This is a genomic window from Actinosynnema sp. NPDC002837, from assembly GCF_040295345.1.
Lineage (GTDB): Bacteria > Actinomycetota > Actinomycetes > Mycobacteriales > Pseudonocardiaceae > Actinosynnema.
In genome coordinates, this window is record NZ_JBEOVG010000004.1 from 168,479 (window position 1) to 225,367 (window position 56,889).

50 protein-coding genes and 5 tRNA genes (2 of these 55 only partly in view) are annotated in these 56,889 nt (G+C 72.2%); 37 read left to right on the plus strand and 18 right to left on the minus strand.

Annotation, left to right across the window (positions count from 1 at the left end; all coding sequences use genetic code 11):
* Both ABTZ99_RS04855 and ABTZ99_RS04860 read right to left on the minus strand, forming a co-directional pair.
* On the minus strand, positions 1–630 hold the 5' portion of the coding sequence (locus ABTZ99_RS04855; protein ID WP_499608170.1) for a class I SAM-dependent methyltransferase. The gene continues 222 nt to the left of window position 1, outside the view; 630 of the gene's 852 nt are visible here — the first part of the coding sequence; its start codon is at positions 628–630; its stop codon lies beyond the left edge, outside the window.
* A 93-nt stretch (positions 631–723) separates the two neighbouring features.
* Positions 724–1,275, minus strand: coding sequence for a bacterial proteasome activator family protein (locus ABTZ99_RS04860; protein ID WP_498771066.1), 552 nt, complete (start codon positions 1,273–1,275; stop codon positions 724–726).
* Between the two features lie 113 nt (positions 1,276–1,388).
* Between ABTZ99_RS04860 and ABTZ99_RS04865 the strand changes: the two genes are divergently transcribed.
* Positions 1,389–2,588: a cysteine desulfurase-like protein gene (locus ABTZ99_RS04865; RefSeq protein ID WP_498771064.1), complete on the plus strand. Its 1,200-nt coding sequence runs from the start codon at positions 1,389–1,391 to the stop codon at positions 2,586–2,588.
* Positions 2,585–3,244 (plus strand): class I SAM-dependent methyltransferase, encoded by a 660-nt coding sequence (locus ABTZ99_RS04870; protein ID WP_498771062.1) that lies wholly within the window; start codon positions 2,585–2,587, stop codon positions 3,242–3,244. The genes ABTZ99_RS04865 and ABTZ99_RS04870 overlap by 4 nt, the downstream gene beginning before the upstream one ends.
* Before the next feature lie 653 nt (positions 3,245–3,897).
* Here the strand turns inward: ABTZ99_RS04870 and ABTZ99_RS04875 are convergent.
* A complete protein-coding gene (locus ABTZ99_RS04875) occupies positions 3,898–4,866 on the minus strand; it encodes an NAD(P)H-quinone oxidoreductase (RefSeq protein ID WP_499608173.1) in 969 nt (322 codons plus the stop codon).
* A gap of 55 nt (positions 4,867–4,921) precedes the next feature.
* Here ABTZ99_RS04875 and ABTZ99_RS04880 point away from each other — a divergent pair, with 55 nt between their 5' ends.
* The 6 genes from ABTZ99_RS04880 (at position 4,922) to ABTZ99_RS04905 (ending at position 11,427) form a co-directional block, all read left to right on the plus strand.
* Positions 4,922–5,569 (plus strand): GNAT family N-acetyltransferase, encoded by a 648-nt coding sequence (locus ABTZ99_RS04880; protein WP_498781585.1) that lies wholly within the window; start codon positions 4,922–4,924, stop codon positions 5,567–5,569.
* A gap of 62 nt (positions 5,570–5,631) precedes the next feature.
* Entirely contained in the window at positions 5,632–7,161 is a 1,530-nt protein-coding gene (locus ABTZ99_RS04885) for a M28 family metallopeptidase (RefSeq protein ID WP_499608177.1), read from the plus strand.
* A 155-nt stretch (positions 7,162–7,316) separates the two neighbouring features.
* Positions 7,317–8,906 (plus strand): carboxypeptidase regulatory-like domain-containing protein, encoded by a 1,590-nt coding sequence (locus ABTZ99_RS04890; protein WP_499608179.1) that lies wholly within the window; start codon positions 7,317–7,319, stop codon positions 8,904–8,906.
* A 144-nt stretch (positions 8,907–9,050) separates the two neighbouring features.
* A complete protein-coding gene (locus ABTZ99_RS04895) occupies positions 9,051–9,650 on the plus strand; it encodes a class I SAM-dependent methyltransferase (protein ID WP_498781589.1) in 600 nt (199 codons plus the stop codon).
* Positions 9,651–9,834: 184 nt separating this feature from the next.
* The gene (locus ABTZ99_RS04900) at positions 9,835–11,181 is read left to right on the plus strand and encodes a hypothetical protein (protein WP_499608182.1); all 1,347 of its coding nucleotides are present in this window, start codon (positions 9,835–9,837) and stop codon (positions 11,179–11,181) included.
* Between the two features lie 159 nt (positions 11,182–11,340).
* Positions 11,341–11,427: transfer RNA gene (locus tag ABTZ99_RS04905), tRNA-Ser, on the plus strand.
* A gap of 60 nt (positions 11,428–11,487) precedes the next feature.
* Here the strand turns inward: ABTZ99_RS04905 and ABTZ99_RS04910 are convergent.
* Positions 11,488–11,958, minus strand: coding sequence for a MarR family winged helix-turn-helix transcriptional regulator (locus tag ABTZ99_RS04910; RefSeq protein ID WP_499608184.1), 471 nt, complete (start codon positions 11,956–11,958; stop codon positions 11,488–11,490).
* Positions 11,959–12,092: 134 nt separating this feature from the next.
* Between ABTZ99_RS04910 and ABTZ99_RS04915 the strand changes: the two genes are divergently transcribed.
* Both ABTZ99_RS04915 and ypfJ read left to right on the plus strand, forming a co-directional pair.
* Complete coding sequence (locus ABTZ99_RS04915) at positions 12,093–13,826, plus strand: bifunctional metallophosphatase/5'-nucleotidase (protein ID WP_498781595.1); 1,734 nt, start codon at positions 12,093–12,095, stop codon at positions 13,824–13,826.
* A gap of 545 nt (positions 13,827–14,371) precedes the next feature.
* Positions 14,372–15,274 (plus strand): KPN_02809 family neutral zinc metallopeptidase, encoded by a 903-nt coding sequence (gene ypfJ / locus ABTZ99_RS04920; protein WP_498781596.1) that lies wholly within the window; start codon positions 14,372–14,374, stop codon positions 15,272–15,274.
* Positions 15,275–15,468: 194 nt separating this feature from the next.
* Here ypfJ and ABTZ99_RS04925 read toward each other — a convergent pair whose 3' ends face one another.
* Positions 15,469–15,903, minus strand: a complete 435-nt coding sequence (locus tag ABTZ99_RS04925) for a MarR family winged helix-turn-helix transcriptional regulator (RefSeq protein ID WP_230569328.1) — start codon at positions 15,901–15,903, stop codon at positions 15,469–15,471.
* Positions 15,904–15,985: 82 nt separating this feature from the next.
* Here ABTZ99_RS04925 and ABTZ99_RS04930 point away from each other — a divergent pair, with 82 nt between their 5' ends.
* From ABTZ99_RS04930 to ABTZ99_RS04940, 3 genes are all read left to right on the plus strand, one after another.
* Complete coding sequence (locus tag ABTZ99_RS04930; protein ID WP_498781600.1) at positions 15,986–16,975, plus strand: hypothetical protein; 990 nt, start codon at positions 15,986–15,988, stop codon at positions 16,973–16,975.
* A gap of 75 nt (positions 16,976–17,050) precedes the next feature.
* Positions 17,051–20,134 carry a carboxypeptidase-like regulatory domain-containing protein gene (locus ABTZ99_RS04935; protein ID WP_499608188.1) on the plus strand — a complete coding sequence of 1,028 codons (3,084 nt, stop codon included), beginning with the start codon at positions 17,051–17,053 and terminating at the stop codon, positions 20,132–20,134.
* Positions 20,135–20,244: 110 nt separating this feature from the next.
* On the plus strand, positions 20,245–20,994 hold the full coding sequence (locus tag ABTZ99_RS04940) for a sulfite exporter TauE/SafE family protein (RefSeq protein WP_498781604.1): 750 nt from the start codon (positions 20,245–20,247) through the stop codon (positions 20,992–20,994).
* A 5-nt stretch (positions 20,995–20,999) separates the two neighbouring features.
* Here ABTZ99_RS04940 and hisC read toward each other — a convergent pair whose 3' ends face one another.
* Entirely contained in the window at positions 21,000–22,067 is a 1,068-nt protein-coding gene (gene hisC / locus ABTZ99_RS04945; RefSeq protein ID WP_498781606.1) for a histidinol-phosphate transaminase, read from the minus strand.
* A 121-nt stretch (positions 22,068–22,188) separates the two neighbouring features.
* Between hisC and ABTZ99_RS04950 the strand changes: the two genes are divergently transcribed.
* The 11 genes from ABTZ99_RS04950 to ABTZ99_RS05000 all read left to right on the plus strand — a co-directional run bounded on the left by ABTZ99_RS04950 (position 22,189) and on the right by ABTZ99_RS05000 (position 30,731).
* On the plus strand, positions 22,189–22,866 hold the full coding sequence (locus tag ABTZ99_RS04950) for a dienelactone hydrolase family protein (RefSeq protein WP_498781607.1): 678 nt from the start codon (positions 22,189–22,191) through the stop codon (positions 22,864–22,866).
* A gap of 384 nt (positions 22,867–23,250) precedes the next feature.
* Positions 23,251–23,715: a hypothetical protein gene (locus tag ABTZ99_RS04955; protein ID WP_499608192.1), complete on the plus strand. Its 465-nt coding sequence runs from the start codon at positions 23,251–23,253 to the stop codon at positions 23,713–23,715.
* The gene (locus ABTZ99_RS04960; RefSeq protein ID WP_499608194.1) at positions 23,715–25,040 is read left to right on the plus strand and encodes a PPE domain-containing protein; all 1,326 of its coding nucleotides are present in this window, start codon (positions 23,715–23,717) and stop codon (positions 25,038–25,040) included. The genes ABTZ99_RS04955 and ABTZ99_RS04960 overlap by 1 nt, the downstream gene beginning before the upstream one ends.
* Positions 25,037–25,801, plus strand: coding sequence for an ESX secretion-associated protein EspG (locus ABTZ99_RS04965; RefSeq protein ID WP_498781610.1), 765 nt, complete (start codon positions 25,037–25,039; stop codon positions 25,799–25,801). The genes ABTZ99_RS04960 and ABTZ99_RS04965 overlap by 4 nt, the downstream gene beginning before the upstream one ends.
* 59 nt (positions 25,802–25,860) lie before the next feature.
* Positions 25,861–27,858, plus strand: coding sequence for an acetoacetate--CoA ligase (locus tag ABTZ99_RS04970; RefSeq protein ID WP_499608197.1), 1,998 nt, complete (start codon positions 25,861–25,863; stop codon positions 27,856–27,858).
* A gap of 117 nt (positions 27,859–27,975) precedes the next feature.
* Positions 27,976–28,065 (plus strand) — tRNA-Ser (locus ABTZ99_RS04975).
* 39 nt (positions 28,066–28,104) lie between these two features.
* A tRNA-Arg gene (locus ABTZ99_RS04980) sits at positions 28,105–28,177 on the plus strand.
* A 433-nt stretch (positions 28,178–28,610) separates the two neighbouring features.
* A complete protein-coding gene (locus ABTZ99_RS04985; protein WP_499608199.1) occupies positions 28,611–29,045 on the plus strand; it encodes an HIT family protein in 435 nt (144 codons plus the stop codon).
* 82 nt (positions 29,046–29,127) lie between these two features.
* Positions 29,128–29,547 (plus strand): hypothetical protein, encoded by a 420-nt coding sequence (locus tag ABTZ99_RS04990; RefSeq protein ID WP_498781616.1) that lies wholly within the window; start codon positions 29,128–29,130, stop codon positions 29,545–29,547.
* A complete protein-coding gene (locus ABTZ99_RS04995; RefSeq protein ID WP_387484386.1) occupies positions 29,548–29,772 on the plus strand; it encodes a helix-turn-helix transcriptional regulator in 225 nt (74 codons plus the stop codon).
* Complete coding sequence (locus ABTZ99_RS05000; protein WP_498781618.1) at positions 29,769–30,731, plus strand: NAD(P)-dependent alcohol dehydrogenase; 963 nt, start codon at positions 29,769–29,771, stop codon at positions 30,729–30,731. The genes ABTZ99_RS04995 and ABTZ99_RS05000 overlap by 4 nt, the downstream gene beginning before the upstream one ends.
* Here ABTZ99_RS05000 and ABTZ99_RS05005 read toward each other — a convergent pair whose 3' ends face one another.
* Together ABTZ99_RS05005 and ABTZ99_RS05010 are read right to left on the minus strand one after the other, a co-directional pair.
* The gene (locus tag ABTZ99_RS05005; RefSeq protein ID WP_499608202.1) at positions 30,732–32,714 is read right to left on the minus strand and encodes a glycosyl hydrolase family 28-related protein; all 1,983 of its coding nucleotides are present in this window, start codon (positions 32,712–32,714) and stop codon (positions 30,732–30,734) included.
* A 123-nt stretch (positions 32,715–32,837) separates the two neighbouring features.
* Entirely contained in the window at positions 32,838–33,659 is an 822-nt protein-coding gene (locus ABTZ99_RS05010) for a serine hydrolase domain-containing protein (protein ID WP_499608205.1), read from the minus strand.
* A gap of 17 nt (positions 33,660–33,676) precedes the next feature.
* Between ABTZ99_RS05010 and ABTZ99_RS05015 the strand changes: the two genes are divergently transcribed.
* Positions 33,677–34,564 carry a ribonuclease Z gene (locus ABTZ99_RS05015; RefSeq protein ID WP_499608208.1) on the plus strand — a complete coding sequence of 296 codons (888 nt, stop codon included), beginning with the start codon at positions 33,677–33,679 and terminating at the stop codon, positions 34,562–34,564.
* A 211-nt stretch (positions 34,565–34,775) separates the two neighbouring features.
* Here ABTZ99_RS05015 and ABTZ99_RS05020 read toward each other — a convergent pair whose 3' ends face one another.
* On the minus strand, positions 34,776–35,660 hold the full coding sequence (locus ABTZ99_RS05020) for an NAD-dependent epimerase/dehydratase family protein (protein WP_499608211.1): 885 nt from the start codon (positions 35,658–35,660) through the stop codon (positions 34,776–34,778).
* A 117-nt stretch (positions 35,661–35,777) separates the two neighbouring features.
* On the opposite strand from ABTZ99_RS05020, the gene ABTZ99_RS05025 reads away from it, so the two are divergent.
* The gene (locus ABTZ99_RS05025) at positions 35,778–35,990 is read left to right on the plus strand and encodes a hypothetical protein (protein WP_498781626.1); all 213 of its coding nucleotides are present in this window, start codon (positions 35,778–35,780) and stop codon (positions 35,988–35,990) included.
* A 148-nt stretch (positions 35,991–36,138) separates the two neighbouring features.
* The gene (locus ABTZ99_RS05030) at positions 36,139–37,569 is read left to right on the plus strand and encodes a hypothetical protein (RefSeq protein ID WP_499608214.1); all 1,431 of its coding nucleotides are present in this window, start codon (positions 36,139–36,141) and stop codon (positions 37,567–37,569) included.
* Here the strand turns inward: ABTZ99_RS05030 and ABTZ99_RS05035 are convergent.
* Positions 37,559–38,377: a hypothetical protein gene (locus ABTZ99_RS05035; RefSeq protein WP_499608217.1), complete on the minus strand. Its 819-nt coding sequence runs from the start codon at positions 38,375–38,377 to the stop codon at positions 37,559–37,561. The two genes, ABTZ99_RS05030 and ABTZ99_RS05035, sit on opposite strands and share 11 nt — an antisense overlap.
* An 83-nt stretch (positions 38,378–38,460) precedes the next feature.
* Between ABTZ99_RS05035 and ABTZ99_RS05040 the strand changes: the two genes are divergently transcribed.
* The 4 genes from ABTZ99_RS05040 (at position 38,461) to ABTZ99_RS05055 (ending at position 42,787) form a co-directional block, all read left to right on the plus strand.
* Positions 38,461–39,672, plus strand: coding sequence for a DNA cytosine methyltransferase (locus ABTZ99_RS05040; protein WP_499608219.1), 1,212 nt, complete (start codon positions 38,461–38,463; stop codon positions 39,670–39,672).
* A gap of 393 nt (positions 39,673–40,065) precedes the next feature.
* On the plus strand, positions 40,066–41,322 hold the full coding sequence (locus ABTZ99_RS05045) for a thioester domain-containing protein (RefSeq protein ID WP_499608221.1): 1,257 nt from the start codon (positions 40,066–40,068) through the stop codon (positions 41,320–41,322).
* 188 nt (positions 41,323–41,510) lie between these two features.
* The gene (locus ABTZ99_RS05050) at positions 41,511–42,137 is read left to right on the plus strand and encodes a putative glycolipid-binding domain-containing protein (RefSeq protein ID WP_499608223.1); all 627 of its coding nucleotides are present in this window, start codon (positions 41,511–41,513) and stop codon (positions 42,135–42,137) included.
* A gap of 92 nt (positions 42,138–42,229) precedes the next feature.
* Complete coding sequence (locus ABTZ99_RS05055; protein ID WP_230570102.1) at positions 42,230–42,787, plus strand: hypothetical protein; 558 nt, start codon at positions 42,230–42,232, stop codon at positions 42,785–42,787.
* A 129-nt stretch (positions 42,788–42,916) separates the two neighbouring features.
* Here ABTZ99_RS05055 and ABTZ99_RS05060 read toward each other — a convergent pair whose 3' ends face one another.
* The 5 genes from ABTZ99_RS05060 to ABTZ99_RS05080 form a co-directional block, all read right to left on the minus strand.
* On the minus strand, positions 42,917–44,101 hold the full coding sequence (locus tag ABTZ99_RS05060; protein ID WP_499608226.1) for a thiolase family protein: 1,185 nt from the start codon (positions 44,099–44,101) through the stop codon (positions 42,917–42,919).
* A 13-nt stretch (positions 44,102–44,114) separates the two neighbouring features.
* A complete protein-coding gene (locus ABTZ99_RS05065; protein WP_499608229.1) occupies positions 44,115–45,917 on the minus strand; it encodes a fibronectin type III domain-containing protein in 1,803 nt (600 codons plus the stop codon).
* Positions 45,918–45,984: 67 nt separating this feature from the next.
* Positions 45,985–47,748 carry a fibronectin type III domain-containing protein gene (locus tag ABTZ99_RS05070; protein ID WP_499608232.1) on the minus strand — a complete coding sequence of 588 codons (1,764 nt, stop codon included), beginning with the start codon at positions 47,746–47,748 and terminating at the stop codon, positions 45,985–45,987.
* 9 nt (positions 47,749–47,757) lie between these two features.
* A complete protein-coding gene (locus ABTZ99_RS05075) occupies positions 47,758–48,708 on the minus strand; it encodes a prephenate dehydrogenase (RefSeq protein ID WP_499608234.1) in 951 nt (316 codons plus the stop codon).
* A gap of 288 nt (positions 48,709–48,996) precedes the next feature.
* Complete coding sequence (locus ABTZ99_RS05080) at positions 48,997–50,232, minus strand: M20 metallopeptidase family protein (RefSeq protein WP_498781643.1); 1,236 nt, start codon at positions 50,230–50,232, stop codon at positions 48,997–48,999.
* A gap of 89 nt (positions 50,233–50,321) precedes the next feature.
* Between ABTZ99_RS05080 and ABTZ99_RS05085 the strand changes: the two genes are divergently transcribed.
* From ABTZ99_RS05085 to ABTZ99_RS05105, 5 genes are all read left to right on the plus strand, one after another.
* Positions 50,322–50,810, plus strand: coding sequence for a tRNA adenosine deaminase-associated protein (locus ABTZ99_RS05085; RefSeq protein WP_498781644.1), 489 nt, complete (start codon positions 50,322–50,324; stop codon positions 50,808–50,810).
* 31 nt (positions 50,811–50,841) lie between these two features.
* A complete protein-coding gene (locus tag ABTZ99_RS05090) occupies positions 50,842–51,276 on the plus strand; it encodes a nucleoside deaminase (protein WP_230570133.1) in 435 nt (144 codons plus the stop codon).
* Positions 51,277–51,358: 82 nt separating this feature from the next.
* Positions 51,359–51,443, plus strand: a tRNA-Ser gene (locus ABTZ99_RS05095).
* A gap of 152 nt (positions 51,444–51,595) precedes the next feature.
* Positions 51,596–52,132, plus strand: a complete 537-nt coding sequence (locus ABTZ99_RS05100) for a hypothetical protein (RefSeq protein WP_499608238.1) — start codon at positions 51,596–51,598, stop codon at positions 52,130–52,132.
* A 270-nt stretch (positions 52,133–52,402) separates the two neighbouring features.
* A complete protein-coding gene (locus ABTZ99_RS05105) occupies positions 52,403–54,859 on the plus strand; it encodes a DUF8508 domain-containing protein (protein ID WP_499608240.1) in 2,457 nt (818 codons plus the stop codon).
* A gap of 67 nt (positions 54,860–54,926) precedes the next feature.
* Here the strand turns inward: ABTZ99_RS05105 and ABTZ99_RS05110 are convergent, their stop codons facing one another.
* Together ABTZ99_RS05110 and ABTZ99_RS05115 are read right to left on the minus strand one after the other, a co-directional pair.
* Positions 54,927–55,547, minus strand: coding sequence for a hypothetical protein (locus tag ABTZ99_RS05110; protein WP_499608243.1), 621 nt, complete (start codon positions 55,545–55,547; stop codon positions 54,927–54,929).
* A 125-nt stretch (positions 55,548–55,672) separates the two neighbouring features.
* A tRNA-Ser gene (locus tag ABTZ99_RS05115) sits at positions 55,673–55,757 on the minus strand.
* An 88-nt stretch (positions 55,758–55,845) separates the two neighbouring features.
* On the opposite strand from ABTZ99_RS05115, the gene ABTZ99_RS05120 reads away from it, so the two are divergent.
* The gene (locus ABTZ99_RS05120) at positions 55,846–56,763 is read left to right on the plus strand and encodes an iron-siderophore ABC transporter substrate-binding protein (RefSeq protein WP_498781664.1); all 918 of its coding nucleotides are present in this window, start codon (positions 55,846–55,848) and stop codon (positions 56,761–56,763) included.
* Here the strand turns inward: ABTZ99_RS05120 and ABTZ99_RS05125 are convergent.
* On the minus strand, positions 56,760–56,889 hold the end of the coding sequence (locus ABTZ99_RS05125; protein WP_499608245.1) for a hypothetical protein. Its footprint extends 143 nt past the window's final position; the window shows 130 of its 273 coding nt (coding positions 144–273); its start codon lies off the right edge, out of view — the gene reads right to left on this strand; its stop codon occupies positions 56,760–56,762. The two genes, ABTZ99_RS05120 and ABTZ99_RS05125, sit on opposite strands and share 4 nt — an antisense overlap.

Sequence of the window (56,889 nt, forward strand, 5' to 3'; positions counted from 1 at the left end):
GGTCGACGAGTACAGGTCGCAGTCGACGTGCAGGAACGACACCGGGCCGGCGTGCTCCTCGAGGAAGCCGGGCAGGGTGTCGTCGAACCAGCCGACGACCAGCTCCGCGCCGTCCACGTCGGGCAGGCCGTCCATGCCGAACAGGCCGGCCGGGAAGCCGTTGCGCCAGTCCTCGGGCAGGCCCTCGAACGAGTCGAAGCCGTACACGTCGCGGCCGTCGAACGCGGTGGCGATCAGCTTCAGCGTGCCGCCGGTGTAGACGCCGAACTCCAGCGCCATGCCCTCGGCCGAGACCAGGCCGAGGGCGTGCTCGAGCGTGGTGTGCGGGTGGCCGAAGTGCGGCGCGGTGGGCAGGTGCTCCCGGATGAACCGGGCGCTCTCCTTGGCCGCTTCCTGCTCACCGGCGAACACCAGGTCGCGCCGGGCCCTGATCTCGTACTGGATCGTCGCGTCGACCGCGCGGTCCGCCTGTCTGCGCAGCTCCTCCACCTGGTCCTGGAGCCGGGCGATCCGCTCGGCCTGCTCGCGGTGGTAGGGGCGGACCGCGTCGTCGATGACCCGCAGGATCTTGCCGCGCACGCGCTTGCGGACCTCTTCGACGATCGGGCTGTGCCGGACTTTGTCGAGCACCTGTCGGCTCCTCTCGCGGGTGTGGCGGTGAACACGGTCGGGCAGCGCGGTGCCCGTTGTCCAGCCCCGCGACCTCAACGCCGCACCGGAACGTTACAAGTACTGACCAGTGCCCCGGATGTGCGGACCGCCCTCGTGATCGGCGGCGCCCGACCCGGCGGGCAGGGCGCGGCCGCGCATCTGCTCCAACTGGACGCGGGCTGCCATCTGCTGGGCGAACAGGGCCGTCTGGATGCCGTGGAACAGGCCCTCCAACCAGCCCACGAGCTGCGCCTGGGCGATCCGGAGCTCCGCGTCGGACGGGGTGCCCTCCTCGGTGAACGGCAGGGAAAGCCGCTCCAGCTCGTCGCGCAGCTCCGGCGCGAGGCCGTCCTCCAGCTCGTCGATGGACCGCTTGTGGATCTCCTTGAGGCGGTTGCGGCTGGCCTCGTCGAGCGGAGCCGCGCGCACCTCCTCCAGCAGCTGCTTGATCATCGTGCCGATGCGCATGACCTTCGCCGGCTGCTCGACCAGGTCGGTCACGTCCTGACCGCCCGCGTCGTCGCCGGACGGCACCCGCGCGGTCCCCACCGGCGTGCCGTCCGGGCCGACCACGACCACGTGCCGCTCGTTCTCCAGCTGATCATCTCGGGGTGCCTCGCTCATGCGTCCCATCCTGGCCCGATCGGATGGCGGACGCCGAACCGGGTCACAGATCGGGTGGCAAACCCCCGGCCCCTGCTGTCGCTCCCGCCGACGTCCTCCGTACGGTGTGCGGCATGGCGTTCGACGTCGCCCGGGTCCGTGGGCTGTTCCCCGCGCTCGGCGACGGCTGGGTTCATCTGGACGCTCCTGCGGGGATGCAAGTACCCGAACAGGTGGCCACGGCCGTCTCCACCGCGCTGCGCGCACCCGTCTCCGGGCCGGGTGGCATCTTCCCCGCCTCGCAACGCGCCGAGGCGATCGTCGACGCGGCCAGGCGCGCGGTGGCCGACCTCGTGGGCGCCGACCCGGCGGGCGTCGTGCTCGGGCCGAGCTCCGCCGTGCTGCTGCAACGGCTGGCCGACGCGCTGTCGGAGGGCTGGTTCCTCGGCGACGAGGTCGTGGTGTCGCGGCTGGATCACCCGGGCAACATCGCGCCGTGGCAGCGGGCCGCGCAGCGCACCGGCAGCGTGGTGCGGTGGGCCGAGGTCGACATCGAGACGTGCGAGCTGCCTGCCTGGCAGTACGACGACCTGGTCACGCCCAAGTGCAAGCTGGTCGCCGTGACGGCCGCGTCCGGCTCCGTCGGCACCCGCCCGGACCTGCGCAAGATCGCCGAGGCCGCCCGCCGCACCGACGCGCTGGTCGTGGTGGACGCCTCCTCGGCCGCGCCGTTCGTGCCGCTCGACATCACGTCGATGGACGCCGACGTGGTGGCGGTGTCGGCGAACAACTGGGGCGGGCCGCCGGTCGGCGCGCTGGTGTTCCGCGACCCGGCGATGCTCGACCTGCTGCCGTCGGTCGCCGTCGAGCCGGGCGCGCGGGGTCCCGAACGCCTGGAACTGGGCCCGCACGCCTACCCGCTGCTGGCCGGTCTGGTCGCGTCCGTCGAGTACCTGGCCGGTCTGGACGACGCCGCGGTGGGCCCGCGACGCGAGCGCGTGCTCACGTCGTTGAGCTCGGTGAAGGCGTACCAAGCCGGACTTCTGGCTAATCTCATCAACGAACTGCGATCGCTCCGTCACGTCATGGTGATCGGCGACGCCATGCGGCGGGTGCCCGCGCTGGCGTTCACGGTGGCCGGCGTGAAGGCGACCGACGGCGTCGAGCACCTGTCCGAGCGCGGCGTGTGCGCGTTCGCCGACTCGGGGCAGCACGGCGTGTTCTCGGTGCTGGGCGTCGGCGAGGTCGGCGGGGCGATCCGCGTCGGCCTGGCGCACTACACGAACGCGGTGGAAGTGGACGAGCTCGTGCGGGCGGTCGCCGAGCTGGCGTGAGACCGGGGGGCTGGGTGGACGACCTGCTGTCACGGGAGCTCGCCGACCTCGCCGCACTGCACCGGCTGGCGCCCCTGATGTCGGAGTACCTGCCCACCACGGCGCACGAACTGCGGCCCGCCGCGCTCGCGGCCGTGGTGGACGAGGTGCTGCTCGGGTCGCGGACCGTGCTGGTGGAGTGCGGGTGCGGCGCGTCGTCGGTGGTGCTGGCCCGGCTGCTCGCGCGGCGCGGGTTCGGGCACCTGCTGTCGGTGGAGCACGACGAGCGGACGGCGGCGTTCGTGGCCAGCCAGCTGCGCCGGGAAGGCCTCGGCCACGTGGCGCGCGTCGTCCACGCCCCGCTCACCCCGCACCCGGCGGCGCTCGGCAACGCCCAGTGGTACCACCCGCAGCTCGTGCACGACGAGGTGTCGGCGTACGTGGAGCGCTACGGCCTGGTCGACCTGCTGCTGGTGGACGGCCCGCTGCTGGGTGACGCGCGCTACCCGGCGCTGCCCGTGCTGCGCGGCGTGCTCGCGCCCGGCGCGGCGGTCCTGGTGGACGACGCCGAACGCCCCGGCGAGCAGACCGTGCTGGTGCGGTGGGCCGAGGAGTTCGCGCTGCGGTTCCGGACGACGCCTCGGACTTTCTTGGCTACGGCGACGGCGTTGGACTGAAGTTGCGGCGGCGAGAAGTGGTGAAAGATTAAAAGCCTTAAAAGCATGTCCTCGCCGGACGGGCAGATCAGCAGGATGACGGCCCGTTCGGTGGTTCTGCGCCGGGTCCGTTGTGGGTCCGGGTTTCGTGTCATCCCACCGACCTCCCTCCGGGCTACCACACGCGTCAAGGGGGCGGTTCCGGCCCATTGTTCCTGTTGGGTGGGGATGTGCCCCCTTGACCCGTGCGGTAGGGCTCTGCCAGGTCGGCGGGATGACACGAAGCCCTCCTTTGAGAGAAGAACCGGTCAGCGGACGGGAGCGGCGGACCCGGCGCGGGCGGCGTGGGCCGTGTGACTATGGGTTGGGTGTCGGCTTTCGCTTTCCCAAACGAGGGGTTCGTGTCATCCCGCCGACCTGGCTTTGCCCTACCGCGCGTGTCAAGGGGGCTGTGCGTCCTTTGCCCGGTCGTTCACTGATGTCCGCCCCCTTGATACGTGTGGTAGCCCGGAGGGAGGTCGGTGGGATGACACGGAGCCCGGACCAACGACGGACCCGGAACAGGACCGCCAAACCAGGGGTCATCCTGCTGATCTGCCCGTCCGGCGAGGACGCTTTTAATCTTTTGGAGCATTCGCGCTCAGACGGATCAGACGGGTAGGACGAATCAGGTATCAGACGGTCAGCACCAGCTTGCCGAATACCGCACCGCCCTCCAAAGCCCGGTGGGCGTCGGCGGCACGGGCGATCGGCAGCACGTCGTGCACGACGGGCTTGACCTGGCCGGACGCGATCAGCGGCCACAAGTGCTCCCGCACCTCGGCCACGACGCGACCCTTCCCGCTCGGCCCGTCCACGGGCCGGAACCGCAGGCCCGTCGCGGTCACGCTGCCCCGCTTGGACAGCAGCTTGCCGATGTTCAGCTCGCCCTTCACCCCGCCCTGCATCCCGATGATCACCAGCCGGCCGTCCGGCGCGAGGACGTCCACGTTGCGGCCCAGGTAGGCCGCGCCCATGTTGTCCAGCACCACGTCCGCCCGACCGACCTCGGCCACGAAGTCCTGCTCGCGGTAGTCCACCAGGACGTCCGCGCCCAGCTCGGCGCACCGCCGCAACCGCTCCGCCGACCCCGCCGTGACGGCCACGCGCGCGCCGAGCGCCTTGGCGACCTGGATGGCGTGCGTGCCGATGCCACCCGCGCCACCGTGCACGAGGAACGTCTCACCGCCGCGCAGACCGGCGACCATCACCACGTTCGACCACACCGTGCACGCCACCTCCGGCAGCGACGCCGCCGTCACCAAGTCGACGCCCGCCGGCAGCGGCAGGAGCTGGGCGGCCGGGACGACGACCCGCTCCGCGTAGCCACCACCGGCCAGCAGCGCGCACACCTCGTCACCGACCCGCCAGCCCGTGACGCCGTCGCCGAGCGCCGCGACCGTGCCCGAGCACTCCAGCCCCAGCACGTCCGACGTGCCCTCCGGCGGCGGGTAGTGGCCCTGGCGTTGCAGCAGGTCGGCCCGGTTCACCGCGGTCGCGGCCACGTCCAGCAGCACCTCGCCGGGCCCCGGTGCGGGATCACGAACCTCCGCCCAATCCAGCACGTCCGGACCGCCTGGTTCACGAATGGTGATCGCGCGCATGGCCCGACGGTAATCCGGTCGCACGCCGGACGCGCGGTCGCCACCATCGACCGGCATGGACCACTGGCCGTTGCACGACCTGGTGCTGCGCACCCCGCGCCTCGAACTGCGCCCCGACGACGACGAGAGCCTGACCGAGCTCGTCGACCTGGCCCTCGACGGCGTCCACCCGCCCGACCGGATGCCGTTCGGCGTGGCGTGGACCGACGCCCCGCGCGAGCGGCTCGGCATCAACACCCTCCAGCACTACTGGCACGTGCGCTCCACGCTCTCGCCGCAGCGGTGGACGGTGAACTTCATCGTGCGCCTGGACGGCCGCGTGGTCGGCCAGCAGTCGCTCGGCGCCGACGACTTCCCGGTCCTGCGCGAGGTCACCAGCGGCTCGTGGGTCGGGCTGCGGCACCAAGGGCGCGGCATCGGCACGGAGATGCGCGCCGCCGTGCTGGCGTTCGCGTTCGACCACCTCGGCGCGGTGGCGGCGCGGTCGAGCGCGTTCGACGACAACCTCGCCTCGCACGGTGTGAGCCGCCGGCTCGGCTACCGGCCGGACGGCACGTTCGCCCAGGTCAGGCGCGGCGAACCGGCGCGGCAGACCCGCCTGCTGGTCACCCCGGGCACGTTCCGGCGACCCGACTGGGCCCTGGCGGTGACCGGCGTCACGCCGTGCTTGCCCCTGCTCACGGGCTGCGAACCCACCGAGTGACGGATTGCGCTCGTCGCGGCGGCTTGTGAGGGTTCGGCATCCGAGTGAAGGGGAACTCGATCATGTCAGCAAGAACCGGGATCCGACGCGCGGCGATCCTCGCGGCGTCCGCCTCCCTCGCACTGGTCGCCGTTCCGGCCGTCAACGCCGCGTCGGCTTCGACGCTCGACGGGCCGAGGTCGGCCGAGAACCTGACCAGGAACGTCACCGCGGAAGGGGTCAACCGCCACCTGATCGCCTTCCAGCGCATCGCCGACCGCAACGGCGGCAACCGCGCCGCGGGCACGTCCGGCTACGACGCCAGCGTCGACTACGTCGCGGGCAAGCTGCGCGGCGCGGGCTTCCACGTGACCACGCCGGAGTTCACCTACCCGGTGCAGATCACCGACGCCGCGATCGCGAAGGTCGGCTCGACCACCTACGAGAACATCCCGCTCGAGTTCTCGCCGCAGACGCCCGTCGGCGGCGTCACCGGCCCGCTGCGGGTCGTGCCCGAGGACGCGACCCCGGGCTGCGAGGCGAGCGACTTCGCCGGGCAGGACTTCACCGGCGGCATCGCCCTGATCCGCCGCGGCTCGTGCACGTTCGACGTCAAGCACCGCAACGCGGCCGCCGCGGGCGCCATCGCGGTGATCATCTCCAACAACCGCGAGGGCACGCTGGCGGGTGTCACGCTCGGCGCCCCGGGCGTCGTGCCCACCGGTGGCGTCACCCAGGCCGACGGCAACGCGCTGGCCCAGCTCGGCGGCCAGGCCGTGACCGTCGACCTGCGCTACCACGAGGAGGACCGCGTCTCGCGCAACGTGATCGCGCAGACGAAGACGGGCCGCACGGACAACGTCGTGATGGCGGGCGCCCACCTCGACAGCGTCGAGAACGGCGCGGGCATCAACGACAACGGCACCGGTTCCGCGGGCCTGCTGGAGACCGCGCTGAAGCTCGGCGGCTCGCCGAAGGTCAACAACGCGGTCCGGTTCGGCTGGTGGGGCGCGGAGGAGCTCGGCCTGGTCGGCTCGACGAAGTACGTGCAGTCGCTGACGTTCGAGCAGCAGCTCGACATCGCGCTGTACCTGAACTTCGACATGATCGGCTCGCCCAACGCGGCGTACTTCGTCTACGACGGCGACGACTCCGACGGCGTCGGCGCGGGCGCGGGCCCGTACGGCTCCGCGCAGATCGAGCAGGCGTTCGTGGAGTACCTGACGGTGGCGAAGGGCGTGCAGACCGAGGGCACCGACTTCACCGGCCGCTCGGACTACGGCGAGTTCATCCTCCAGGGCATCCCGGCCGGTGGTCTGTTCACCGGCGCCGAGGGCGTCAAGACCGAGGCGCAGGCGGCGAAGTGGGGTGGCACGGCCGGTGTCGCCTACGACCCGAACTACCACGGCTCCGGTGACACCCTGGGCAACGTGGACCGCGTCGCCCTCGACCGCAACTCCGACGCGTTGGCGTGGGTGACGGCCTCGTACGCGATCAGCACGGAGAGCGTGAACGGCGTGCCGGCGCGGTCGGAGCGCGCTGCGGCGCGTGCGGCGTCCACGCGTTCGCTGCACGTGGAGGAGCACCACCACTCGCACGCCGACGTGGCGTAGGTCACAGCCGAGCGGGTAACGGAGACCGGTCTCCCCCACGGGAGGCCGGTCTCTTCTCGTCCACCCGGGAGTGTCCACAAACGACGAACGGGTGCGTCGGTGATCGACGTCGGTTAGGTTGCGGCCACCCGAATCCACCACTCAGGGGGCTGGTCTTGACTCTCTCGAAGCGCGTGGTCGCGCGAAGATCCCTTGCCTTCGTCGCGGCGCTCGCGGTCACCGCGACCCTGTCCGCCGCCGCCGCCCGGGCCCAGGACCCCGGGACGTCGCCGGCCGCGGCCGAGCCGGTCCTCACGACCTCCAGCCCCGAAGCGCCACCGGTCCAGGCCCAGCCGGCCACCGCCCAGCCGACCGGAGCGCAGCAAGCAGCCGCGCCCGCGGCCTCGTCGCCGACGGCCGCCGCCGCGAAGCTCGCCATCTCGGCCACCGTCGGCGCGGGCCCGTTCCTCGTCGGCGAGCAGATCCCGGTCGAGGTGACGCTCTCCAACACCGGTGACGCCGACGCCACCGGCGTGAAGGCCGACGGGTACTCGAGCTCCGGGTCCACCTTCTTCATCCAGTCCTCCGAGTGGGGCGACCTGGCCCTTTCCGGCCCCGGCGTCATCCTGCCCGCCGGGCGGCAGCGCGTCCTCACCGTCCGCGGCGAGGTCCAGGGCTGGAGCGGCGCGCCGGTGGCGAAGTTCTCCATCTGGCAGGGCAACGCCTCGGTCACCGAGGTCGAGCTGCCGCTCCCGGTCCGCGACCCGTCCTCCGCCGCGGACACCCTGGCCGGCCTCGTCTACGGCGACCGCAACGACAACGGCGCGCCGGACGCCGGCGAGGCCCTCCAGGGCGTCCGGGTGACCGCCACCACGAACGGCCCGCCGTGGACGAGGCTGGAAGCGACCACCGGCGCCGACGGCCGGTTCCGGTTCGCGGACCTCCCGGTGCAGGTCTACGGGCTGTACACGGACAACGCGCCGGACGGCTGGGTCATCGAGCAGCCGAACTCCTCCGTCGCGGTGGACGGGAGCGGTTCGGCCGCGAACCTGCTGCTGCGCGGTCAGCGCCCGCTGACCGACTACCTGTCCGCGGCCATGCGGTTCACGCAGGACGTCTACCGGGTCGGTGACCGGGCCGAGGTCGCGGTGACGCTGACCAACATCGGCACCGCGGACCTGACCGGGATCAAGGCCGACTGCCAGCGGGCCAACGACGGAGGGCCTGAGCTGCGCGACCTCGCCCTTGGCGACCTGGGTTGGGGCACGTCGGGTGTGACGGTGCCCGCGGGCCAGTCCCGCGCGTTCACCATCGTCGGCAGCGTCTCCGAGGTGGCGGCCGAGTACGGCGCGGTGGACCACCGCTGCGAGTTCGGTCCCGGTGAGAGCCGCCGCGAGGGTGTCCCGCAGGCCTACGCCCTAGCCAAGGTGCCCGGCCCGGCCGTGACGCTGCGCATGGCCTTCTTCGAGGACCGCGACGGCGACGGGATCGGCGAGACGGGCCGCATGCTCACCGGCGCGGCGATCATCCTGAGGGACGCGGTCACGGGCGAGGTCGCGGCCCAGGCCCGGACCGACGCGCAGGGGCGCGTGCGCTTCGAGAACCTGCCCTCCGGGCCGTACAAGGTGCGCGTCTACGGCGCCTGGAAGCAAGGCGGCTACGACGCTGTCGTGTTCGCGGGCACGTGCCGGAGCTGCCAGGAAGAGCTGTGGACGGGTGCCGTGCCCGCCCCGGACGTGACGAACACGCGTCGTACCGGCGGGTGACCCGGCGCACCGCCTGACCTGGTGATCCGACCCTTGTCCCGCCCGGCGGGACAGGGGTCGGGCAGCACGCGCGGTGACCGGGTCGACGGGGGTCAACCCCACGGTGGTGGTGTCAGGGGTCTCAGCGTCGGCTACCGTACGACCGTGGACAAGACTGACGGTCAGGACTACACCGACCGGCTCGCGCGCCTGCAGAACCTGCCCTGGAAGCGTGTCCTGAACGTCCAGGCCCCGTACCGGTGGAACGTGCGCCGCATCTTCGGCGAGCGGGAGGTGCTCGACGTCGGCTGCGGCATCGGGCGCAACCTCAAGCACCTGGAACCCAACGGCGTCGGCGTCGACCACAACCCCCACTCCGTGCAGACCTGCCGGGACATGGGGCTGACCGCGTTCACCACGGACGAGTTCTTCGAGACCGAGTACGCCAAGCCCGGCCGCTTCGGCGGCATCCTGGCCGCGCACCTGGTCGAGCACATGCCGCGCCCGGAAGCCGTGGAGATCCTGCGCGGCTACGTCGACTTCCTCGCGCCGGGCGGCCTGCTGGTGCTCATCTGCCCCCAGGAGCGCGGTTACGCGTCGGACCCCACCCACGTGGCGTTCACCGACCTCGACGGCCTCGCGGACGTGACCTCCCAGCTCGGGCTGGTCGAGCGCGACCGCATGTCCTTCCCGTTCCCCAGGGCTGCCGGGAAAGTGTTCACCTACAACGAATTCGTGCACGTCGCGGTGAAGCCGGAGAACTGAGAAGCCGACCGCATTTCACTTTCGGCTGTCGTACCCCTGAGGTAGTGTCCGGCCCGTTCGGTCGAGTCGGGGGCTCGTCCCACAGGGGGGTCGCGCTGTGCGCTGCCGACGTCCGCGTGTCTCTGTCACGGACTGGCTGGTAGACCGACGCCTTCCATTCGTCTTGCAGTCAGGAAAGAGGATCATGCGTCGTTCCGCAGCGCTGCTGGTCGCCACCGCGGCGACCGCCGCCGTGGTGGCGGTCGCGGCTCCGGCCACCGCCGAGCCCGCGTCCGTCCACAATGGAGACCAGGTCGCCCGGGCCGAGCTGTCGCTCGACCGCGCCGGCCGTTCCGCCCGCCCGTACGGCACGAAGGCGACCGAGGCCAACGGTCAGGAGGCCGGCGCCGAGGAGTACCTGGGCACGCGGTTCATCCCGTCCGCGCCCAGACGGATCCTGGACACCCGCAGCGGCCTCGGCCGCGGCGGCAGCACCGCGCCGGTCGGCCCGGGCGGCAGCATCGTGGTGCCCGTCACCGACGCCCCGGTGTACACCCTGGCGGTCGTGCTGAACGTGACCGGCACGTCACCGACCGGGAACACGTACGTGACCGTGTGGGAGGGTGGCGCCGACATCCCCCGGCCGGAGGTGTCGACCCTGAACCTGGTGCCCGGTGAGACCCGCGCCAACTCGGTCACCACCTGGGTGTCGATCGACAACACGATCAGCATCTACAACAACGCGGGCAGCACGCACCTGATCGCCGACATCGCGGGCTACTACGTCCACGACAACCCGGGCGTCGCGATCACCCCCGCTCGGTACTTCGCCACCGGCCCGACCCGCGTGTACGACTCGCGCAACACCGGCGGCGCGTTCTACGGCGGCGAGTCCCGCTCGGTCGACTTCAGCTCCTACGGCGTGCCGGCCGGCTCGACCGCGGTGGCGCTGAACGTCACCGGTGTCGACGCGACCGCGAGCACCTACGTGACCGCGTGGCCGTCCGGTTCGTCCAGGCCGACCGCGTCCAGCCTCAACGTCGTGCCCGGCGGTGCCACCCCCAACGGCGTGACCGTCGCGCTCGGCGCGGACCGCAAGGTCAACCTGTACAACAACGCCGGCTCCGTTCACCTGATCGTGGACATCACCGGGTACTACCTGCCCACCGACAACGGCGGCGCGGACTTCTACCCCGTCACCCCCGGTCGCGCGTACGACACCCGGTGGGAGGGCGAGCCCGGGCCGATCTGGCCGAGCCAGGCGATCACGCTGTACTTCGACGACCCGAACCTGTTCCCGGGCAACAGCCTGCTGCTGAACCTGACCGGCACCGAGCCGACCGACAACACCTACATCACGCCGTTCCCGGCGGGCCAGAGCCGGCCCGGCACCTCGGCGCTGAACCTGGCGCCCGGCCAGACCGCGCCGAACATGGCCACGGTCCGCCTCGGCAGCTTCGAGACGGGCGGCAGCGTCTACCCCGCGCACCAGTACTACAACAACTCCGGCTACACGCACCTGGTCATCGACGTGTTCGGCATCTTCGCCTGATCACGGCGCCCGCCGGGTGAGCACCCGGCACGGCGGCAGGACGTGCGGGGTCCCGACCACCGGGGCCTCGCACGTCCGTCTTCCAGGGGCCTTCCGGCGGCCGTGCCGCGGCGAGCGACCGCCCGCCGCCGACGCCCGTCGGCTAGGCTCCTGCACCGAGGTAGCGTGCCCGAGCGGCCTAAGGGACACGTCTTGAAAACGTGCGAGGGTTGATCCCCTCCGTGGGTTCAAATCCCACCGCTACCGCGCTCCACGCGCCCTCACGCCCCTCACCGGGCGTGGGGGCGCTGCCGCGTCACGCGCCGGTCACCCGTCCACGTCCCGCAGGTGGGTGATGATCCGGTCGAACACCTTGGCCACCACCGCCTGCTCGTCGCGCGAGAGCAGGTCGATCATGTGCTCGCGCACGCCCTCGACGTGGGTCGGCGCGGACGTCTCCAGCAGCGCCATGCCCTCGTCGGTCAGCTCGGCGAACACGCCGCGACCGTCCTCGGGGCACTCCCGCCTGCTCAGCAGCCCTTCCCGCTCCATCCGCGCCACCTGGTGCGACACCCGGCTCTTGGACGACGCCACCTCGTCCGCGAGCTGCGACATCCGCATCCGCCGCCCCGGCCGCTCCGACAGGCGCACGAGCACCTCGTAGTCGGCCAACGACACGCCGTGCCCGTCCTGCAGCTCCCGGTGCAGGCGGTCGGCGAGCATCGAGGCCCCGACCACGTAGTTGCGCCAGGCGCGCATCTCCCCATCGTCGAGCCAACGCGGCTCCTGCTCAGTCACCCCACAAGGTTAGGCCGCACATATCCGTTAACGGACGATCCACCGACATGTCTGGTGCAGGTCAGCTCCGCCAGGCAAACTCCTGCGCCGTACCGCGCCCTCCTACCGGGGCGCCGCAGGGAGGAACCCACCCCATGACCTCGTTCAGACGCACCGCGCGGCGATCCGGCGCGCTCGCGGTCACCGCGGCGGCAGCGCTGGCGGTCACGCTGGCGCAGAGCCCCGCGACGGCCGACAAGGACGACCGCCCGGCGCGCACCGTCGACGTCCGCCTGATCGGCATCAACGACCTGCACGGCAACATCGAGCCGCCCTCGGGCTCCTCGGGCCGCGTCACGCTGTCGGACGGCACGCAGGTCGAAGCGGGTGGCGCCGCGTTCAACGCGACCCACATCCGCAACCTCCAGGCCGAGGTGCGCAACTCGGTGATCGTCGGCCAGGGCGACCTGATCGGCGCGTCCCCGATCGTGTCGGCGCTGTTCCACGACGAGCCGACGATCGAGGTCCTCAACCGGGTCGGCATGGACACGACCGCGGCGGGCAACCACGAGTTCGACGAGGGCTACCAGGAGCTGCTGCGCATGCAGCGCGGCGGGTGCCACCCGGTCGACGGCTGCCAGTTCCGCGAGACCTACGAGGGCGCGGACTTCCCGATCCTCGGCGCGAACGTGACGCTGGCGAAGAACGACCGGCCCGCGCTGCCGCCGTTCTGGGTGGAGTTCCGCGACGGCGTCCCGATCGGGTTCATCGGCATGCCGCTGAAGGACGTGCCGATCCTGGTCGACCCGAACGGGATCAAGGAGCTGGAGTTCGGCGACGAGGTCGCCGCCGCCAACCGGTACGCCGACCTGCTCAACTGGCTCGGCGTGAAGTCGATCGTGCTGCTGATCCACCAGGGCGACAACACCTCGGGCGGCGGCCCGGACGAGTGCCGCACGGTCGCGGGCGGCCCCGGCCGCAAGATCGCCGAGCAGGTCAGCCCGAAGATCGACGCGGTGTTCTCCGGCCACAGCCACCAGCACTACAACTGCACGGTCACCGACCCGGCGGGCAACCCGCGCCCGTTCATCGAGGGCCTGGCGTTCGGCCGCGAGCTGTCCGTGGTCGACCTCAAGATCGACAAGCGGACCCGCGAGGTCGTCCGCTCGGCCACCGTCGCCCGCAACCACGTGGTGACCAGGAACGTCACCCCGGACCCCGAGGTGCAGGCGATCATCGACCTGGCCAAGTCGAAGTCCGGCCCGATCGCCAACCGCCCGATCGGCACCATCGCCCAGGACATCCTGCGCGCGCAGAACCCGGCGGGCGAGTCCGCGCTCGGCAACCTGATCGCCGACTCCCAGCTGGCCGCCACCGCGGGCAACGGCGCGGTGCTCGCGCTGATGAACCCGGGCGGCGTGCGCGCCGACCTCACCCACGCCTCGTCGCCCGCGGGCGAGGGCAACGGCGTGGTGACCTACGGCGAGGCGTTCACCGTGCAGCCGTTCGGCAACATCCTGCAGACGGTCACGTTGACCGGCGCGCAGCTCAAGGCGGCGCTGGAGCAGCAGTGGCAGGTCGTCAACGGCCAGCAGCGGCAGATCGTGCTGCAGCCGTCCAAGGGCCTGACCTACACGTGGTCGGCGTCCGCGCCGATCGGGTCCAAGGTGTCGGACATCGTCCTCAACGGGACGCCGTTGGACCCGGCCGCGAGCTACCGGGTCACGATCAACAGCTTCCTGCAGGGCGGCGGTGACGGCTTCAGCGCGTTCACCGCGGGCACGGAGATCACCGGTGGCGGCATCGACCTGGACGGCTTCACGGCCTACCTGACCGCCAACCCGAACACCGTTCCGCCGGCCCTCGGCCGCATCACCACCACCCCGTGATGCACGCGCTGTGAGCGGGCACCCCGGCGCCCGCTCACAGCGCGCAACCACTGTCCCGCTGAGCCGGATGAATCTCATTTCACCAGTTCAGGGGCTTCTCCTCGAGTTGTGCATCGGGCCGAAGAGGCGCATGCTCGACACAGGACCTGCCACCGGCGGAACCCGAGCTGACCCGCCGGCGGCACGCCCGGAAGGGGTAGGTGGTGCGGTGCAGGTAAGTCCTCGCGGTGACGAGCCGCGTTCGAGCCGCAACCCCGCGGGCGGAGCGGTCATGAGACCGGCCCGATCGCGAACGTGAGCGGCTCCGACGGGGTTTCGAGCGCACGGCGCCACCGGCGCCATCGCCGCGCTTGACGATGTTGACCCGGTAGGTCATCAGGGCGCCGTCTCCACCGTCGGCGCCGACCGCGGTCCACGCCGACCCCGTCACGCAGGTTTCGTCACTTCCACATGGGAAAACCCGGGTGCGGTGCCCCGACGTCGGGCTCCGCACCCGGGGCTTGTCTTGTCCGGGTCGGCTTCGGGTTTGTCTGGGAGGACGCGCGGTGCAGTTCAACGAGAACGCCGAGCTGGACACGTCACAGGTCTCCGACCAACGCGGTGTCGGCGGCCGGGTCGCCCTCGGTGGCGGCGGGCTGGGGATCGTCGGCTTGATCCTGTACTTCGTGCTGTCCCAGATCGGCGGCGGCGTGCAGCTGCCGTCCGGATCGGGGTTCTCCGACGTGGGCCAGGGGCAGCAGGTGGGCTCCGAGGCCATCAAGGAGAAGTGCCGGACCGGCGCGGACGCCAACCGCGAGTCCGACTGCCGCGCGGTCGCGTTCATCAACTCGATCCAGGCCTACTGGGGCGACCAGTTCGCCCGATCGGGTCGCACCTACCAGCCCGCGCAGACGAACTTCTTCTCCGGCGGCGTGTCGACCCGGTGCGGCAACGCGACGTCCGCCGTGGGGCCGTTCTACTGCCCGGCGGACGCGCAGGTGTACATCGACCTCGGGTTCTTCCAGGAGATGCAGCAGAAGTTCGGCGCCACGGGCGGTCCGTTCGTCGAGGCGTACATCCTGGCCCACGAGTACGGCCACCACGTCCAGCACCTGCTCGGCACGTCCGACCGGGTCGGCTCGGGGTCCGGGCCGACGTCCGGCTCGGTGCGGCTGGAGCTGCAGGCCGACTGCTACGCGGGCGCCTGGGCCAACCACGCGGAGACCGTGCCGACGGCCTCCGGTCAACCGCTGATCACCGGCGTCACGCAGGACGACGTGAACGCCGCGCTGGACGCCGCGGCCCGCATCGGCGACGACTTCATCCAGGGCGAGCTGGGCGGCGGCAAGGTCGACACGACCAAGTTCACCCACGGCACGTCGGCGCAGCGCCAGAAGTGGTACACGACCGGCTACGAGACCGGCGACCCGGCCCGCTGCAACACCTTCGACACCGACAACCTGGGCTGAAGCTGCGTTGGATTGCCCCTGCTCCGCAGATGGCGGCTCGGTCGCCGGGAAGTCGGCCGCTCGCGCCTGATTTCCCGACGATCGAAAAGCGTGATCGCCGGGAAATGAGTCGCGAACGACCGACGCGACCTCGCGGAGGGGTGCCAGGGGTTGACCGGCTAGGGCTAACGACCGACGCGACCTCGCGGAGGGTGTCAGGGTTGACCGGCTAGGGCTTTCGAGCACCGTGCCAGCAGGGCGCGGAGGGTTTCCCGCTCCGCCGCGCTGAACTCGTCGGCCAGTCGCCGCTCGACGGCGGACGCCCGCTCGTCGGCCACCTCGAACGCCGCGCGCCCCGCCTCGGTCAGCCGCGTCTCCAGCACGTTGCGGTGAACCTCGTGCGGCACCCGGGCGATCAGCTCGGCCGCCTCCAGGTTGCGCAGGATCGTGGTCATCGTCTGCGGCGTCACGCGGCAGCGCCGGGCCAGCTCGGCGGCCGACACGCCGGGGTGGTCGTTGAGCACCAGCAGCGCCGCGTACTGGGCCACGGTCAGCCCGGCCGGCCGCACGGCCTGCTGCTTCACCAGCATCAGCTCGTGCTCGACCCGCTTGATGTCGCCGCCAAGGCGCTCCTCGACCGGCATGCCCATGCCCCGATCGTAAAGTGCGTTGACGGATATCAGAGCTCTGATCTAACTTCGTGCACGTACTCACACAAGTGGACGGAGCATTATGCGTTTCCTGATGGTTCTCGTGCTGGTCGTCCTCACCGCCACCCCGGCCGCCGCCACGGCCGCGCCGGGCGTGATCACCGGCCGGTCCGCCGCGCTGCACCCCGAGGGCATCGCCTGGGACCCGCTGCGGCACACGTTCCTGCTCGGCTCGATCCGGCGCGGCACCGTCGAGGTCGTCCGCGACGGCACCACGAAGACCCTGATCAGCGACCCCCGGATGGTGTCGACGTTCGGCGTGCACGTGGTCGGCGACCGCGTCTACGTCGCGTACGGCGACATGGGCCTCGGCGCCCGGTCCACCCCGGACACCACCTACCGGGCCTCCGGGCTCGGCGTGTTCGACCTCGCCACGGGACGGCCGGTGCACGTGGTCGACCTGGCGATCGGCCCCGGCCGGCACAGCGCCAACGACGTCGCCGTCGACCACGCGGGCAACGCCTACGTCACCGACCCCGCCTCCGACGCGCTGTACCGGGTCGACCGCGACGGCCGCGCCGCGGTGTTCGCCCGGGACCCGCGGTTCGGCAGCGACACCATCGGCCTGAACGGGATCGTCTGGCACCCCAGGGGTTTCGCGCTCGCCGTCCGCTACGACACGGGCGCGTTGTTCAAGATCACCCGATCGGGTCGGGTCTCGGAGGTCGCCCTCGACCGGCCGCTGGTCGGCGGCGACGGCATGGACCTGCGCCCGGACGGCACGCTCGCCGTGGTCACCAACTCCCTCGGCGCGCCGGGCGAAGCGGCCGTCAGCGTGCTGCGGTCGGCCGACGACTGGGGCGCCGCCCGCACCGCCCACCGGGTCGCGCCGTGGGGCGACGACGAGCCGACCACGATCGCCCGTTCGCCGCACGGCAGCTACGTGGTCGACGGCGACCTCGGCGTGCTGGTCGGCGGCACGGGGCTGTCGGACGCGCACACCTTGCGGAAGTTCCGCGAAAGCCGGGCACGGCACGGCGGCGAAGCGGTAGCTTCCGGCCTGATCGTGTAAGGGCCCTGCCCGGCGGCGGCTCGGGGGACGTCGGCAACCCGCGGTGGGCAAGGACCTACTTACGGGGGACACCCGATGTCCGGCACCACCAGCACGGGGCGAATCGTGCGGGCGGTCACGGCGGGCGCGCTGGCGCTCGCCGTGGCGCTCGGCGGACCGGTCGCGTCAGCGCAGGAAACCACGACCACGGCACCCACCACGACCGCGCCGTCCGAGCCGCCGACGGAAACACCCGTCGAGCCGCCGACGACCACGACGACCACCACCGAGCCGCCGGTGGAGACCTCGTCGCCGCCCGCCGAGCCCGATCCCACCACCGCGCCGGCCGAACCCGAGCCGGCGCCACCGGCCGTGCCGCGGGCCGAAGCGGCGCCCGTGCCGCGGGCCGACCTGAAGGTCTCGCTGGCCTTCGACCGCGCCGAGTACCCGCCGGACTCCGACATCGGCCTCACCGTCACGGTCCGCAACGCCGGGGCCGCGCCCGCGGTCGACGTCCGGTTCACCCACGGGGGCGACCTGCGGATCACGACGGGCGCGACGGAGCTGCGCCGCGTCCCCGGCGCGACCATCGCGCCAGGCGAGGCGAAGACCTACCGGCTCGTCGGCCGCCAGCAGATCCCGCTCTACGACCGCGTCGAGTACTCGGTGACCGCGCACACGGGCCCGCAGACGCTGCCGGACATGGACCCGACGCCGGAGGACAACACCGGCCGGGCCGCCACCCGCGTGCCGCTGACCTGGGGTTCGGCCCGCGGCGTGCTCTACCGCGACGCCGACGGCGACGGCGCGTTCGACGAGGGCGAGGGCGTGGCGGACGCGCCGGTCTACGCCGACGGCGGCCTGCCCACGACGTGGCTGAGCGGCCGCACGGACGCCACCGGCCGGTTCACCTTCGGCGGCGAGGTGCCCACCGGCCGCTACCGCGCCTCCCTGATCGAGCACGGCAACCCGTTCGTCATCGCGCCGGGCCACGCCGAGTTCACCGTCGAGCAGGGCGTCACCACCGAACTCGCGCTGCCGATGACCTCACCGGTCCTGGAAGTGCTCCGGCCGAAGCTGGAGTTCGACCGCGAGTCCTACCGGCCCACCGACCCGGTCGGCATCGACGTGACCCTCACCAACACCGGCGCGACCGCGTTGACCGGGGTCGTCGCGGTGTGCGATGAGGAGCCGGACGAGGGTCGGCTGACCGGCAACGGCCCCGGGTGGGCCGCGCTGAGCCCGGACGGACCCGGCGTCACGCTCGCCGCCGGCGAGACGAAGGTGCTCAGGGTCACCGACACCGTGCCCGCGGACGCGGCGGCCGTCGGCCGGATCGGCGTCGCCTGCAACTTCGGCAACAGCGGTCGCAGCACCGCGGGTTACATCGGCTCGTCCGACTTCGCCGAGGTCGGCTCGTTCGGCGCGGTCGAGGGCACGCTGAGGCACGGCGACGGGCGACCGCTGGACGGCGTGCGGCTCGTGGCGCTGCAGCGCGGCGGCCTGCCGGTCGCCGAGGCCCGGTCGCACGACGGCGGCGCGTTCTCCTTCGCCAAGCTGCCGGCGGGCCGCACGGAGGTCCTGGTGCTCGGCGAGTACCGGGACGAGGCCACCGGCGAGGGCTGGTTCACCGTCGACGTGGTCGCCGACACGACCACGCGGGTGGAGTTCGTGGTGGTGGCCGGGCCCGAGGTCGTCGAACCGGTCGAGGTGGACCGGCTCGAGGTGACGGCGTCGTTCGACAAGGCGGCCTACGACATCGCCGAGCCCGTGACGGCCCGGATCAAGGTCACCAACACGGGCGTCGGGGCGAGCATCCCGGTCCGGTACGTGCCGGAGTGGGTGCCGTCCACGATGACCCACGACTTCGACCAGTGGGGCCCGCTGTACCCGTACGCGAACCCGACCAAGGGCCTGTACCTGTGGCCGGGCGAGTCCTACGAGGTCACGGTGGTCGGCGAGCCGCGGCCCTGGATCGGCGACCTGGTCTCGCTCAAGGGCCGGATCACCTTCGGCACGCGCGGCGCGTCCGTGCCGCTCGACCTGTCCGCTCCGGTGAGCCACGCCGCGGGCGGCGCCACCGTCCTGGTCTACGGCGACGCCAACGCCAACGGCGCGTTCGACCAGGGCGAGGCGCTGCCGAACCAGACCGTGACCGTCGAGGGCGGCATCCCGACGACGTTCCACGAAGGCATCACCGACGCCGCCGGCCGCTACCGGATCGAGGGCGCCCCGGCCGGCAACTACCGGGTCCGCGTCTGGCACTCCTCCCGCTGGGCGCCGCCGATCGACTTCTACGACCGGTTCACCGTCACCGGCGGCGGCGACACGACGTTCGAGGTCGGCCTGGTCCGGCCCGCGAACACGCTGACCGCCGTGATCGCCTGGGACAAGGCCGAGTACCGGCCCGACGAGCGGCCCAGGCTGAACGTCACGATCACCAACAACGGCCTGGCCGACCTCACCGTGCACGCGGTGTGCGGCGGCACCGGCACGCCGTACCAGATCGAGAACGGCGAGGAGTGGGGTCCGCTGAGCGAGCTCGGTTACGGCGTCCCGGTCGCCGCCCGCAGGTCGTGGTCGACCACGGTGGAGGAGACCATGCCCGTCGGGTCGCCCGACCACGGGCTGATCACGGCCACGTGCGCCTTCGGCACGCGTGACGCCGACGGCCGGTTCCGCGAGCTGGCGCCGATCGCCAGGGCGAAGGCCAGGGTGCCGGGCGCGGTGTGGACCACGACCGGCCGGGTGGTCGAGTGCTGCGGGAGGCAGTGGGTCGGCGTGCCGGACGTGACCGTGGTCCTGCTCGACCCCGACACGAACGAGACCGCGGCCCGCGCCACGGCCGACGCCCACGGCATGCTCACGTTCCCCGATCTGGCCGTCGGCCACTACACGCCGGTGGTCCTCGGTCCGTGGCAGGTGGTCCCGTTCCACGAGGGCCCGCTGTTCGCGGCGGTCCGCGGTGCGACGGAACCCCAGCTGATCGCGGTCAAGCCGGGACCGGTGGTCGTCGACCCGGACGCCACCGCACCGGGTGACACCCCGGCCGGTGGCGGCGGTCCGCCGCGGGACGCCCTGGCGACCACCGGCGCGAGCGTGCTCGGGCTCGGGGTGGTCGGCTTGGTGCTGCTGGCGTTCGGCATCGGCGCCCGGGCGCTGGGGCGGCGCACGACGTAGCCCTCCCAAACCCCTGGCGGGCGGGGCGCCGTGTCGCGATCACCACACCGCGCCCCGCCGGACGCGGTGTTAGCGTCGCTGGCGAACCGCGAGAACCAGGGAGAGTGGCCGTGACGACGGTGGAGGCGATCGTCGTCGTCCTGGCCGGCGTGTTCGCCGGTGGGATCAACACGGTGGTGGGCTCCGGCACCCTGGTGACGTTCCCCGTGCTGCTGGCCGTCGGCTACCCGCCGGTGGTGGCCAACGTGTCCAACAGCCTCGGCCTGGTGCCCGGCTCGCTCAGCGGCGCGTGGGGCTACCGGCGCGAGCTGACCGGGCAGGCGGGCCGGGTGAAGCGGCTGCTGCCCGCCTCGGTGCTGGGCGCCGTGGTCGGCGCGATCCTGCTCGTGGTGCTGCCGGAGGACGCGTTCTCCGCGATCGTCCCGGTGCTGATCGCCATCGCGCTGGTGCTGGTGGTCGCCCAGCCGTGGCTCAACCGCAAGCTCGCCGAGCGGGAGCGGCACGAGCACGGCGGCGTGGCGCTGTGGATCGGCGTGTTCTTCGCGGGCATCTACGGCGGCTACTTCGGCGCGGCGCAGGGCGTGCTGGTGATGGGCCTGATGGGCGTGCTGATGAGCGAGCACATCCAGCGGATGAACGCGCTGAAGAACGTGCTGACCGCGTTCGTGAACCTGGTCGCGGGCGTGCTGTTCATCTTCATCGCCGACGTGGCGTGGCTCGCCGTGCTGCTGCTGGCGGTCGGCTCGGTCGTCGGCGGGCAGCTCGGCGCGAAGGTCGGCCGCCGACTCCCACCGACCGCGCTGCGCGCGGTGATCGTGGTGGTGGGAGTCGTGGCCATCGCTCAGATCCTCACCCGCTGAACGGCTCAGCCGGCGAAGGACCGGGCAGCCTTCAGGAACGCGTCGTTCTCCTCGGGCTCGCCGATCGTGACGCGCGCGCCGTCACCGACGAACGCCCGCACGACCACCTTGTGCGCCAGGCAGTGCTCGTTGAACGCCGCGGTCCGCTCGCCCAGCGGCAGCCACACGAAGTTCGCCTGCGACTCGGGCACCTCGAACCCGGCGGCCAGCAGCTCGCCGCGCACCCTGGCCCGCTCGGCCACGATCGCCCGGCACCGCGCCATCAGCTCGGCCTCGGCGTCCAGCGACGCCAGCGCCGCGACCTGGGCCAGGGCGTTCACGCTGAACGGCACGTAGACCTTGCGCAGCGTCTCGGCCACCGCGGGCGACGCCACCGCGTACCCGACGCGCAGCCCGGCCAGCCCGTACGCCTTGGAGAACGTGCGCAGCACCGCCACGTTGTCCCGGCCCGCGGCCCACTGCGCCTTGGCCAGCTCCACGCCGTCGGGCACGTCGGGGTCGTCGACGAACTCCTTGTACGCCTCGTCGACCACCACCAGCACGTCGGACGGCACCCGCTCGATGAACCGCTCGATCTCCGCCCTGCGCAACGCCGTCCCGGTCGGGTTGTTGGGGTTGCACACGAACACCAGGCGGGTCGCCGGGGTGATCGCGTCGGCCATCGCGTCGAGGTCGAGCCCGTGGCCCGGCGTCAGCGGCACCCGGGTCTGCCGCGCGCCGACGACCGCGGTGATGATCGGGTACGCCTCGAACGAGCGCCACGGGAACAGCGCCTCGTCGGCCTCGGTGCACGTCGCCTGCACCAGTTGCTGGCACAACGTCACCGAGCCGCAGCCGACGGCCACCTGCTCCGCGGGCACGCCGAGCTTGTCCGCCAGGCGCGCCACGAGCTCGGTCGCGGCGGTGTCCGGGTAGCGGTTCACGGCGGTGGCGGCGTCCGCGATCGCCCGCACCACGCTGGGCAGCGGTCCGGCCGAGACCTCGTTGCTGGCCAGCTTGATCGCGCCGGGGATCGTCTTGCCGGGCACGTATCCGGGCAGCGCAACGAGGTCGGCACGGGTTCGCACGGTCATCCAAGGACTCCCTTCGGGGTTCTGAGCCGGACGTTATCCGGTGAAAGACCCGGATGGGGCATACCTGCCGTACGGATGCTCACGTTGACTGCCGTTCACCCCCTCGTGGAAGGGTTGGGCCATGACTCCTACCCGCACCGAGACGCTCTCCCTCACCGACGGCCGCGAGCTGCGGCTGACCGTCGCCGAGCCGGAGAACGCCGTCCGCGGCGGCCTGGTCGTGCTGCACGAGGCGCGCGGCGTGACCGACACCGTCCGCGGGTTGGTGAGCGGACTCGCCGCCGAGGGGTGGTTGGCGGTCGCGCCCCACCTCTACGACGAGGTGTCCGGCGACGAGGCGCCGGCGATGGTGAGCGGGTTGTCCGGCGACGCCGTGCTGGCCGACACCGACGTCGCGTTCGTCTGGTTGGCCCAGCGGGGCGTCAGCCAGGACCGCATGGGCGTGATGGGCTTCGACCTGGGCGGATCGGTCGCGATGGTGGTTGCGGGAAGCCGAACCGTCGGCGCGGCGGTGACCGTCGGCGGTGGCGGGATCCTGGAACCGCTGGCCGCGGGGCTGCCGTCGCTGGTGGAGGTCGCGGAGGAGCTGACCTGCCCGTGGCTCGGCCTGTACGGCGATGACGACGACGAGATCCCGTTCAGCGACGTGGAGAAGTTGCGCGACGCGGCGGCGGCCGCGCCGGTGGCGACCGACGTGGTCCGGTTCGCCCACACCAGCCACCGGTTCGACACCACGCCGGAGGTCAGCGCCGAGGCGTGGCAGCGCGCGTTGAACTGGTTCGACTCACATCTTCGCTAAGCCTCTGGTCGGCGGCTTGGAACCGAACGGGCTTCCCGGTACATCTAAGGAAGGCGTCCGGAACGCCTGATTTCGGTCGTCGTGGGCTAACGCGCGGCGGGCCCGCGGCGAATCGCAGTGCAGGGGGTAGTGATGAGCGACGGGAACACGGTCCCACTCGCGGGTGCACAGACGGTGCAGATCCCGCCCGGCTTCACGCCGTCCGCGGCGGTCCAGCCCGCGGTCGTGGCGGACGCGCCGGTGGCCGTCGTGCCACCGGTTCCCACGTCGGCCGCTCCACCGGTGTCCGCTCCACCGACTTCCGCGCCACCGACCGCCGCTCCACCGACTTCCGCGCCACCGACCGCCGCTCCGCCGACTGCCGCGCCGGCCACCGACGCCACCGTGACCCTGCCCGCCTCGGCCTCGGCCCCGGCCGAGTCCGACGCGGTCAAACCCGTGGCGGAGAGCTTCGCGAAGGCCGCGCAGACCGACCTGGACAAGGCCACCACCGCGCTGGACGCGGTGGACAAGGGGTCCGTCCAGCTCGACCTGGACAAGCAGGGCGTCGACGACCTGCTCAAGCTGGTCACGCAGGCGCGCAACCTGGTCGACACCGTGCACGGCCGCGCGGTCGACAACCTCGACGTCGAGCTCAAGTTCGGCAACAACTGGGTGAGCGACGCGATCAGCAGGCGGCTGCGCGAGGTCGCCGTGGGCAACGAGGAGTCGGCGGTCAACGTGATCGGGGACTTCATGCAGGTGCTCTTCGAGGTCGAGGAGACCATCCGCGAAGCGGCGCGGAACCTGGAACGGGCCGACGACGAAGCGGCGGACGCGTTCGGTTCCGCCGGGGAGGCCAAGGGCTGATGGGCGACAACAAGCACGGCGGCGGTCAGGGCCAGGGCCACGGCCAGGGCGGTGGCCACAACGGCGGCAACCACGGTGGCGGCCAGGGGCACGGCGGTGGTCACGGCCACGGCCACGACAAGCCCACCGACCTCGGCCAGAAGGTCGACTGGATGACCTACAGCCACCAGGAGCTGTGGGAGATGATCAACACCGGCGTCGACCTGAAGGCCGCGAGCAGCGCCCAGGCCGACTGGGCGGCCGTGAGCAAGGCCCTCGGCGAGGTGCAGGGGTTCCTGGCCAAGGCGATCGGCCAGTCCAGCCAGGCGTGGACGGGCGAGTCGGCCGAACGCGCCCGCGAGGCGCTGGAGTCGGTGGAGAAGTGGGCGCTGAACACCAGCGAGCACGCCGACAACGTGGCCAAGTGCATCGCCACCGAGATCGACCACGTGCAGACGGCGCGCGAGATGATGCCGCCGCCCGCGCCCGCGCCGCCGGTCGTCACCCCGGTCGCCGGCGTGTCCTCGACCCCGACCGCCACCCCGACCCCGATCGCCACGCCGCGGTCGCCGCTGGTCGACAACCGGCTGACGGAGGACGCCGGCTTCCGGTCGCCGACCCTCTCGTCGCACGACGGGCTGACCGCGGGCTCGACCTCGCCCGTCCGCACGCCCGGCGCGTTCACCGGCATCGACACCATCGCCGGGCCCGCGATCGACTCGGTCGTCACCGCGGACGCGACGCACCGCCAGGCCGCCGAGGTCATGGCGATGTTCCAGCAGAACTCCTACGAGGTCGACCGCACCGTGCCGTCGTTCAGCCCGCCGACCAACCCGGTCGCGCCGCCTCCTCCGCCGCCGGTGGTCGTCACGCCGAACCCGACCGTCCCCGACGGTGGCGGCACCGGCGGTGGCGGCGGCAGCCAGCCGGTGGTGGGCACCCCCGGCGGCGCGTCGAACCAGCGTCCCGGCGGCACGTCGCCCCAGTTCGGCCGCGGCGGCTTCGCCGGTGGCCGCGGCGGCTACGGCGGTCGCGGCGCCATGCCCACGCCCGTCGGGATGGGCGGTGGCGGTGGTGGCGGCGGTCCGGTGGCCGGTCCCGGCGGCGCGACGGGCGCGATCGCCGCCGACCGCGGTTCCGCCAACCCCGGCAGCGTGACCAGCCAGTTCCAGGCGCCCAAGTCGGTGACGCCGCAGTCCGGCATGATCGGCGCCGCGCCGATGGCCGCGCCGCCGCCCGTCGCCGGCGGCGGTGAGAAGGACCGCAACCGGCCCGGGTACCTGGAGGACGACGACAACGTCTTCGGCGTCGACCGCAAGGCCGCACCACCGGTGATCGGCCTGTGACCGAGCGCGTCTTCCGGCTCAGCGAACTGGAGTTCTTCCTGCTCTGGCAGGCGGTCCACCGCGACGCCCACCCGGTCCCGCTCGGCGTCCGGCACTTCGGGCACACCCAGCGGGAGCGGGACGCGTTGATCGAGAGCGCGTCCCGCGACCTGGCCGCCCGCGGTCTCGGCACCGTGCGGCGGCCGGACGAGGAGCTGTACGGGCTGCTGCGCGGCCTGGCCGAGTTCGAGATCGGCCTGGAGGTGTTCTTCACCGTGCGCGGCGCGCAGGCGCGCGGCCTGGCCACCGCGGCGTGGCACGGCGCGTTCGCGGGCAGGCTCGGCAACCAGGTGCAGGTGGCCGGGTTCCGGCCGACCGCGCTGGCCGCCACCACGGTCAACACGCTGCCCGCCGCGCCACCCGGCAGCGGCCGGTCGGTGAACGTGCGCTGGGACGACTACCTGGCCGCGGGCCGGGCGGGCGAGCACGACGGCAGCGAGGGGTTCCTCGACGCGCTGCGCGCCGTCGGCCTGCGCGAACCGGAGGCCAACACCCTGATGCGCGCCGTGACCACGCGCAGCGGCGGCGGCCAGGTCGGCGTGATCGCCCGCAACCGGGCCGGCTACCTGCACCCGACCGGCGCGGTCGTGTCGTGGCTGGACACCGCCGAGGGCCGGTACCTCGTGCGGCGGGACGACGGGTGGCTGGTCGTCGCGCCGGCGGACGCGCCGAGGCTGATCTCCGCGGTCGAGGGACTGGTGGCGAGCGCCGGCCGGAACTGATCCGGTGTGTGGGTGCCTGCTGTGGTTCCGGGCCGTCCGATCGGCTAGGAACTTCAGGTATGACCGAGATGCGTGCCGGCGCCGCCGCCGGCGAGGCGGAAGTCCTGTGGCGCCCCGACCCCGATCGGGTCGGCGACACCAGGATGGCCGCGTTCCGCTCCTGGCTCGCCTCGACCAAGGGCCTGGACCTCCCCGACTACGAGTCGCTGTGGGAGTGGTCCACCTCCGACCTGGAGGGGTTCTGGGGCGTGATCGCGGAGTTCTTCGAGGTGGTGTTCCACAGCCCGCCCACGCGCGTGCTGGAGGCGCCCGTGATGCCCGGGGCGGTCTGGTTCCCCGGTGCCACGCTCAACTACGCGGAGCACGCCCTGAAGGGCCCGGACGGCGACCTGGCGGTCGTGTTCCACCGCGAGGACGGGCTGTCGTCGCAACTCACGTACGGCGAGCTGCGCCGCCGGGTGGCCGCCGTGCGCGCCGGGTTCGTGGAGCTGGGCGTGCGGCCCGGCGACCGCGTGGTGGCGCTCGTGCCGAACTCGCCGGAGGCGCTGATCGCGTTCCTGGCGGCGGCGTCGCTCGGCGCGACCTGGTCGTCGTGCTCGCCGGACTTCGGCGCGCGGGCGATCACCGACCGGTTCGCCCAGATCTCGCCGACCGTGCTCGTGGCCGTCGACGGGTACCGGTACAACGGGCGGGCGTTCGACGTGCGGCCGACCGTGGAGCGGCTCAGGTCGGAGATCGGGTCGCTGCGCGCCACCGTGGTGATCGACTACGTGGGCGGCACCCCGTTGCCCGGCGCGGTGACCTGGGACTCCCTGCTGTCCGCGCACGCCGACGCCGAGTTGGCCTTCGAGCCGGTGCCGTTCGACCACCCGCTGTGGGTGCTGTACTCGTCGGGCACCACGGGCCTGCCGAAGGGCATCGTCCAGGGCCACGGCGGGATCGTGGTCGAGCACCTGAAGATGTTGGCGCTGCACAGCGACCTCGGCCGGGGCGACCGGTTCTTCTGGTTCACCACCACCGGCTGGATGATGTGGAACTTCCTCGTCTCCGGCCTGCTGGTCGGGTCGACGGTCGTGCTGTTCGACGGCAGTCCCGCGCACCCCGACCTCGACGTCCTCTGGCACCTGGCCGAGCAGCACCGCGTCACGTACTTCGGCACGTCGGCGCCGTACATCCAGTCGTGCCTGAAGGAGGGCGTCCGCCCGGCGGAGCGCTACGACCTGACCGGTCTGCGCGTCGTCGGCTCCACCGGCGCGCCCCTGACCCCCGAGGGCTTCCGCTGGATCGCGTCGGCCGTGAGCCCGGACGTGCAGATCGCCTCGGTCTCCGGCGGCACCGACCTGTGCACCGCCTTCGTCGCCGCCGCACCCGACCGGCCCGTGTGGCTCGGCGAGCTCTCGTGCCGCGCCCTGGGCGCCGCCGTGGAGTCCTTCTCGGAGGCCGGCGAGCCCGTCGTCGACGAGGTCGGCGAACTGGTGATCACCAAGCCGATGCCGTCCATGCCGGTGTGGTTCTGGGGCGACGAGGACGGCACGAAGCTGCGTGAGGCGTACTTCGACACCTTCGAGGGCGTCTGGCGGCACGGCGACTGGATCAGGATCACCCCGCGCGGCTCGGCCGTCATCTACGGCCGCAGCGACTCCACCCTGAACCGCGGCGGCGTCCGCATGGGCACCAGCGAGTTCTACCGGGTGGTCGAAGGCATGCCGGGCGTCGCGGACTCGCTCGTGATCGACACCTCGGGCGCCGGCCAGACCGACGGCGAACTACTGTGCTTCCTCGTCCTGGACGAAGGAGTCGCCCTCGCCGACCTGGAGCCCCGCCTCCGCTCGGAGCTGCGGACCAACCTGTCCCCGCGCCACGTCCCGAACCGCTTCGTCGCCGTGGCCGAGATCCCGAGGACCCTCAACGGCAAGAAGTGCGAGGTCCCGGTGAAGAAGATCCTGGCCGGCACCCCACCCGAGCGGGCCGTCAGCCGGGACGCCCTGCGCAACCCGGCCTCACTGGACCCATTCCTCGCCCTGGCCCGAGACCTACCTCACGTCCCCACCGCCTGAGGCCGCTCCAGCGCCCCCCTCCACCCCCTCTGACCAGGTCGGATGCGGTAAAGAGGGGGGCGTTTTGCTAGAGCGGCGGGGGCATGTGTAATCTATGCGTCGTAGCCGAGGGCTCCGGGAGGCTTCGCCTAGTCTGGTCTATGGCGCCGCACTGCTAATGCGGTTTGGGTTTATCGCCCATCCCGGGTTCAAATCCCGGAGCCTCCGCAACACCCGGCTTCGGCCGGGTGACAACTGAAGAACGATGCGCTCGTAGCTCAACGGATAGAGCATCTGACTACGGATCAGAAGGTTGCAGGTTCGAATCCTGCCGAGCGCGCAAGTGCAGGTCAGGGCCTCGTTCCGGGTAACGGAACAGGGCCCTGATTTGTTGTGCACTGCTGCTCGGGCATTGAGCTCGTCGAGCGCCTCAATGCCCGGGTGGAGATCCTCGTCACTCACGTGGAGTCAGGTCCAGTACGTGAGGCGGGCGCACAAGTTGGGTGCGACCGGTAAGAGGTGACGTCTTTCGGATGGTGACAACCTCCGCCACCTCGAACATGCCAGTCACCGGCCTGCGGTAGCTGGTGGTTCGGGACCGAGCTGTCCCAGCTGTAGTGGGCCGCCGGCGCGTCGTCGTAACCGTCGTTGCTCCGACGCGGCCGGTCGTCCCCGACCGCGAGCATCAGCCACGCACTCGTGTTGCGTTAGGCCGGGTAAGTGGTCGCGCCATCGTGCTCGCGGGCCGGCGAGGCGATCGTTACCGTTGACGTGTGGACGGCGGATGCCTGATCTGCGCGAAGCACCGGGGCGACGGGCCACTCGTCGGGCCGGTGGTGTGGCAGGACGACTTGGTCGTGGTGTCCCACCGCCTGGTCGCCGCGGACGGGGTGGGCGTGCCCGGGTACCTGTTCGTCGAGACCCGCAGGCACGTGCCGTGGCTCGACGGGTTGGAGCCGGACGAGGTGGGCGCGGTGGCGCGAGCGGTGTGGTCGGCGGCTCGGGCGCTGCGTGCCGAGCTCGCTCCCGACTTCGTGTTCTCCGCCGTGGTCGGTCGGGCCGTGGCGCACTTCCACCAGCACGTCTTCGTCCGCCACGCGGGCACGCCCGAGGACGTCGGCTGGACTGACGAGTGGTCGGGCGCGCCGCGCGTGGCGGCGGACGGCCTTCTCGACCTCTGCGCCCGGCTGCGATCGCACTTCGCCTGACCGATGTCAAAGATGCTTGACATCACGTCAAGCGGAGTCGACACTCCTGATGTCAAGTTTCCTTTACATCGGAGGGTGGGCGATGTCGTACGAGGAGAAGGGGATCTTGGTGTACCTGGTGGTCAGCGCGCTGACCTACCTCGGGTACGTCGTGGTCGTCCTGGGCCGCGCCGGTGACGGGCCGGTGGCCGAGGTGCCGTACGTGGCACCCATGTTGTGGGCCGTCGGGATCGCCGTGGGGCTGGCGGTGGTCGGCCGGGTGGTGCTGGAGATGGCCAAGCCGAGCGAGAGCCACCGGGCCGACGCCCGCGACCGCGACATCAACCGGTTCGGCGAGCACACCGCCGGGGTCGTGCTCGGCGTCGGCATGGTGCTGCCCTTCGCGTTGACGTTGGCCGGGGCGCCGCACTTCTGGATCGCCAACGCGATCTTCCTGGTGTTCAACGCGTGGGCCGTGTTCGGGGCCGCGGTCAAGCTCGTCGCGTACCGCCGGGGGTTCTGAGTGGGCAAGCCGACCAGGATCACCAACTCGATCCGCGCCCTCCGCTTCGCGCACGGCGAGATGACGCAGGCCGAGCTGGCCCGCCGACTCGACGTCACGCGCCAGACCGTCATCGCCATCGAGCAGGGCCGCTACTCGCCCTCGCTGGAGATGGCCTTCCAGATCGCCCGGGTCTTCAGGGTCCCGCTCGGCGACGTGTTCCAGTACCCGGAGGACGACTCATGAGAGCGATCACCCAGGACGCGTACGGCGTCCCCGAAGAAGTGCTGCGGCTCGACGACATCGCCAAACCGGAGGTCGGTGACGGCGAGGTGCTGGTCCGCGTGCGGGCCGCCGCGGTCTCCGGCTCCGACTGGCACCTCCTGCGCGGCCTGCCCTACGCGGCACGGCCGGTGGTCGGGGTGCGGCGACCGCGCAACCGCGTGCCCGGCCTGGAGCTGGCCGGCACGGTCGAAGCGGTCGGCCGGGGCGTGACCGGCACGAAGATCGGCGACGAGGTGTTCGGGTGGTGCTCCGGCGCGTTCGGCGAGTACGCCGCCGTGCCCGAGGGCCAGGTGACGGCCAAGCCCGCCAACCTCACGCCGGAGCAGGCGGGCGCCGTGCCGATCGCCGGGTTCACCGCGTTGCAGGCGGTCCGGGACGCGGGACGCGTCGGCGCCGGACAGAAGGTGCTGGTGCTGGGCGCTTCGGGCTGCGTCGGCGTGTACGCCGTGCAGCTCGCCAAGCACTACGGCGCCGAGGTGACCGCCGTGTGCAGCGCGGCGAAAGCGGACCTGGTCAAGGGGCTCGGCGCGGACCACGTGCTCGACTACGCCGCCGGGCCGTTGACCGCGAGCGGCTTCGACGTGGTGATCGACCTCTACGGCAACCCGTCGCCGCGGACCCTGAAACGGCTGCTGAAGCCCGGTGGGACGGTCGCGCTCGTCGGCGGCACGGGCGGTCGGTGGTTCATGGGCGTCGACCGGTGGCTGCGCGTGCCGCTCGCGGGGCTGTTCCTCGGGTTCAAGGCCCGTCCGCTGGTGCACAAGGACCGCCTCGACGACCTGGTGCTGCTCCGCGAGCTCGTCGAAGCCGGCGCCGTCACGCCCGCGCTGGACCGCACGTACCCGTTGGCGGAGGCCGCCGCCGCGATCGAGGACGTGCGGCGTGGCCGGGTGCGCGGCCACGCCGTCATCACGCCCTAGTCACCACCGCGAGGGCGCGGGTGGCGGCACGACCTGCGGGCGGTCGTCGCACGTGATCGTGTTCGGCAGCAGCCAGGGCGCGAGCCAGCCGTCGTTGCCGCCGAGGTCGGTCAGCGCGAACTCCGAGCCGGTGGCCGGGAAGTTGAACGAACCGCAGTTGTTCACCGGCACCGCGCCGACGTTGCGGGCGTCCACGTTCGCGAACGTCGCCGAACCGGCCGCCCGCGCGCTGACCACCGAAGTGCCCGTGCCGTCGACGCGGACGTCCTCGAAGTGCACGCCGGTGATCGAGTGGAGGTCCTTCACCGACCACTCGCTCACGAACATGATCGCGTTGTAGGTGTTGTCCAGGAAGTGGTTGCCCACCACGCGCACGTCCGCGTCGATGTCCCGCTCCAACGCGTAGAACCAGATCGCGCCGAGCCCGATGTTCCAGTTCAGCTCGTGCGTGCCGGCCCGGACGGTGGTGTTGTCGGTGATCAGGACCTGCCCGGCGAACGGCTGCGCGCCGAACCGCGACCCGAGCTGGATGCCGCTGCCCTCCCGCACCGGGTCGGCGATCAGGTTGCCCACCACGGCGTTGTCCGCGCCGCCGTACAGCGCGATGCCGTTGGCCAGCACGGGCGACTGCACGGTGTTGCGCTCGAACCGGTTGCGCGCGTCCTGCCGGTGCTCCGACCACATGGCCAGGCCGTCGTCACCGGTGTTGCGGATGAAGTTGTTGCGCACCACCGAGTCCGTGACACCGGTGTGGAAGTTCAGCGCGTCCGCGACCTGGTCGACCACGATGTTGTCGGTGACCGAGACGTTCGACATCGGACCGTCGAACCACAGGCCGACCTTGGTGTGGTGGAGGTACAGGCCGTGGACGGTGGAGTCGCTCAGCGCGCCGCCGATGCCGTTGACCTGGTCGGTGTCGACGCGCTCGCGCACGTCGCCCTCGATGGCGAACCCGCGCAGGTGCACGTTGCGGCTGCCGCCCGCCGCGGCCGGCTTGCCGTAGAAGCCGACTCCCGTGTGGACGGAGCCGTCCGGCGCGGGGGTCGGCAGGGCGACTTCACGGCCCTTGATCACGGTGTGCCAGTTGCCCGCGCCTTCGATGGTCACGTCGTCGACGACGATGTGCCGGTTGACCTGGAACGTGCCCGGCGGGAGGTGGACCGGCAGCCGGTGGCGCTTGGCGAAGGCGATGGCGCGGTCGAAGGCGTCGGCCGAGTCACGCCTGCCGGTCGGGTCCGCGCCGAACAGCAGCACGTTCGCCGCGACCGGGTTGACGCGCGGCGGTGCGACCAGCTCGGTGTCCAGCAGGTCGATCACGGTCCACGCGGCGTTCGTGCCGATGGGCGCGGTGAGGCGGACGCGGTCGCCGGCGCGGTGCGTCCGGCCGAGCTTGAGGCGCTGCTCGTCGTAGAAGTGGCTGGGGCGGAACGGCTTCCGGATGACGGGGGCGGGCGTGGTCTGGGACGGCACGCACGCGCACTCGGCGATCCACCAGTCCGGGTGCAGCAGGTCGGCGTCCGGGTCGTTGGTGAACGGGTACTGGTTGTAGAGCCACGCGTACTGCGAGGTGAGCGTCATCGTCTTGCGGTGCTTGCCGTTCACCGTCACGTCCAGCGGCGCGGTGATGCCGCCGCCGGTCGGCGCGTCCGGGATGCTGTAGCGGACGGTGATCGCGTTGGCGGCTTCCGGCAACGCGAACTCGACGTGCTCGCCGGGCGCGAGCCGGACCGCCCGCCGACCGGACGCCTCGGACGGCAACGTGTACGCCGTCCGGTCGGGCCCGATCACCGTGCCGGTCGTGGTGGCGTTCTCCGCTTCCTGCTCGACGAACGCGACGTCCGCGCCCCGCCCCGCGACGAGCTCGGGGTCGAGGGCGGCCCGGGTGACGACGGGCGCGGGCGCGGCGCCGGCGGCGACGGGCACCGCGAGCCCCGCCGCCACCACCGCCACGACCAAGCCGAACCTGGCAGACATCCGCGGCATCGAGCACTCGTTTCTCTCGCGTCGGCAGGGCGACGTGACCCTAGGCGGGTTGTGCGCTGCATCACAAGAGGTTGTCGAGTAATTGCGTTATTTCGTCAGCCAGTTGCGTGGACTTGCGTCGGCTTACCGGGAACCGCCCAGCTCCGCCAACACCCCGTCGGTGAACGCGGGCCAAGCCGCCGCGGCCCACTCGCCGAACGGCCGGTCGGTCAGCGCCACGCACGCGAGCCCGGCGTCCGGGTCGACCCACAGGAACGTGCCGCTCTGCCCGAAGTGCCCGAACGTCCGCGGCGAGCTGGCGCTGCCGGTCCAGTGCGGCGACTTCCCGGCGCGGATCTCGAACCCGAGGCCCCAGTCGTTCTCCTTCTGCGACCCGAAGCCCGGCAGCACACCGCGCAGCCCCGGGAACGCCACCGTCGTCGCCTCCGCCACCTGCTCGGCCGACACCAGCTTCGGGGCCTGCACCTCCGCCGCGAACCGGACCAGGTCCGACACCGTGGACGTGCCGCCCGCGCCCGCCGAGCCGTCCAGCGCGGACGACGCCATGCCGAGCGGCTCGAACACCGCCTCCGCCAGGTACCGCGCGAACGGGATCCCGGTCGCCTCCGCCACGAAGTCCGCGAGCACCTGGAATCCCGTGTTGGAGTAGATCCGCCTGGTCCCCGGCGCGGCCTGGACGTCGGCCGAGTCGAAGGCCAACCCGGACGTGTGCGCGATCAGGTGCCGCACCGTCGACCCCTCGGGCCCGGCCGGCTGGTCCCACTCGACCGCGCCCTCCTCCACCGCCACCAGCACCGCGTACGACGTCAGCAGCTTGGTCACCGACGCCAACGGGAACCGGCGGTCGACCGGCCCGTGCGTGCCGAGCACCTCGCCGCGCACGTCGACCACGGCCGTCGCCGCGGTGTCCACCGGCCACGACGACACCGCCTGCAAGCTCTCCATGCCGCAGACTCTGCCACGTGTCACCACGAGAGCTGGTCGTGCTCGGGACCGCGAGCCAGGTGCCGACCCGCACCCGCAACCACAACGGCTACCTGCTGCGCTGGGACGCCGAGGGCTTCCTGTTCGACCCGGGCGACGGCACGCAGCGGCAGATGACGCGGGCGGGCGTCGCGGCCACCGACGTGACCAGGCTCTTCATCACCCACTTCCACGGCGACCACTGCCTCGGCGTGCCGGGCGTGGTGCAGCGCATGTCGCTCGACCGGGTGGCGCACACCGTGCACGCGCACTTCCCCGCGGAGGGTGCGGAGTACTTCGAACGGCTTCGGCACGCCAGTTCGTTCCACGACGTGGCGGACGTCCGCGCGCAGCCGGTCACCGGGCCGGGCGTGCTCGCCGAGGGACCGTTCGGCCGGCTGGAAGCCCGGCGGCTCGACCACACGCTGCCCGCGTACGGCTACCGCCTGGTCGAGCCGGACGGCCGCACGATGATCCCCGAACGGCTGGCCGCCCGCGGCATCCGGGGCCGCGCGATCCGCGACCTCCGGCCGCCGCTGCTGGACGAGGTGAGCGTGCCGCGCCGGGGACAGCGGTTCGCCTTCGTCATGGACACCCGGCTGTGCGACGGGGTGTTCGAGCTCGCCGACGGCGCCGACATGCTGGTCATCGAGTCGACGTTCCTGCACGTGGACGAGGCGCTGGCGGTCGAGTACGGCCACCTGACCGCCCGCCAGGCGGCGCTGGTCGCGGCCGAGTGCGGCGTGCGCAAGCTCGTCCTCACGCACTTCTCGCAGCGCTACACCGATCCCCGGCTGTTCCACGACGAGGCGGCGGAGGTCTTCGACGGCGACATCGTGGTGGCCGCCGACCTGGAACGGGTGCCACTGCCCCGCCGCCGCGCGTGACCCCGGGTCTTGCACGCCCGGGTTGCCCGAGCGGCACGGTTGCCGCCCGCCGAGAAATCCGACCGCCGCTTCGACCGCCTCGCCGTTGACCACCCGGCCGTTGGCCCGCCTCGCTGTTGCCCACGGTGCGGTCGACCGCCCGCTGCCGACCACCGAGGTTGTCGCCTACCGTGCTCGCGACCTCCGGAATTGTCGGACCCCGTCGGTAGAATCACTGCAAGGGTTCCCCTTGGCGGGGACGCTTGCGAAGCCCTTCGGTCCGGCCCGGGAGGGTCTCGGCCGCCCACTGGTCGCGGACCACGGTGTCGAGGTCGGAGCAGGTCGGCGACCAGCCCAACGCGCGCAGCCCGGTCGTGTCCGCGCGCAGCACGGGCGCCTCGCCGGGGTGCGCGGGCCGCCGCACGACCGGCACCTCCCGACCGCTCACCCGCCGCACCGACGCCAGCACGTCGGCCACGCTCGCCGGTGTCGCGCCCACGTTGAGCGCCACGTACCCGTCCCCGCCGCGCTCCACCGCCGTCACGAACGCCCGCGCCACGTCCCGCACGTGCACGAAGTCCCGCACCGCCGACCCGTCGCCGAACACTTCCATCGACGGCAGCCGCCCGGCCGCCACCCCGCACGCCCTGGTGATCAAGCGCGTGTCGTCCACGTCCCCCTCCCCGGCGACGTTGAACAGCCGCAGCGCCACCCCGCTCACCCGACCCGCCGCGGCGGCCCACGCCAGCACGTCCTCGGCGGCGGCCTTGGAAGCCGCATAAGGACTGCCCGGTGCACGCGGGCACGACTCGCCGATCGTCGCGACGCCGGCCGACCCGTACACGCCGGCCGTGGACGCCAGCACGAACCGCGGCGGCGGCGAGCGCAGCAGGTTCACCGTGCCGCCCACGTTCACGTCGTAGTACCGCACGGGATCGTCGAACGACTCGCGCACCCGACCGAGCCCCGCCAGGTGCACCACCGCGTCCACCGGCCCGTCGAACGACCCGACCCGGACATCACCCGAAAAGGGGATGGGTGTGTGGCCCGCGGCGGACAGCTCCGCCGACACCACCCGTCCGACGTACCCGGTCGACCCGGTGACCCCAACGCGCATGGCGACATCCCAGCACGTCCAGCGCGTCGTCCACCTCTTCGAACTCGGTGCAAATTCACCCTAAAGGTGGGGACAGGTGGGGCCGATACAACCCAAGTGAGTTACCCGCATCCAGCCATGCGCACGAGCATCGAGGGCGTTCTCGCCGAGCACGCCGTGCAGGAGGCCAAGCGCCAGCGGTTCCTGGAGACCGCCGCCGCGATCGTGGCCGCCGCACCTCCGTCGGTGGACGACACGCTGCTGGGCCTGCTGCTCCCGTTCCCCAAGGCCCGGGGTCCGCGTGCCTTCCTGAACCGGGTTGACCAGGTACTTCGCGACGCCGCTCGATGATCTCGCGCAACCGCCCCTGATCCCATCGGCAAGTTTCATCGCCCGTTGCCGGACCGTGCTGGGCCGATCCCGTCGCCTGCCTCTACAGTGCGTGGCACCGGCGCTCGCCGGCTGTCTCGTCTGCTTCTCATAAAGCGAGTTCTCGGCGATGGATGACGTCCTTTCCGCGCTTCAAGCGCGCCTCGGCACCCTGTTCGGCGACCGGTTGGTCGTGCTCGCGGGCGGCACTCGGTTGAGTAGTCGCGTCGGCGAGCTCCACCAGCTCGGCGCCCGCCATACGCTCGTGCTGTCGACGGACGACCACGCGCCGCTGCACGACTCGGACGTGGCCCGCTGGGTGCCGCTCGGCATCGCGGGCGGCTTCGTCGCGGTCGAGCAGAACCGGCTCACCAAGCTCCTGAACTCGCCCGGCCGCAAGGTCCGCGCGGTGCTGGAGGACTTCGACCCGCGCGGCGAGGCGCTGGTGATCAGCACGCCGTACGCGCACACGCCGGAGTTCGCGGGCCGTCCCGTGCTCAACGCCCGCCGCCCCGAGTGGGTGGAGCTGGAGAACAAGACGACGATCGACGGCCTGTGGGACGAGCTGTCCGCGCCACGCGCGCCCGCCGTCGTGCTCGGCCTCGACTTCGACGGCCTGTGGGCGGCGACCCAGCGCCTGGACCGCGGCGCGGGCGTCGTCTGGTCCGGCGACGGCCCGGCGATCAACGGCGGCGCGAACTTCGTCCGCCGCGTCCGCGACCGGCAGGAGGCGCGCGACGCGTTCGACGTGCTCGCGGCCAAGTGCGAGTTCGTCCGGGTCATGCCGTTCCTGGAGGGCATCCCGGTGAGCGTGCACGGGATCGTGTTCCCGGACGGCACCGCCGTGCTGCGGCCGATCGAAATGGTCGTGCCGCGCCGCGCGGGCCAGGCCCGGTTCCTGTACGCGGGCTGCGCGTCCTACTACGACCCGCCCGCGTGGATCCGCGAGGAGATGCGCAACCTGGCCCGCCGGGTCGGCGAGCGGCTGCGCGAGACGGTCGACTACCGCGGCACGTTCACCCTCGACGGCATCGCCACCGCGGACGGCTTCCTGCCCACCGAGATCAACACCCGCTACGGCGGCGCGATGGTGTGCTTCGAGGACGCCCTGCCGCAGCTGCCGCTGTCGCTGGTGCAGGTCGCGCTGGTGGCCGGGCACGACCTCGGCGTGTCGTCGATCGAGTTCGAGGAGCTGCTGGTCTCCGCCGCCGACGACTACCGGCACGGCTCGGTCGGCGCGAACGTCCGCGCGGTTCACCCGACCGAGGTGGTGGAACGCTCGATCGTGTTCACCGAGTGGTCGTGCCGGTTCGCGCACCCCGAGGAGGTGCCGCACGGCGTGCTGCGCCTACGCCCGTCGCCGCTCGGCGCGCGGCTGGAGCTGGACTTCTACGCCGACCAGCTGCCGCCGGCCCGTCCGGTGGTGGCGCTGACCGTGGCCGCGTTCGCCCTGGCCGACCAGGAGTGGGGCACCGCGCTCGGCCCGCTGGAGCCCGCGGTGCCGGTCGCCGACGTCGAGGCCGCCGCCGCGGTCGTGGAGCCGACCGCCGTCACGGCGTGATCGTCACGCCTTCCTCGCCGTGGTCCGGACGGGGGTCGCCCTGGGCCGGCCCCTCGTACGCGGCGAGGAAGGCGTACCGGTAGCCCATCAGCTGCAAGGTCACGTGCGGCGGCTGGTTGGCCGGGTAGGCCTTGTCCCGGTAGGCGCGCAGCAGGTCCGGGTTGCACTGCGCGGTGGCGCGCAGCAGCGTCGGCGTGATCGGCGTGTCGCTCACGAGGTGCAGCGCGACCCGGGCCGCCAGCGCGAGCAGCCGCGGTGAGCGGTCGGCGGAGGCCAGGGCCTCGGCCACCGCCACGACGTGCCGCGGCACGACCTCGGGCACCGCGATCGCCAGCGCCATGGAGCAGGCCACCTCCGCGCCCGCCAGCGCCTCGAACACCTTCGGCGCGCCCTTGGCCACCTCGTACCGGGTCTGCGTGATCCAGTCCGGCGGCCGGCGCGGCAGCTCGCGCCCGAGCGCGTTCCAGCGGCGGCGGGTGCGCTTGCCGTCGTCGGTGAAACCCGCGCTCGCCAACGCCATCGCGGCCAGCAGGAAAATCACCCGATCGCGGCTGTCCGCGGGCACCCGGTAGCTCGCGCCCATCTCGACCAGGAAGGGCACGGCCCACACGCTCGCCTCGGACACCGTGTCGTCGACGAGCAGACGGTCGACCAGCGCCTGGCAGGCGACCTCGCGGGTCACGCGCTCGCCGTGCACCACGCGGCGCATCAGGTCGTCCACGCCCGCCCCGTGGGCCAGCACCGACCAGGGCATGTCCTCCAGTCCACGCAACGGATCCGGCCGTTGCCACGCAGGTGGGAGCTCCATGGCGCGCAACGTACGCGATCGTGGGGATCGGTACCGGTGGGATCACTCGCCTGTGGGCGGTGCCCCCACCGTACGATCACGCGGTGCGCGGACCCACCTTCAAAGTCGTCGACCTGTTCTCCGGCGCCGGTGGCATGAGCCTCGGCTTCCAAGCGCACCGCGACTTCACCATCGTCGGCGCGGCCGACGCGCAGATCGGCAAGCCGTCGTCCCGGCTGGGCTCGTTGCGCTGCAACGGGATCTACCGGGACAACATCGGCGTCGACCCGCTGCAGGTCGACCTGGGCCGGCTCGACCCGGCCGTGCTGCGGCAGGTGTGGAACCTCGCGCGCGGCGAGCTGGACGTGCTGGTGGCGTGCCCGCCGTGCTCGGGCTTCACCCGGATCGCGCCGGCCAACCACCTGCGCGACGACCCGCGCAACTCGCTGGTGGGCCGGGTCGCGGCGTACGTGGCCGAGTTCCGGCCGCGGGTGCTGGTGCTGGAGAACGCGCGCGAGCTGGTGAAGGGCAAGCAGCGGCACCACCTGGACGGGCTGGTCGAGCAGCTGCTGGAGCTCGGGTACGAAGTGGACGCGAGCACGCACATGCTGTCGCGCTTCGGACTGCCGCAGCTGCGCGAGCGGGCGATGGTGGTGGCGGTGGACTCCGGCGTGCCGCTGCGGACGCTGGAGGACCTGTGGCAGGGCTGGGAGGTCCGGCCCGGCGCGGTGACCGTGCGGCGGGCGATCGGCAAGCTGCCGCCGGTGGAGGCGGGCGAGGCGCACCCCGAGGACGCGATGCACGTGTCGCCGTCGTTCCGCCGCGACCGGTCGCTGGACCGGATGCGGGCCATCCCGGCCGACGGCGGGTCGTGGGGCGACCTGGTCGGCTCGCCCGCGGAGCAGCTGCTGAACCCGGCCCAGCGCAAGATCATCGAAGAGGGCAAGTGGGGCTCGCACCCGGACGTCTACGGCCGGCTGTGGTGGGACGAGCCGGCGCGCACGATCAAGCGGGAGTGCGGGCACGTCGGCAACGGGCGGTACGCGCACCCCGAGCAGCACCGGCTGTGCACGGTGCGGGAGATGGCGCTGCTCCAGGGCTTCCCGCGCCGGTTCCGGTTCGACGTGTCGGTGATCGGCAACGCCTACCGGCACCTGGGCGACGCCGTGCCGCCGCTGATCTCCTACCAGCTGGCGTCGCTGGTGAAGTGGATGCTGAGCGGGCGCCCGCCGACGGCGCGCGACCTGTGCCTGCCGGGCACGTCGTTGCGGGTCGGCGACATCCGCCCGGTCACGCCGTCCGCCCTGGTCGCCTAGATCACCGTTTGGCAACGGTGTGGCGTCGAAACCGGGTCGGCACCTATTACGTGCAATCCACTGTGGACCGTCTGATCTGCGGGAACGCGCGACTTCGGTGGTCCGCGCCCGTTTCGCGCTCCGTCGAAACAGGCCCCCGGTGATCGGTCGCCGACGGTCCGTCGACTATGCTCGATCATCCATTGTGGATGGACGACGCCGGTCTTGGCTGCTGGTAGGCGGTTTCACGGTCGGTGTTAACCCATCCTCGATCGGGCAAACACGATCGGCTACTGTTCGGTTGATTCCTGTCGTCTCGGTGTCGGAGCGCTCTGCCAAGTAGCTCCCCGGACGGCACGGACCGCCGCCTTGAACCACACCAACGGGCTACCCTCGCGAGCCTCAAGGAGACAAATGGCATCCCGGTCGACTGTGAAGCGCTTCGGCGCTGCGATCCTCGGCGCCGGCCTCGTGCTGATGTCGGCCCTCCCCGCGGCCGCCGACAAGCCGAAGGTCGAGCCCTACGACGGCGCGAACGAGTCGGGCATGGGCATCTACCTGGAGCGTGACGGCCAGGAGCTCGACAACGACAAGGACAAGCCGGGCATCCAGGCGTTCAACGCGAGCCTCATCGGCCTCCGCCTCCAGGAGGGCAACGACTCGCAGACCGCCAAGGCGTACTGCGTCGAGCTCCCGACCCCGCTGCAGGACGGCAAGCCGCTGGTCGAGGTGCCGTGGGGCGAGCACCCCAACCCGGACACCAAGTTCAAGGAGAACGCCGCCAAGGTCAACTGGGTGCTGCAGAACAGCTACCCGGCGCTGGACGTGGAAGACGCCTACGAGCTGTACGGGCTGGACCCGAAGAACAAGCGCAGCATCCTGATCGCCGCGACCCAGGCGGCCGTGTGGCACTTCAGCGACGGCGTGGACCTGCGTGAGGACGACTCCACCACGGAGAACGAGGACGTCCGCGGCGGCACCGTGGACGGGCTCGTCTACAAGGTCTACGAGTACCTCACCACCAAGGCCGAGGACCTGGCCGAGCCCAAGCCGACCCTGTCCATCGAGCCGGGCGAGCTGACCGGCAAGGCGGGCGAGAAGATCGGCCCGTTCGTCGTCTCCACGACGGCGACCGAGGCCGTGCTGACCGCGGAGCTGCCCGAGGGCGTCACCGTCGTCGACGCGAACGGCAACCCGCTGCCCATCGCCGACCCGGACGCCATCGGCGTCGCGGCGGCGTCGAACGTCGCCGAGGTGTGGGTGAAGGTCGACGCGGGCGTCGAGCCCGGCGAGGTCGAGTTCACCGTCACGGCCAGCGCCAAGCTGCGCAGCGGCCGGCTGTTCGTCTCGAGCGACCGCAACCAGAAGACGCAGTCGCTGATCATCGCCAAGTCCGAGGTCTTCCCGGTCAAGGCGAAGGCGAAGGCGAAGTGGGTCGAGGGCACCGTCGTGACGACGACGACCGAGGCGACCACCACCACGGCGCCGACGACGACCACCACCACGACCGAGGCGCCGGTCACCAGCACCACGGTGCCGGCCGGCGGCGGCAGTGACGACGACCTGGCCAACACCGGTGCGTCCATCTTCGTGCCGCTGCTGATCGGCATCGGCCTGCTGGGCGCGGGTGCCGGGGCGCTGCTGTTCCTGCGTCGCAAGCGCACTGCCTGATCCTGATACGTCCGGAACGGCCCTCTGGGACTCCCAGGGGGCCGTTCCGGCGTCCGGGGGCGGTTGCCGCTGGGGGCGTGGCGTCGATTCAGGTAGCCTGCGTCAGGAGTGCGAAGGAGCACGATGAACTTCGACGAGCAGGTCACATCGGCGGCCGAGCAGGCCAAGGACGTCCTTCCGGGTGGAGAGTGAACTCGTTCAACACGGCTGAGCGGGCGAACCCGTCCGGGGAGAGCACCCGTTCCGCAGCCGCGCAGATGGTCACCTGGCAGGGCTACGACGTGCCCAGGCTGGAGCAGGTCCGGTTCCTGCTCTCGGAGCGCAAGCTCCGCGCCTCGGGCAGGTTGGTCACCGCCGGTCCGGCCGAGCAGTTCAGCGGGTCGTTCGAGGTGTCGGTCGGCGAGACCGGCGCCGTGAAGCGGCTGCTGCTGCGGACGGCGACGGTGTCGGAGGAGCGGCAGATCTCCGTGAGCCGCTCGCCGGAGGGCGTCTGGCTGGTCGACTCCGGCCAGGGCGCGGAGCGGGCGGACTTCGATGGCGCGGTGGACGTGGACGTGCAGTTCGCGGTCCTGTTCAACGCCATCCCGATCCGCCGCCTCAACCTCCAGCTGGAGGAGGGCGAGCACGAGATCCCGGTCGTCTACGTGACCCTGCCCGACCTGTCGGTCCAACTGGTCCGCCAGCGCTACCGCACGGTCTCGATCGGCGAGGACCGGGCGGTCGTCTCCTTCACCCACGGCGAGTTCGAACAGGACATCACCGTCGACCGGACCGGCCTCGTCGTCGACTACCCCCGCATCGCCTACCGGATCTGAGCGAGGCCGGGGCACCGCCCCAGCCGGGCGTTCGGTCATCAGATCGGGCGAGCAACCGTTTGCGTGCCGTGCGAGCGCGCAACGATTGTTGGGTGCACACCCACGTCTTCGTCGACGAGTCCCGTCGATCCAGCTACCTGCTCGTCGCCGCGTTCGTGGAGACGCGCCAGCTCCCGGGGGTCCGGACGCTGATGCGACGGCTCCGCGTGGCCGGCGAGCGCAGGCTGCACTTCAAGAGCGAGAGCGACACCGTCCGCAAGGACGTCATCGGGCGGTTGGTCGACGCCGGTTTCCGCAGCCGCATCTACCTGGGCCGGGGGCCGTCGGAGGCCGTCCGGCAGAGGTGCCTGGCGAGGTTGGTGGTCGACCTGGTCGAAGAACGCGTCACGCGACTGGTGCTCGACGGGCGTGGTCCGGTGGAGGACCGCGTCGACCGCCGCGTCATCACCCGTTCGCTGCGGGAGTGCGGGGTGCCGGACGACTCGATCTTGTACGAGCACCTGGGCTCGCACGGCGACCCGGCGTTGTGGGTGCCCGATGCGATCGCCTGGTGCCACGGTGCCGGGGGCGAGTGGCGCAAGCGCGTCGCACCGCTCGTGGAAGCGGTGGTCGACATCGGTGTCGTCACCCGACGCGAACAAGTGCGGTGAAAAGCGCGAAGCCCTGGCTCCCGCCGTCCGACGGGCCTACCAGGGCTCACTTCCTCGGTCGAGCGACCTCGGCTGTGGCCAAGCTTAGCAAGCCGTCGACGGCGTCGCTGTCGCTCGATCAGGCGATCTTCACACCCGGACCGCGATCGCCATGCCCTGGCCGACGCCCACGCAGGCCGCCGCCACGCCCAGGCCGCCGCCGCGCGCCCGCAGGTGCCGGCACAGGTCCACGATCACGCGCGGGTACGAGGCGCCCAGCGGGTGGCCGTACGCGATCGCGCCGCCGTGCACGTTCACCTTCTCCCGGTCGACCTCCGGCAGGTGGTGCAGCACGGACAGGGCCATCGCCGCGAACGCCTCGTTGATCTCCCACAAGTCGACCTGCGACGACTCGATCTTCAACCGGCCCAGCAGCTTCCGGATCGCCGACACCGGCGCCAGGGTGAACCGCTGCGGGTCCTCCGCGGTCACGGCCGAGCCCAGGAACTCGCCCAACGGCGTGATCCCCAACGAGGTCGCGACCTCCTCCGACCCCATCAGCACCGCCGTCGCGCCGTCGTTCAACGGCGACGAGTTGCCCGCCGTCACCGGACCGCTCTCCGAGAACGCCGACTTCAGCTTCCCCAGCTTGTCCGCCGACGTCTCCGGCCGCACGGACTCGTCCCGCCGCACGGGCGCACCGTCGCGCAGCTGCACGGGGAACGCGAACCCGTCGTGCACCCCGGCGTCCCAAGCCGCCGACGCCCGCCGGTGCGACCGCAGCGCGAACAGGTCCATCTGCTCCCGCGTGATGCCCAACGACACCGCGACGTCCTCCGCCGCACGCCCCAGCGGCACGGTCCACTCGGCCTTCATCCGCGGGTTCACCAGCCGCCACCCGAGCGCCGTCGACACCGACTCCAACCGGTCGGCGAACGGCTTGTCCGGCCGCGGCACGACGAACGGCGCCCGCGTCATCCCCTCGACACCACCGGCGACGAGCAGCGAGGCGTCCCCGAGCGCCAACGCCCGCGCCGCCTGCACGATCGCCTCACCGCCCGACGCGCACAGCCGGTTGATCGCCACCCCCGGCACCGAGGTCGGCAACCCGGCCAGCAGCGCCGCCATCCGCCCGATGTTCCGGTTCTCCTCGCCCGCGCCGTTGGTGTTGCCCAGCAGCACGTCGTCGATCGACGCGGGGTCCAGCGAGGCGTGCCGCCGCAGCAGCTCCACGATCGGCAGCGCGGCCAGGTCGTCCACGCGCACCCCGGACAGCCCACCGCGGTAGCGGCCGAACGGGGTGCGGGCGGCGTCGAGGATGAGGGGGCGCGACATGCGCCCCATCCTCTCACCGGCCGACGAAGAACGGGATGTAAGCCGAGGTGGGACGGGTCTCACCGGACGTGCCGAACAGCCGCACCTCGATCAGGTGCGGCCCCGGCGACATGCCGCTGGTGTTCAGCGCGAACCGGTACCGCCCGGCGATGCCCGGCCCGCCGGACGCGGTCGGCACGACGGCCACGCGGTCGTCGTCCACCCGCACGCTGAACCCGGCCAGCCCCGCCAGCAGCACGCCGGTCCGCCCCTCCAGCGCGAGGTCGAACACCATCCGCCCGGGCTGCACCGCCGCGCCCTCCGGCACGGTCTGGCCGCTCGCGTCGAGCACCGTGCCGTTGACCCGCGGCAGCTCCGGCACCCGCGCGATCACCGGCGGCTTCGCCGTGCTCGGCGGCGTGCCCGAGGACGACCCGCTCAGCTCCAGGTCAACGTGCGTCGCCTGCACCCGCAGCCCGGTCAGCAGCGTGACACCCAGCTTGCCCGTCGACCCGACCCGCAACGCCTCCGCCGGCAGGTCAGCCACCAGCGGGTACGCCACACCGGCCCGCCACGGCGCACCGGTCGCACCGGGCCGCGCGGGCACCGCCACCCCGCCCACCGACACGCTGAACGACGGCGCTTCCGGCGACGCGTCGGTGTGCAGCAACGCCAGCCGCAGCTGCCCACCCGTCACCCCGGGCAACGCCCGCGTCTCCGCCACCGCCGCCTCGGCCGCCACCGACACCTCGACGTCCGGCCCCGGCACCCACGGGGGCGCGGTGGCCTCCGCCGCGCCGAACGCGATCAGGCTGATCGCCACCCGCTGCCCGGTCGGCCCCGCCACGGAGACCAGCGCCGTCGCCTCGCGCCACCCGGGCACCGCCGGACTGGTCGCGACCAGCTCGCCGTCGAGCAGCACCCGCGCGCCGTCACGCCTGAGCACCAGCTCCCACCGGTGGCTGAGCCCGGCCTCCAACGCCGGCACCGCGCGCACCGCCGTGGTCGGCGTCCCGGCGGGCACGAGCACCTGCACGGACGTCGTGCCCGCGCTCGTCGCCACCCGCAGCCGCACCGCGTCCGGCGGCAACGCGTCACCGCTGACCAGCGACACCGGCCCCGGCACGAGGTCGAGCACGAGCTCGCCGTCACCGCCGGGCGCGTCGGTCTCCACCACGAACCGGCCGAGCTCGTCGGCGTCCCGCAGCACGAACGGCGTGCGCGAGCGCAACGTCGCCGGAGCCGCCGCGCAGTTGTTGGTGAGCACCAGCCGCCGACCGTCGTCGTCCTGACCGGGCACGGCACGCGCGCAGTTGGCCCGTGACGCCAGCCGCCACCGGGTCGGGTCGGGCGCGTCCGGCTGGTCGAACCGGTCCTCCAGGGCGTAGTCGCCCGCGGGGCTCGCGTGCGGCGTCCCGGTGGACCTCGCGGGCGAGGAGCGCTGCCCGAACGCGTCCACGGCGTACACCGCGACCTCGTACATCCGCTCGTCCTCGAGCCCGTCGAGCTGCGTCGCGCGCTCCGTGATCAGCTTGGTGCGGTCGAGCCGGCCGACCTCGCCCCACCGCACCTCGTAACCGGGCGCGTCACCGGTCCACCGCAGCTGCAACCGACGAGGCCCGGACGTCACGCGCACCTCGCGCGGCGACTCCGGCGGCGGACCGGCCGTCGGCACCAGCACGCCCTCGGCGGCGTACGCCTCCAGCGACGTGGGCGGCGGCGCGGACGCGCTCGTCCTGGCGACGGGTTCGCCGACGCCCTCCGTGCGCAACACGGTGATCACCCCGGCGAACAGCACCACACCGACGGCGATGAGGGCGATCCGACGACGTTCCATTGAGTCAAGCTAGGTCGCGTGGTGACCGCGGTCACCAAGTCGTTGCGCACCCGATACCAAGAAGGGCCTAGAGCGGCCGGATCTCGAAGGTCTGCTCGTACGACTGCACGCCCCGCCGTTCGTCCACCGGGAGTACCCGCACGTCCAGCTCGTGCCGACCGCCGGCCAGCCCGGCGAGGTCGATCAGGAACTCGTGCCGCCCGCCGGCCGAGCCGTTCGTCGGCAGCACGGCGATCCGCTCGCCGTCGAGGTCGACCTCCACGCCCTTGACGGCGGCGACCTCGCGCGCCCGCGTGTCGGCGAGCTCGACCGTCAGCCGCACCTCGCCCTCGTGCGGGAAGAGGGGGAACGACGAGTCGCTCACGGACTCGTGCACCACCGAAACCGCTGGTGGGGGCACCAACGGGTCGGGCAGCGGGCGCTTGACGAGCCGGGGGAGCGGGTGGCGCGCGTCCTGACCGTCGGCGATGACGAGGTGCGCGTTGTAGGAGGTGAGGCCGCCGTCGGAGCGCAGCCCGACCTTCGGGTTCGAGTCCGGCGACGGCAGCGGGAAGTCGGCGTAGACCACGGACGGGCGGTACTGGTCGAGGCCGTGGTCCGACGGCATGAACACCGCGGGCGCGGACCGCGCGCCGAACTCCACGGTGATCGGCGCGGTGCGTTCGGAGACCACGGACGCGACCACGCGCACCGAGGACGCGCCGGCCAGCTGGGAGTTGGCCACGTTGCCCAACGACACCCCGCCGTCGCGCTTGTCGGCCGGACCGAGCGGCGCCACGGAACCCGGCGCGGGCGTGCCCGGCACGCCGCCGATGCCGAACGTGTCCAGGTGGGTGCCCTGCGCCTGCCGGAACGCCAGGCGCACGCGGGCGGACGTCCACGGCAGCCGGACCGGCGCGGACGCCACCTCGACCCCGTCGCGCAACGCCACCACGGAGCCGGGCAGCACGCGCAGCTCCCAGCGGTGGCGGACGCCCGGCGTCGGCGGCGGGTACGTGCCGAAGGTTTCACCCAGCGGCGCGTCGTGACCCAGGACGAACTGCGCGCCGAACGGCGTGATGCGCAGGACCAGGACGTCCGGCGGGAACGGTTCCTCCAGGTGGCCGAGGTCGTGCACCGGGTCGGGCAGCAGGGCGATCAGCACCGCGCTCTCGTCCGGCCGGTAGCCGATCGGGCCGTCGGTGGTGAGGGAGACCTTGGCGATCGCGCCGTCCGGGGCGGGCGCGCCGAACCGCAGCGGCACGTTGGACTGGAGGTCGACGCGGTCGCAGTCGATCTCCAGCCGCTCGCCGTTGAGCGGGCGCAGGCAGAGGCAGTCGGTGTTGCCGCGGTCGAAGACCCGCCACCGCCGCGGGTTGAGCGCTTCCGGGCCGTCGAACAGGTCCAGGGGCGTCATCAGGCCGTCGAGCCACGTCTCGTCGTACGCGAGCCTCGGCACGGCCTTCGCGGTGGCGGGGTCGGAGCGGTTGCCCATCGCGTCCAGCGCGCGGACCTCGACGGTGACGTCGGCGTTGGCGTCGAGGTCGGTCAGCTCGGTCTCGGTGCCGCGGACCAGGCGGGTCCGGCCGTTCCAGCGCACCTCGAAGCCGCCGTGGCCGATGCCGTCGGTGGCCGTCCAGGTGGCGCGCAGGCTCGTGCGGTCCACGGCGGTCAGGCGCAGGTCGGTGGGCGTGGCCAGGTGTTGGGTGTCGGGGACGTACTCGACCTTCTCGTCCAGGAACCGTTCGAAGGCCTGCGGGGGTGGGGGAGCGGATTCGTTGCGCAGGACCACCACCGCGCCGCCGAGGAGTGCGAGACCCCCTACGACGGCGATGAGCTTGCGACGCTCCACCGATGCACCTTATGGGGTGCGTGCGAGCGCGGTTGTGCCGTTCAGCGCAACGACCCGGCCTCCGCGTGACCCCAGGTCGCGCAGGGCGCGCAGGGCGTCGGGCGCGGTGAGGTCGATGGTCAGGTCGGTGCGCGTGGTCTGGTTCTGCAACGCCACGCGTGCGGCGTGACCGGCGTCGATGGTCTTGGCCAGGCCGCCGGTCGAGGCGAGCGAGCCGCGGGCCGCGCCGAGCCGGCCCAGGGCGTCGTCCACGGCGTCGAGCAGCGCGCCGCGGTTGCCCTCGCACATGGCGCGGACGAGTTCGGGACGGCTGCCCGCGACGCGCGTGCCGTCGCCGAACGAGCCCGCGGCCAGGGAGAGCGCGAGCGGTCCGCCGTCCGCGCCGACGCTGGCCAGCACGGCGGCGAGCAGGTGCGGCAGGTGGGAGATGCGGGCCACCGCGGCGTCGTGCTCCAGGGCGGTGGTCGGCACGACGTGCGCCTTTGCGGCGAAGGCCAGTTCCATGACGTCGGTGAGGACGTCCGGGTCGGCGTCGTCCTCGGCGGTGACGACCCAGGCGGCGTCGTGGAAGAGGTCGGCGCGGCCCGCGGACCAGCCCGAGGAGGAGGTGCCGGCCATCGGGTGGCCGCCGACGTAGCGGGCGTGCGGGGCGACGCGGCGGACCAGGTCGGCGACCGGGCCCTTGACGCTGACCACGTCGGTGAGCCGGACGCCGTCGGGGAGGGCGCGGAGCACTTCTTCCACAGCCGGCAGCGGAACGGCCACGACGACGAGCGCGTCGTGTACGCGCGCGCGTTCGAGTGCCCCGGCGAGGTCGACCACGTCGTAGCCGTCCTGCCGGGCCGCCTCCGCGTCGGCTGTCGAAGCGGTCGCGCCCCAGGTCACGCACCCCGCGGCGGCTGCCGCGCGCAACACCGAACCACCGATCAACCCGAGCCCGACCACGCAGACGCTTCGCACGGCGCTCATCCTGCCGGCGCGGACGGGCAGCCCCTACTTGTCCACAGGACAGGAGTTGTCCACAGATCGGCGATCACCGATCGCACCACCCCGCGCCGGACGGCAAAGTCGAGGCCATGACCACCACAGCCCCGACCTCACCTCACGTCCGCCTTCGGCCTACCGCAGTCCTTACTGCCGCAGTTCGTTCCGCCGCCGACCACCGTGCCGCCGACTGTTCTGTCGTCGACCGCCCTGCCGACGGCTGTCCTACCTGTCCTACCGCGACTTGTCCTGCCGCCGACCGGCCTACCGGAGGGCGTCCAGCGCGAACGCGGTGTAGACGACGACTCCGTGCTCCATGGCCGCCTCGTCGAAGAGCACCCGGTTCGAGTGGTTCGGCTCCGCCCGGTCCAGTTCGACCCCGCGCGGGCAGGCGCCCAGGAAGGCGATTGCGCCCGGCACCCGTTGCAGCACGTACGAGAAGTCCTCGGCGCCCATCAGCGGGTCGTCCATGGGGGAGGCCCACCGTGAGCCGAGGGCCGCCGCGGTGATGTCGACGACGTGCGGGCCGACCGCGTCGTCGTTCACCGTGACCGGGTAGCCGGGGACGATCTCGACCTCGGCCGTGCAGCCGTGCGCGGCGGCCACGTGCGTGACGACCTGCTGGAGCTCGCGGTGCACCAGGGCCCTGGTGTCCTCCGAGAGCGTCCGGATGGTGCCCTCGACCAGCGCGGTCTCCGGGATGATGTTGGTCGTCGTGCCCGCGGTGATGTGGCCGATGGTGACCACGGCCGGGTGGTGCACGCTGACCCGCCTGGCGACCATCGTCTGCAGCGCGCCGACCATGGCGGCGGCGGGCGGCACCGGGTCGATCGCGTCGTGCGGCATGCCGCCGTGCCCGCCGCGGCCCTTGACGGTGATGTGGAAGGTGTCCGCCGAGGCCATCGTCGGCCCGGGGCGGCAGACGACGACGCCCGACTGGAGCGTGGAGGTGATGTGCAGGGCGAACGCTTTCTCCACCGGTGTGCCCGCGGCGTCGAGCACGCCCTCGTCGAGCATGTGCCGAGCGCCGTGCTGACCCTCCTCGCCGGGCTGGAACATGAACACGACCTGACCGGCCAGCGCCTCGCGACGTGAGGAGAGCAGGCGTGCGGCGGAGGCGAGCATGGCGACGTGCGTGTCGTGGCCGCAGGCGTGCATGGAGCCGTCGATCTCCGAGGCGTACGCCAGGCCCGTCTCCTCCTGCAACGGCAGCGCGTCCATGTCGCCGCGCAGCAGGACGGTCGGCCCGGGCTTGCCGCCGCGCAGCACCGCGGTGACCGAGCTGCTGGACCCGCCGGTGGTCACCTCGACCGGCAGGCCGGACAGCGCGTGCTGGATCGCGGCCTGGGTCGCGGGCAGGTCCAACCCCTGCTCGGGGTGCCGGTGCACCTGCCGTCGCAACGCCACTGTCCTGGGCTGGAGGGCTCGGGCGGCTTCCACCAGCCCGGTGAACCTGGGCTCGGGGGCGGTCGTCCTAGCGTTCGGCAGAGTTGTGCTCATCCCTCGATAGTGGCATCGGTCGGCCCCCCGTGCCCGTGGCCGAGGCCCCCGTGCTACCGGGTGCCGAGGTGTGGCCCTACGGTGTGCACATGGCACACCAGGAGCCGGTCAACGGCTTCGCTGTCGCGGTCGTTCGTGAAGACGGCCGCTGGCGGTGCAGCAAGATGGACAGCTCGGCGCTGTCCGAGCTCGACGCGGCGATCACGGAACTGCGCCAACTGCGCTCGACGGGTGCCGTCTTCGGGCTGCTGGCGGTGGACGACGAGTTCTTCATCGTCCTGCGCCCGGTGCCGGGTGGGGTGTCGCTCCTGCTGTCCGACGCCGCGGCCGCGCTCGACTACGACATCGCCGCCGACGTCCTCGACCTGCTCCGGGTCGACCCGCCGGACGAGGAGGACGACGAGCTGTGGCCCGAGGGCGACCTCGCCGTGCTCGCCGACCTCGGCATGCCGGAGCACGAGATGCAGGTGATCGTGGACGAGGTCGACCTGTACCCGGACGAGCAGCTGCAGATGATCGCGCAGCGCTGCGGGTTCGGCGACGAGTTCACCAAGCTGCTGGACAGCCTCCAGGCGTGATCGCGTGATCAGCCAGGCGTCCGACGAGGCGATGGTCGAAGCCGCCCTGGAGGTCGCCGCCGAGGCGCCCGGGACCGGCGACATCCCCATCGGCGCGGTCGTCTACGGACCGGACGGCGCCGAGCTGGCGCGCGCCTGCAACGCCCGCGAAGCCCTGGGCGACCCGACCGCGCACGCCGAGGTCCTGGCCCTCCGCGCCGCCGCCGCGGCCTACGGCGACGGCTGGCGCCTCACCGGCTGCACCCTGGCGGTGACCGTGGAGCCGTGCACGATGTGCGCGGGCGCGCTGGTCCTGGCCCGCGTGGACCGGGTGGTCTTCGGCTGCTGGGAACCCCGGACCGGCGCTGTCGGCTCCCTGTGGGACGTGGTGCGCGACCGCCGCCTGAACCACCGACCGGAAGTCGTCGGCGGTGTCCTGGCCGAGCGCTGCGCCGCCCTGATGGAGTCGTTCTTCGCGGACCTGTGACCCTCTGCCGCTCTGACCAGCGCAGATCCGATCGACCACCCCCTGTTGGGTGCAAGCGCGACGGTCTTGTATTGTTCTCGGCGGTGGCGTGTCCGAGCGGCCGAAGGAGCACGCCTCGAAAGCGTGTGAGGTGAAAGCCTCCGTGGGTTCAAATCCCACCGCCACCGCTGCTCAGAGCCCCGGCAACCGATCATGGTTGCCGGGGCTCTGACGTTTCACGGCCCCTGGCCGCCCTCTTCGAACGCCCGGTCCGGTCGACCTGTGATCGGTAGGGCGGGCGCCCGCGGTTTCCTTCCGGCACGTCGGAGGGGGAGTGGCGATGAGGCGGTTCCTGCGCGTGTCGACCTGGGGTGGGGTGGTCCTGGTGTCGGCGTCGGTCGGCTACTACCTGTGGAACGGGATCACGGGCAGCGCTGACGACCGGTGGTACGGCGAGGCGATGGTGTACGTGATCATCGCCATCAGCCTGGTCGCACCCGCGTCGCCGATCACGAGGTTCAGCACGTCGCTGGTCGAGCGGGGTTGGCTGCGGGTCGAGCACGTCGGGCGGTCGGACCTGGCCGAGGGGTTCGAGCAGTGGCACGCGTGGGCCGACCCCGACGACCCGATGACCCACCCGCTCTACCGGTCGACGGTCGGCATCCGGGTGCGGATCGACCGGATCACCGACACCGGGCACGCGATCCGCCTGCACCCCGTCGTGCGACTCGCGGTGCGTGGCGAGATCGAGGGCGGGTTCGAGGTGGTGGCCGTCGTGCCGCGGATCGCGGTGCCGCGCGTCGGGGACGTCGTGCGGGTGGTGGCCCACCCGACCGAGCCGAACCGCTACCGGTACGCGGGCCCGGTCGACCGCTAGTGCCGCCCGCGACGAGGGTGGCGGCCCGGCAGGCCGACCACGCGCACGGGCGCCGATCCGGGCCTCGTCAGGTCCGGGCCGGCGCCCCTGTTGTGCGTGTCGCGTCCGCGCCGGCGCTGGGAGGGCCACCGGGCAGGCACGGCCATGACCCTACCTTACGTTCGAACACACGTTCGAGGCCGGGTAATGGTCAACCGTTAGTGACGGTGTCTTTCGCCGTTCACTCGATACGGGGAGGATGCGCCCAGCCGCCAACTACCGGAGGACCCGTTGAGACCTATCCCGCTCCGCGTCGGACTGGCGGTCACCGCCGCCTCGGCCGTGACGTTCGCCCTCGCCACGCCGATCCACGCGGCCCCGAGCCAGGACGCCCTGATCGCCGAGGTCTACGGCGGCGGCGGCAACTCCGGTGCCACGCTGACCCAGGACTTCGTCGAGCTGGCCAACGCGGGCGCCGCGCCGGTCGCCGTCGACGGCTGGAGCGTGCAGTACCTCCCGGCGAGCGCGAGCGCGTCCAGCCAGTGGCAGGTCACCCCGCTGACCGGCTCGATCGCCGCGGGCGGGCGGTTCCTGGTCGCGCAGGCCAAGGGCGCGGGCGGCACGGTGGAGCTGCCCGCACCGGACGTCACCGGCACGATCGCGATGGGCGGCTCCGGCGGCACGATCGCCCTGGTCACCGAGACCTCCGCGTTGACCTGCAAGACCGCCGCCGACTGCGCCGCCGACGCACGCGTGCGCGACCTGGTCGGCTACGGCTCGTCGACCGTGGTCCGCGAGACCACCCCGACCGCGAACCCGGGCAACGCCACCTCGGCCGCCCGCCCCGCGTTGACCGACACCGACAACAACTCCGCCGACTTCACCATCGGCGCGCCGACCCCGGTCAACTCCAAGGGCCAGGGCCCCGGCAACCCCGACCCCGACCCCGACCCGGAGCCCGAGCCCGGCGACAAGCGCGTCCGCGACATCCAGGGCACGACCCGCATCTCGCCGCTGCTCGGGCAGAAGGTCGCCGGCGTGCCCGGCGTCGTCACCGCGACGCGCGCCACCGGCGACCGCGGCTTCTGGCTCCAGGACACCGCGCCGGACAACGACCCGCGCACCAGCGAGGGCGTGTTCGTCTACACCGCGGCCCTGGCCCCGACCGTCGAGCCCGGCGACGAGGTGCTGGTCTCCGGCACCGTCGCCGAGTACCGGCCGGGCGGTGACGCGGCGAGCAACTCCAACCAGACGCTCACCGAGATCACCGGCGCCACGGTCACGGTGAAGTCCAAGGGCAACGCCCTGCCGACCCCGGAGGCCCTGAACCCGCCGGCGGGCTACCTGCCCACCGCGAACGGCGGCAGCATCGAGGCCCTCCCGCTCGACCCGGCGACCTACGGCCAGGACTACTACGAGTCCCGCGAGGGCATGTACGTCAAGGTGGACGACGCCCGCGTGGTCGGACCCACGAACAGCTTCGGCGAGACGTGGATCACCACCAACCCGACCCAGAACCCGACCGCCCGCGGCGGCACGATCTACCTCGGCTACGACCAGCCCAACAGCGGCCGGATCAAGGTCAAGCCGGGCGCGGCGGCGCCGCAGACGAGCAACGTCGGCGACGTCTGGCGCGGCGCGACCGTCGGCAACGTCGAGTACACCAACTTCGGCGGCTACACCCTGGCCACGAAGTCGGTCGGCGAGCACGTCCCGGGCGGCATCACGCCGGAGGTCACGGACGCGCAGCGCGCCGCCGAGCTGTCGGTGGCCACGTACAACGTGGAGAACCTGGCCGCCACCAACGACCAGGCCAAGTTCGACCGCCTCGCCGCGGCCGTGGTCGGCAACCTGAAGAACCCGGACGTCGTGGTGCTGGAGGAGATCCAGGACAACAACGGCGCGACCGACGACGGCACGGTGGCGGCGGACGCGACGTTCGCCAAGTTCACCGACGCCATCGTGGCCGCGGGCGGCCCGCGCTACCAGTGGCGCCAGATCGACCCGGCGAACAAGGCCGACGGCGGCGAGCCGGGCGGCAACATCCGGGTGGCGTTCCTGTTCAACCCGGCCCGGGTGTCCTTCGTGGACCGCCCGGGCGGCGACGCCACCACGCCGGTGTCCGTCGTCAAGCAGCACGGCCGCGCCGCGCTGTCGGTGTCGCCGGGCCGCGTCGCGCCCGCCGACCCGGCGTGGAACAGCAGCCGCAAGCCGCTGGCCGGCGAGTTCAAGTTCCGCGGTCGCACGGTGATCGTGGTCGCGAACCACTTCAACTCCAAGGGCGGCGACCAGGCCATGCACGGCCGCTACCAGGAGCCCGTGCGCAGCTCGGAGGTGCAGCGCGCTCAGCAGGCCGCGCTGCTGCGCGGTTTCGTGGACCAGGTCAAGGCGGTCGACAAGGGCGCCAACGTGGTCCTCGCGGGTGACATCAACGACTACCAGTTCTCCCCGGCGGTCGGGACCCTGACCGGCAAGGGCGACGTGGTGGCCCTGATGGACACCCTGCCCGCGGCCGAGCGGTACAGCTACGTGTTCGAGGGCAACTCGCAGACCCTCGACCACATCCTGATCAGCGCGAACATCACCCGCTACCGCTACGACGTCGTGCACATCAACGCGGAGTTCGCCGACCAGGCCAGCGACCACGACCCGCAGGTCGTGAAGCTGCGCCCGAGCACCGGCAACGCCCACGTCGACCAGTGGGTGTTCCTGCTGGAGGACATCGCCGAGCACCTGCCCAGGTCCTAGCCCGGAGCAGCGGACGGGCCCCTCGGACACCACGTCCGAGGGGCCCGTTCTCGTGTCGCCGACCGGGTTACCGGCCGGACGTGGTGGTGATCGTGGGTCGGGCCGTGGTGGTGACGGTCGGCTGGGGCGACGTGGTCACGGTGGGCCGCGCCGTCGTGGTCACGGTCGGCTGGGGCGAGGTCGTCACGGTCGGCCGGACCGTGGTGGTCACCGTCGGCCGGGGTGACGTGGTGGGGATGCCCGTGGTCGTGGGAGCGGGCCTAGTGGTCGTGGTGGGGACGGGCGTGGTGGTCGGCGGCTTGGGCGCGTCGGTGCACTCGGCCTCCTTCGGCAGGTTGGCGAACTCGTCCCCGACGAAGTAGATGGCGCTGGACCACTGGGTGCCGCCGTCCTGCCTGCCGACGTTCAGCCAGACGTCGTTGGTGTAGCCGAAATCCGTGACCGACTGGCCGTGCACCCAGCAGTAGACCCCCACCGTCCTGCCCTCGAGGATCTGCCCGCCCGCCGCCGGCAGGCACGCCGTCGACGGGCAGATGCGGACGTTGACGTTGTGCCAGGTCGTGGCGCGGTAGCTCGGCCCGGCGCTCGCGTCGGCCTCGCCCGCGGGCTGGGCCAGTGCCACGGCGCCGCCGGCGAGCAGGCCCGATCCGGCCAGTGCCACGGCGACGGCCGTGTTGACGATCCTCATGTCCGTGTCCTCCCAGTAATCAGTCGATCACTGGATAAGACGCCTCAGGTCGGCCCGGTGTTGCACCGACGCGGTCTTTGACGACCAGAGCCCCGGTCACCTGACGGTGCCGGGGCTCTGGGCCGCGGAGGATACGGGATTTGAACCCGTGAGGGGGTTAACCCAACACGATTTCCAGTCGTGCGCACTAGGCCACTATGCGAATCCTCCGTGGCGGAGTCTAACGGAGGGTCCGGGCGTCCCCCAAAACGGGTGGTCGGATGCATCGGCCGCTGATAGGTTCGGTTAGGCTTGCCTAATGAAGCGTGGTCTGGTGGTCGTGCTGTCGGCTCTGCTCCTGGCGGCCTGCGGGGGAGGCGGCGGTGGCGCCGAGCCCACCTCGTCCGGCGTGACGGTCGACACCCGGTTCGGTCCCGTGACGATCGCCGAGCCGCCGAAGCGGGTCGTCGCGCTGGGCTGGTCGGACGCCGAGACCGCCCTCGCGCTCGGCGTGCGGCCGGTCGGGGCGAGCGACTGGCTGGCGTTCGGCGGCAAGGGCGTCGGGCCGTGGGCCGAAGGGCTCTACGAGCAGGCGCCGACGCTCCTGGGCACCACCGAGATCGACTACGAGGCCGTCGCCGCGCTCCAGCCCGACCTCATCCTCAACACCCGGTCGGACAACGACGAGAAGAAGCACGAGACGCTGTCCAAGATCGCGCCCACCATCGGCGCGCCGAAGGACGTCATCCCCTACGGCACGTCGTGGCGGCAGCAGGTCGAGCTGGTCGCGAAGGCCCTGGGCAAGGTGTCCGAGGGCGCGGAGGTCATCGCCGACCTGGACGCGAAGTTCGCCGCGAACGAGAAGTTCGACGGCCGGACCGCCGTGGTCGGCGCGTACTTCGACGGCAAGTTCGGCGCGTACGTCTCCGGCGACCCGCGCGCGGACTTCATGAAGGCGCTCGGCTTCACCCTCCGCGAGGACGTCGAGGCCCTCGCCTCCGGCACGTTCTACGTCGACATCTCCACCGAGCGGCTGGACCTGCTGACCGCCGACCTGAGCGTGCTGTTCCCGATCGGCGGCGACGCGACCGCCCTCAAGGCCAACCCGCTGGTGCCGGAGAAGGCGTTGATCCTGGAGGACGAGAACCTGGTCAACGCCTTCTCCAGCGGCTCGTCGCTCGGCATGGCCTACGCGCTGGAGCACGCCGTGCCGCTGTTCACGGCCGCCCTCGGCTAGCAGAACCAGCCGTCGGCCACCCAGCCGTGCGCGTTGATGTGCCCGTAGGCGAAGCCGTAGATGTAGTTGCCGGACTTCGGGCCCTTCACCAGGAACGTCTGGCTGCGGTAGAGGGTGCCCATCCAC

Coding starts and splice junctions, on each gene's coding strand:
- ABTZ99_RS04900 (WP_499608182.1), top strand. CDS start 9,835: ATGCGTCGTTCCGCAGCGCTGCTGGTCGCCACCGCGGCGACCGCCGCC.
- ABTZ99_RS05120 (WP_498781664.1), top strand. CDS start 55,846: ATGAAGCGTGGTCTGGTGGTCGTGCTGTCGGCTCTGCTCCTGGCGGCC.
- ABTZ99_RS05060 (WP_499608226.1), bottom strand. CDS start 44,101: ATGTCGCGCCCCCTCATCCTCGACGCCGCCCGCACCCCGTTCGGCCGC.
- ABTZ99_RS05065 (WP_499608229.1), bottom strand. CDS start 45,917: ATGGAACGTCGTCGGATCGCCCTCATCGCCGTCGGTGTGGTGCTGTTC.
- ABTZ99_RS05005 (WP_499608202.1), bottom strand. CDS start 32,714: ATGCCGCGGATGTCTGCCAGGTTCGGCTTGGTCGTGGCGGTGGTGGCG.
- ABTZ99_RS05030 (WP_499608214.1), top strand. CDS start 36,139: ATGGATGACGTCCTTTCCGCGCTTCAAGCGCGCCTCGGCACCCTGTTC.
- ABTZ99_RS04930 (WP_498781600.1), top strand. CDS start 15,986: ATGCGTTTCCTGATGGTTCTCGTGCTGGTCGTCCTCACCGCCACCCCG.
- ABTZ99_RS04970 (WP_499608197.1), top strand. CDS start 25,861: ATGACCGAGATGCGTGCCGGCGCCGCCGCCGGCGAGGCGGAAGTCCTG.
- ABTZ99_RS05035 (WP_499608217.1), bottom strand. CDS start 38,377: ATGGAGCTCCCACCTGCGTGGCAACGGCCGGATCCGTTGCGTGGACTG.
- ABTZ99_RS04925 (WP_230569328.1), bottom strand. CDS start 15,903: ATGGGCATGCCGGTCGAGGAGCGCCTTGGCGGCGACATCAAGCGGGTC.
- ABTZ99_RS04950 (WP_498781607.1), top strand. CDS start 22,189: ATGACTCCTACCCGCACCGAGACGCTCTCCCTCACCGACGGCCGCGAG.
- ABTZ99_RS04860 (WP_498771066.1), bottom strand. CDS start 1,275: ATGAGCGAGGCACCCCGAGATGATCAGCTGGAGAACGAGCGGCACGTG.
- ABTZ99_RS04935 (WP_499608188.1), top strand. CDS start 17,051: ATGTCCGGCACCACCAGCACGGGGCGAATCGTGCGGGCGGTCACGGCG.
- ABTZ99_RS05020 (WP_499608211.1), bottom strand. CDS start 35,660: ATGCGCGTTGGGGTCACCGGGTCGACCGGGTACGTCGGACGGGTGGTG.
- ABTZ99_RS04880 (WP_498781585.1), top strand. CDS start 4,922: ATGGACCACTGGCCGTTGCACGACCTGGTGCTGCGCACCCCGCGCCTC.
- ABTZ99_RS04865 (WP_498771064.1), top strand. CDS start 1,389: ATGGCGTTCGACGTCGCCCGGGTCCGTGGGCTGTTCCCCGCGCTCGGC.
- ABTZ99_RS05000 (WP_498781618.1), top strand. CDS start 29,769: ATGAGAGCGATCACCCAGGACGCGTACGGCGTCCCCGAAGAAGTGCTG.
- ABTZ99_RS04875 (WP_499608173.1), bottom strand. CDS start 4,866: ATGCGCGCGATCACCATTCGTGAACCAGGCGGTCCGGACGTGCTGGAT.
- ABTZ99_RS05025 (WP_498781626.1), top strand. CDS start 35,778: ATGCGCACGAGCATCGAGGGCGTTCTCGCCGAGCACGCCGTGCAGGAG.
- ABTZ99_RS05010 (WP_499608205.1), bottom strand. CDS start 33,659: ATGGAGAGCTTGCAGGCGGTGTCGTCGTGGCCGGTGGACACCGCGGCG.
- ABTZ99_RS05085 (WP_498781644.1), top strand. CDS start 50,322: ATGGCACACCAGGAGCCGGTCAACGGCTTCGCTGTCGCGGTCGTTCGT.
- ABTZ99_RS05110 (WP_499608243.1), bottom strand. CDS start 55,547: ATGAGGATCGTCAACACGGCCGTCGCCGTGGCACTGGCCGGATCGGGC.
- hisC (WP_498781606.1), bottom strand. CDS start 22,067: ATGACCGTGCGAACCCGTGCCGACCTCGTTGCGCTGCCCGGATACGTG.
- ABTZ99_RS04885 (WP_499608177.1), top strand. CDS start 5,632: ATGTCAGCAAGAACCGGGATCCGACGCGCGGCGATCCTCGCGGCGTCC.
- ABTZ99_RS04915 (WP_498781595.1), top strand. CDS start 12,093: ATGACCTCGTTCAGACGCACCGCGCGGCGATCCGGCGCGCTCGCGGTC.
- ABTZ99_RS04990 (WP_498781616.1), top strand. CDS start 29,128: ATGTCGTACGAGGAGAAGGGGATCTTGGTGTACCTGGTGGTCAGCGCG.
- ABTZ99_RS04960 (WP_499608194.1), top strand. CDS start 23,715: ATGGGCGACAACAAGCACGGCGGCGGTCAGGGCCAGGGCCACGGCCAG.
- ABTZ99_RS05080 (WP_498781643.1), bottom strand. CDS start 50,232: ATGAGCACAACTCTGCCGAACGCTAGGACGACCGCCCCCGAGCCCAGG.
- ABTZ99_RS05090 (WP_230570133.1), top strand. CDS start 50,842: ATGGTCGAAGCCGCCCTGGAGGTCGCCGCCGAGGCGCCCGGGACCGGC.
- ABTZ99_RS05100 (WP_499608238.1), top strand. CDS start 51,596: ATGAGGCGGTTCCTGCGCGTGTCGACCTGGGGTGGGGTGGTCCTGGTG.
- ABTZ99_RS05045 (WP_499608221.1), top strand. CDS start 40,066: ATGGCATCCCGGTCGACTGTGAAGCGCTTCGGCGCTGCGATCCTCGGC.